General features: G+C 52.9%; 46 protein-coding genes, 1 other RNA gene and 1 pseudogene (2 of these 48 running past the window's edge). 31 read left to right on the top strand and 17 right to left on the bottom strand.

The genetic code is table 11. The features are described 5' to 3' along the window. The 3 genes from Q4491_RS06375 to ettA form a co-directional block, all read right to left on the bottom strand. On the bottom strand, positions 1-23 hold the 5' portion of the coding sequence (locus Q4491_RS06375; protein ID WP_192015641.1) for an Lrp/AsnC family transcriptional regulator. Its footprint begins 418 nt before the window's first position; the window shows 23 of its 441 coding nt (coding positions 1-23); the start codon lies at positions 21-23; the stop codon falls past the left edge of the window. 360 nt (positions 24-383) lie between these two features. Next, a complete protein-coding gene (locus Q4491_RS06370) occupies positions 384-749 on the bottom strand; it encodes a PilZ domain-containing protein (RefSeq protein ID WP_192015642.1) in 366 nt (121 codons plus the stop codon). 247 nt (positions 750-996) lie between these two features. Further along, positions 997-2,664, bottom strand: coding sequence for an energy-dependent translational throttle protein EttA (gene ettA, locus Q4491_RS06365; protein ID WP_192015643.1), 1,668 nt, complete (start codon positions 2,662-2,664; stop codon positions 997-999). A 242-nt stretch (positions 2,665-2,906) separates the two neighbouring features. On the opposite strand from ettA, the gene sltY reads away from it, so the two are divergent. Further along, a complete protein-coding gene (sltY, locus tag Q4491_RS06360; protein ID WP_303455770.1) occupies positions 2,907-4,844 on the top strand; it encodes a murein transglycosylase in 1,938 nt (645 codons plus the stop codon). A 116-nt stretch (positions 4,845-4,960) separates the two neighbouring features. After that, positions 4,961-5,278 carry a trp operon repressor gene (trpR, locus tag Q4491_RS06355; protein WP_192015644.1) on the top strand — a complete coding sequence of 106 codons (318 nt, stop codon included), beginning with the start codon at positions 4,961-4,963 and terminating at the stop codon, positions 5,276-5,278. 157 nt (positions 5,279-5,435) lie between these two features. On the opposite strand, the gene yjjX is transcribed toward trpR, so the two are convergent. Together yjjX and Q4491_RS06345 are read right to left on the bottom strand one after the other, a co-directional pair. Further along, entirely contained in the window at positions 5,436-6,008 is a 573-nt protein-coding gene (gene yjjX / locus Q4491_RS06350) for an inosine/xanthosine triphosphatase (RefSeq protein ID WP_303455767.1), read from the bottom strand. A gap of 121 nt (positions 6,009-6,129) precedes the next feature. Further along, positions 6,130-6,771 (bottom strand): helix-turn-helix domain-containing protein, encoded by a 642-nt coding sequence (locus tag Q4491_RS06345; protein ID WP_192015646.1) that lies wholly within the window; start codon positions 6,769-6,771, stop codon positions 6,130-6,132. 846 nt (positions 6,772-7,617) lie between these two features. On the opposite strand from Q4491_RS06345, the gene Q4491_RS06340 reads away from it, so the two are divergent. From Q4491_RS06340 to Q4491_RS06280, 13 genes are all read left to right on the top strand, one after another. Then, positions 7,618-8,838, top strand: a complete 1,221-nt coding sequence (locus Q4491_RS06340) for an ammonium transporter (RefSeq protein ID WP_303455764.1) — start codon at positions 7,618-7,620, stop codon at positions 8,836-8,838. Between the two features lie 288 nt (positions 8,839-9,126). After that, positions 9,127-10,584: an FAD/NAD(P)-binding protein gene (locus Q4491_RS06335; protein ID WP_303455762.1), complete on the top strand. Its 1,458-nt coding sequence runs from the start codon at positions 9,127-9,129 to the stop codon at positions 10,582-10,584. Next, positions 10,584-11,447, top strand: coding sequence for a permease (locus Q4491_RS06330; protein WP_303455760.1), 864 nt, complete (start codon positions 10,584-10,586; stop codon positions 11,445-11,447). Before Q4491_RS06335 ends, Q4491_RS06330 begins: the two co-directional genes overlap by 1 nt. Before the next feature lie 280 nt (positions 11,448-11,727). Then, positions 11,728-12,456, top strand: coding sequence for a 4'-phosphopantetheinyl transferase (locus Q4491_RS06325; protein WP_218382699.1), 729 nt, complete (start codon positions 11,728-11,730; stop codon positions 12,454-12,456). 54 nt (positions 12,457-12,510) lie between these two features. Then, complete coding sequence (locus tag Q4491_RS06320; protein ID WP_303455756.1) at positions 12,511-13,740, top strand: MFS transporter; 1,230 nt, start codon at positions 12,511-12,513, stop codon at positions 13,738-13,740. A 233-nt stretch (positions 13,741-13,973) separates the two neighbouring features. Then, the gene (locus Q4491_RS06315; protein ID WP_303455754.1) at positions 13,974-15,890 is read left to right on the top strand and encodes a TonB-dependent receptor; all 1,917 of its coding nucleotides are present in this window, start codon (positions 13,974-13,976) and stop codon (positions 15,888-15,890) included. Positions 15,891-16,073: 183 nt separating this feature from the next. Further along, entirely contained in the window at positions 16,074-17,300 is a 1,227-nt protein-coding gene (locus Q4491_RS06310) for an isochorismate synthase MenF (protein ID WP_303455752.1), read from the top strand. Continuing rightward, a complete protein-coding gene (locus Q4491_RS06305; RefSeq protein WP_303455750.1) occupies positions 17,297-18,985 on the top strand; it encodes a (2,3-dihydroxybenzoyl)adenylate synthase in 1,689 nt (562 codons plus the stop codon). The genes Q4491_RS06310 and Q4491_RS06305 overlap by 4 nt, the downstream gene beginning before the upstream one ends. Then, a complete protein-coding gene (locus tag Q4491_RS06300; RefSeq protein ID WP_192015654.1) occupies positions 18,982-19,899 on the top strand; it encodes an isochorismatase in 918 nt (305 codons plus the stop codon). The genes Q4491_RS06305 and Q4491_RS06300 overlap by 4 nt, the downstream gene beginning before the upstream one ends. Beyond that, positions 19,896-23,018 (top strand): amino acid adenylation domain-containing protein, encoded by a 3,123-nt coding sequence (locus Q4491_RS06295; RefSeq protein WP_303455748.1) that lies wholly within the window; start codon positions 19,896-19,898, stop codon positions 23,016-23,018. The genes Q4491_RS06300 and Q4491_RS06295 overlap by 4 nt, the downstream gene beginning before the upstream one ends. Beyond that, on the top strand, positions 23,018-23,815 hold the full coding sequence (dhbA, locus tag Q4491_RS06290; protein WP_272872723.1) for a 2,3-dihydro-2,3-dihydroxybenzoate dehydrogenase: 798 nt from the start codon (positions 23,018-23,020) through the stop codon (positions 23,813-23,815). The genes Q4491_RS06295 and dhbA overlap by 1 nt, the downstream gene beginning before the upstream one ends. A 32-nt stretch (positions 23,816-23,847) precedes the next feature. After that, positions 23,848-30,333 (top strand): non-ribosomal peptide synthetase, encoded by a 6,486-nt coding sequence (locus tag Q4491_RS06285; RefSeq protein WP_303455746.1) that lies wholly within the window; start codon positions 23,848-23,850, stop codon positions 30,331-30,333. Then, complete coding sequence (locus Q4491_RS06280; RefSeq protein ID WP_303455744.1) at positions 30,320-31,897, top strand: amino acid adenylation domain-containing protein; 1,578 nt, start codon at positions 30,320-30,322, stop codon at positions 31,895-31,897. Before Q4491_RS06285 ends, Q4491_RS06280 begins: the two co-directional genes overlap by 14 nt. Positions 31,898-32,025: 128 nt before the next feature. Here Q4491_RS06280 and Q4491_RS06275 read toward each other — a convergent pair whose 3' ends face one another. Then, positions 32,026-32,961: an ABC transporter substrate-binding protein gene (locus Q4491_RS06275; protein ID WP_303455742.1), complete on the bottom strand. Its 936-nt coding sequence runs from the start codon at positions 32,959-32,961 to the stop codon at positions 32,026-32,028. A 152-nt stretch (positions 32,962-33,113) separates the two neighbouring features. On the opposite strand from Q4491_RS06275, the gene Q4491_RS06270 reads away from it, so the two are divergent. Genes Q4491_RS06270 through Q4491_RS06260 form a run of 3 tightly spaced genes read left to right on the top strand, consistent with a single transcriptional unit; the run spans position 33,114 to position 36,048 of the window. Further along, the gene (locus Q4491_RS06270) at positions 33,114-34,124 is read left to right on the top strand and encodes an iron ABC transporter permease (protein ID WP_303455741.1); all 1,011 of its coding nucleotides are present in this window, start codon (positions 33,114-33,116) and stop codon (positions 34,122-34,124) included. 8 nt (positions 34,125-34,132) lie between these two features. Next, entirely contained in the window at positions 34,133-35,248 is a 1,116-nt protein-coding gene (locus tag Q4491_RS06265; RefSeq protein WP_303455739.1) for an iron chelate uptake ABC transporter family permease subunit, read from the top strand. Next, positions 35,248-36,048, top strand: a complete 801-nt coding sequence (locus Q4491_RS06260) for an ABC transporter ATP-binding protein (protein ID WP_303455737.1) — start codon at positions 35,248-35,250, stop codon at positions 36,046-36,048. Before Q4491_RS06265 ends, Q4491_RS06260 begins: the two co-directional genes overlap by 1 nt. A 153-nt stretch (positions 36,049-36,201) precedes the next feature. Here the strand turns inward: Q4491_RS06260 and Q4491_RS06255 are convergent, their stop codons facing one another. Together Q4491_RS06255 and Q4491_RS06250 are read right to left on the bottom strand one after the other, a co-directional pair. Further along, positions 36,202-37,281, bottom strand: coding sequence for a 3-deoxy-7-phosphoheptulonate synthase (locus Q4491_RS06255; RefSeq protein ID WP_303455735.1), 1,080 nt, complete (start codon positions 37,279-37,281; stop codon positions 36,202-36,204). Positions 37,282-37,372: 91 nt separating this feature from the next. Further along, positions 37,373-38,194, bottom strand: coding sequence for a siderophore-interacting protein (locus tag Q4491_RS06250; RefSeq protein ID WP_303455733.1), 822 nt, complete (start codon positions 38,192-38,194; stop codon positions 37,373-37,375). Positions 38,195-38,610: 416 nt separating this feature from the next. Between Q4491_RS06250 and Q4491_RS06245 the strand changes: the two genes are divergently transcribed. Beyond that, positions 38,611-39,366, top strand: a complete 756-nt coding sequence (locus Q4491_RS06245; RefSeq protein ID WP_303455731.1) for a TdeIII family type II restriction endonuclease — start codon at positions 38,611-38,613, stop codon at positions 39,364-39,366. Positions 39,367-39,438: 72 nt separating this feature from the next. Here Q4491_RS06245 and Q4491_RS06240 read toward each other — a convergent pair whose 3' ends face one another. Continuing rightward, the gene (locus tag Q4491_RS06240) at positions 39,439-40,674 is read right to left on the bottom strand and encodes a DNA cytosine methyltransferase (RefSeq protein ID WP_303455729.1); all 1,236 of its coding nucleotides are present in this window, start codon (positions 40,672-40,674) and stop codon (positions 39,439-39,441) included. A gap of 830 nt (positions 40,675-41,504) precedes the next feature. Between Q4491_RS06240 and Q4491_RS06235 the strand changes: the two genes are divergently transcribed. After that, positions 41,505-41,906, top strand: a complete 402-nt coding sequence (locus tag Q4491_RS06235; protein ID WP_303455727.1) for a GntR family transcriptional regulator — start codon at positions 41,505-41,507, stop codon at positions 41,904-41,906. Between the two features lie 885 nt (positions 41,907-42,791). Here the strand turns inward: Q4491_RS06235 and ssrA are convergent. Together ssrA and smpB are read right to left on the bottom strand one after the other, a co-directional pair. Continuing rightward, positions 42,792-43,159: a transfer-messenger RNA gene (ssrA, locus tag Q4491_RS06230) on the bottom strand. A gap of 44 nt (positions 43,160-43,203) precedes the next feature. After that, on the bottom strand, positions 43,204-43,686 hold the full coding sequence (gene smpB / locus Q4491_RS06225; protein WP_192016942.1) for an SsrA-binding protein SmpB: 483 nt from the start codon (positions 43,684-43,686) through the stop codon (positions 43,204-43,206). Positions 43,687-43,828: 142 nt separating this feature from the next. Between smpB and Q4491_RS06220 the strand changes: the two genes are divergently transcribed. After that, the gene (locus Q4491_RS06220) at positions 43,829-44,263 is read left to right on the top strand and encodes an SRPBCC family protein (protein ID WP_192016943.1); all 435 of its coding nucleotides are present in this window, start codon (positions 43,829-43,831) and stop codon (positions 44,261-44,263) included. Further along, a complete protein-coding gene (locus tag Q4491_RS06215; RefSeq protein WP_303455722.1) occupies positions 44,253-44,633 on the top strand; it encodes an RnfH family protein in 381 nt (126 codons plus the stop codon). The genes Q4491_RS06220 and Q4491_RS06215 overlap by 11 nt, the downstream gene beginning before the upstream one ends. A 153-nt stretch (positions 44,634-44,786) precedes the next feature. Here Q4491_RS06215 and bamE read toward each other — a convergent pair whose 3' ends face one another. The 3 genes from bamE to nadK all read right to left on the bottom strand — a co-directional run bounded on the left by bamE (position 44,787) and on the right by nadK (position 48,038). Continuing rightward, a complete protein-coding gene (gene bamE, locus Q4491_RS06210) occupies positions 44,787-45,143 on the bottom strand; it encodes an outer membrane protein assembly factor BamE (RefSeq protein WP_218382732.1) in 357 nt (118 codons plus the stop codon). A gap of 175 nt (positions 45,144-45,318) precedes the next feature. Next, on the bottom strand, positions 45,319-46,986 hold the full coding sequence (gene recN, locus Q4491_RS06205) for a DNA repair protein RecN (RefSeq protein WP_303455720.1): 1,668 nt from the start codon (positions 46,984-46,986) through the stop codon (positions 45,319-45,321). Positions 46,987-47,159: 173 nt separating this feature from the next. Then, positions 47,160-48,038 (bottom strand): NAD(+) kinase, encoded by an 879-nt coding sequence (gene nadK, locus Q4491_RS06200; protein WP_046218905.1) that lies wholly within the window; start codon positions 48,036-48,038, stop codon positions 47,160-47,162. 206 nt (positions 48,039-48,244) lie between these two features. Between nadK and grpE the strand changes: the two genes are divergently transcribed. The 3 genes from grpE (at position 48,245) to dnaJ (ending at position 52,230) form a co-directional block, all read left to right on the top strand. Then, positions 48,245-48,868, top strand: a complete 624-nt coding sequence (grpE, locus tag Q4491_RS06195; RefSeq protein WP_192016945.1) for a nucleotide exchange factor GrpE — start codon at positions 48,245-48,247, stop codon at positions 48,866-48,868. A gap of 216 nt (positions 48,869-49,084) precedes the next feature. Continuing rightward, positions 49,085-50,998 carry a molecular chaperone DnaK gene (gene dnaK, locus Q4491_RS06190; RefSeq protein ID WP_192016946.1) on the top strand — a complete coding sequence of 638 codons (1,914 nt, stop codon included), beginning with the start codon at positions 49,085-49,087 and terminating at the stop codon, positions 50,996-50,998. A gap of 86 nt (positions 50,999-51,084) precedes the next feature. Continuing rightward, positions 51,085-52,230: a molecular chaperone DnaJ gene (gene dnaJ / locus Q4491_RS06185; protein WP_192016947.1), complete on the top strand. Its 1,146-nt coding sequence runs from the start codon at positions 51,085-51,087 to the stop codon at positions 52,228-52,230. Positions 52,231-52,309: 79 nt separating this feature from the next. Here the strand turns inward: dnaJ and Q4491_RS06180 are convergent, their stop codons facing one another. Next, positions 52,310-52,690, bottom strand: coding sequence for a type IV pilin protein (locus tag Q4491_RS06180; RefSeq protein ID WP_192016948.1), 381 nt, complete (start codon positions 52,688-52,690; stop codon positions 52,310-52,312). 106 nt (positions 52,691-52,796) lie between these two features. Between Q4491_RS06180 and Q4491_RS06175 the strand changes: the two genes are divergently transcribed. The 5 genes and pseudogenes from Q4491_RS06175 to mepA all read left to right on the top strand — a co-directional run bounded on the left by Q4491_RS06175 (position 52,797) and on the right by mepA (position 56,318). Then, positions 52,797-53,402: a Tfp pilus assembly protein FimT/FimU gene (locus Q4491_RS06175; RefSeq protein WP_303455716.1), complete on the top strand. Its 606-nt coding sequence runs from the start codon at positions 52,797-52,799 to the stop codon at positions 53,400-53,402. Continuing rightward, a complete protein-coding gene (locus tag Q4491_RS06170) occupies positions 53,389-53,979 on the top strand; it encodes a prepilin-type N-terminal cleavage/methylation domain-containing protein (protein ID WP_303455715.1) in 591 nt (196 codons plus the stop codon). Before Q4491_RS06175 ends, Q4491_RS06170 begins: the two co-directional genes overlap by 14 nt. Beyond that, positions 53,979-54,524: a hypothetical protein gene (locus tag Q4491_RS06165; protein ID WP_303455713.1), complete on the top strand. Its 546-nt coding sequence runs from the start codon at positions 53,979-53,981 to the stop codon at positions 54,522-54,524. The genes Q4491_RS06170 and Q4491_RS06165 overlap by 1 nt, the downstream gene beginning before the upstream one ends. Then, positions 54,517-54,945 carry a prepilin-type N-terminal cleavage/methylation domain-containing protein gene (locus Q4491_RS06160; RefSeq protein ID WP_237793922.1) on the top strand — a complete coding sequence of 143 codons (429 nt, stop codon included), beginning with the start codon at positions 54,517-54,519 and terminating at the stop codon, positions 54,943-54,945. Before Q4491_RS06165 ends, Q4491_RS06160 begins: the two co-directional genes overlap by 8 nt. Before the next feature lie 383 nt (positions 54,946-55,328). After that, positions 55,329-56,318: pseudogene (gene mepA, locus Q4491_RS06155) on the top strand (penicillin-insensitive murein endopeptidase). A 5-nt stretch (positions 56,319-56,323) separates the two neighbouring features. Here mepA and Q4491_RS06150 read toward each other — a convergent pair. After that, on the bottom strand, positions 56,324-56,578 hold the full coding sequence (locus Q4491_RS06150; protein WP_192016953.1) for a YfhL family 4Fe-4S dicluster ferredoxin: 255 nt from the start codon (positions 56,576-56,578) through the stop codon (positions 56,324-56,326). Between the two features lie 361 nt (positions 56,579-56,939). Here Q4491_RS06150 and Q4491_RS06145 point away from each other — a divergent pair, with 361 nt between their 5' ends. Further along, positions 56,940-57,113, top strand: coding sequence for a hypothetical protein (locus tag Q4491_RS06145; RefSeq protein WP_155804892.1), 174 nt, complete (start codon positions 56,940-56,942; stop codon positions 57,111-57,113). A gap of 51 nt (positions 57,114-57,164) precedes the next feature. On the opposite strand, the gene yegQ is transcribed toward Q4491_RS06145, so the two are convergent. Next, on the bottom strand, positions 57,165-57,671 hold the end of the coding sequence (gene yegQ / locus Q4491_RS06140) for a tRNA 5-hydroxyuridine modification protein YegQ (RefSeq protein WP_303455709.1). It continues 867 nt past the right edge of the window; 507 of the gene's 1,374 nt are visible here — the last part of the coding sequence; its start codon lies off the right edge, out of view; the stop codon is at positions 57,165-57,167.

The following is a 57,671-nucleotide window of genomic DNA, read 5'->3' as shown; positions in this document are numbered from 1 at the left end:
TCCACTTTATCTAAATTCATCATGGTTACTAACTAGCCTGGCCTGGTGACTTTTTGATTCTAAAGTAACAGAAAGTGTTTTTAATTATATTCTGTTTTGATATTGGTATTTTTCTGCTTTGTTTGACAAGCAACCGCATACTTACCATACAACTCAGGTATTTTGTCAATATGAACATTAATGATTATGTGAATAACGTGATAAGAAATGAACTCAGCGGAGAAATAACTGAATCAGTAGGGTGCTGTCGTGAGAGCAGTTATACCGGTTTATGGCAGTATCATATGCTAAGTATTTCCCTATAAACAGCACAGTGATGTACCAGCATAGAGAAATCTTCTCTTGTGGGTCTGCCGGGCAGCACAGGTGAAACGCTGTGGGTTTCAGTCAGCAAGATCGGCAAGGAGTTCAAATTCGCGATAAAGCAGCTCGTCGTCACCGACGTTGAGTTCAATCAGGCGGCGCAGGTGAGAAATGCTGTCGATATCAATATTCACTATCTTCATCCGCAGACAGTCGCTGTCATGGGCGACCAGTTCAGTGACCATTCTCATGTGAATATCTGTGTCATGCAGGCTGACATCGACTTCAAACGGGGCGTTGTCATCCGGCTGCCAGTGTTCAGGCCGGCCGAGCAGAATACCATGCAGCGAGATATCGCGAACATCAGCAGGCCAGTGTGACTGAGCCTGACGCACCAGCGCCGGGGCCTGATAAACAATACGGATAAACTGGCGTCTTTCGTTCATAGTCTGTGATTACCTGTATGAGCCTATATTGTCGAGTTTAGGGTCTGCTGGCCTTTTTGGTTCTGTTTTTTCTATGTTGACGTGATCTCTGTTTGCAGTGCCGCGGCTCCGCTGAGGAGTCGAGTGGTGATTCATCCTGTGCTGAAACAGGCGACTTTAATGATTTGCTTATTAAGTAATCATGCAATAAAAAAGGCTGCCCAAATGGCAGCCTGCGTTCAGTGATTGCAAATCTGTCCGGAGACGGTTATTTGGCAATACGCTTGTATTTAATACGGTGCGGCTCTGCAGCCTGCGCACCCAGTGTTTTCTTCAGCCAGTCGGTATATTCGCTATAGTTACCTTCGAAGAAATTCACCTGGCCTTCATCGCGGTAGTCCAGAATGTGGGTCGCGATGCGGTCCAGGAACCAGCGGTCGTGCGAGATCACCATGGCACAGCCAGGAAATTCCAGCAGGGCTTCTTCCAGTGCACGCAGTGTTTCTACGTCCAGGTCGTTGGTGGGCTCATCGAGTAGCAGTACGTTGCCGCCGGCTTTCAGCAGTTTTGCCAGGTGGACACGGTTACGTTCACCACCAGACAGCTCGCCAATGCGTTTTTGCTGGTCGCTGCCCCTGAAGTTAAAGCGGGACACGTAAGCACGCGACTGAATCTCGAAGTTGTTGATGCGAATCACATCGTTGCCTTCAGAGATTTCCTGATACACAGTATTGTTATCATCCATGCTGTCGCGGAACTGCTCAACAGAGGCCAACTTAACTGTGTCGCCCAGCTCGATAGTCCCTGCGTCCTGCTGCTCAGAGCCGCTCAGCATCTTGAACAGGGTCGACTTACCGGCACCGTTCGCACCTATGATGCCCACGATGGCACCTTTAGGCATGCTGAAAGACAGGTTGTCGATCAGAACACGGTCACCAAAAGATTTGGTCAGGCCGTTGACTTCGATCACCTTGTCGCCCAAACGATCACCCGGCGGGATGAAGAGTTCGTTGGTTTCGTTACGCTTCTGATGATCTGAGGTATTCAGCTCTTCAAAACGGGCCATACGTGCTTTGGATTTGGCCTGACGACCTTTAGGGTTCTGGCGTACCCACTCCAGCTCTTTCTCAATGGTTTTCTGGCGCGCTTTCTCCTGAGAGGCTTCCTGCTTCAGACGGGCGTCTTTCTGCTCCAGCCAGGACGTATAGTTGCCCTGCCATGGAATACCTTCACCACGGTCCAGTTCCAGAATCCAGCCGGCGGCGTTATCCAGGAAGTAACGGTCGTGCGTGATCGCCACCACTGTGCCTGTGTAATCAACTAAGAAACGCTCCAGCCAGCCAACAGACTCGGCATCCAGGTGGTTCGTGGGTTCGTCGAGCAGCAGCATGTCCGGCTGTTCCAGCAGCAGGCGGCAGATAGCCACACGACGGCGTTCACCACCCGACAGCAGTTTGATCTGAGCATCCCACTCCGGCAAGCGCAGCGCATCGGCAGCACGCTCCAGCGTATTGTCCAGATTGTGGCCGTCTTTGGCCTGAATCAGCGCTTCCAGCTCACCCTGCTCTTTGGCAAGGGCATCGAAATCCGCATCCGGTTCGGCGTAAGCGGCATATACCGCATCCAGGCGGGTCAGGGCGTTTTTCACGTCGGAAACGGCCTCTTCGACCACTTCACGCACTGTCTTGCTTTCGTCCAGTACCGGCTCCTGCGGCAGATAGCCGACATTCAGGCCGGGTTGCGGGCGGGCTTCCCCTTCGATATCGGTATCGATACCTGCCATGATACGCAGCAGAGTGGATTTACCGGAACCGTTCAGGCCCAGTACACCGATTTTGGCGCCAGGGAAGAAACTTAATGAAATATCTTTCAGAATCTGTCGCTTAGGTGGCACAACTTTGCTCACTCGCGACATGGTATAGACGTATTCAGCCATTTCCGTAGGTCATCTCTAATGATTGGAGAGAGGGGTATTTTAACCATTCTGGCCCTAAGTTTAACAGCAATGTCTCACAATGACGGTTAAGATGAATACATGCCCCTGTAAGCAGGTTTTCGTTATTGACCTGAGCCTGACCCGGGGCTGACGTTGACGAGGGTATGGAACGCTAGGATAACAGTGTTAATTAAACGTGCTGAATTTTAATCTGAGTGAAGCTGGAGCTGGAAAGAGTATATATGCAGTCTGAAGCCGTTATGCACCGTTGTAGCCGTTGGATGCTGGGCCTGGGGGTATGGGTGCTGTTGGGAGGAAGCGTGGCACAGGCCGCCTCGCTTGAAGAGCAGAGAAAATGGTATGAAGCCGCGAAGGATGCGCTGGAACGCAAGGATCAGTCGGCTTATCAGAGTTATCGCACCAGGCTTGATGACTATCCGCTGACCCCTTATCTCGACTATCGCCAGTTTCAGGACAATCTGGATAAGCGCTCCCCTGCCGAAGTGAGTGCATTCATCAAAAAGTTTCAGGATCTGCCTTTCACCATCAAGCTGGGTTATGCCTATCAGGATGTGCTGGCGGAGGCCAACCGCTGGCAGGATCTGGTGACCTTTCAGACTGAGCCGCCATACAGAGAAAGTTATCAGTGTCAGTATTATCTGGCGCTCAGCAAAGTGGGCCGCAAGGACGAAGCTTGGCAGGGCGCGCAGTCACTCTGGCTGACCGGCCAGTCTCTTGACGATGATTGCGATCCCATGCTGGATGCCTGGGAAAAAGCCGGAAAACGTACCAATCAGCTGATTCTGGATCGCATGCTGCTGGTGTTTGAAACCGGCAATCAGGGGTTGCTCAAATATCTCGACAAACAACTGACGGGTAACGCCAGAAAAGACGGCGATACGCTGCTCGCACTGTTTGCCAAACCGCAGGGTGTGGCGGACTTCGCGAAAAAAAGCAAAGTGACCGACTATAACCGGCAATTGACAGTAGCAGCCTATAAGCGCCTGGCGCGCGTGGATACCCAAGAAGCCCTGAGCCAGTTAGAGCGGGTTGCGAACGGGCAAAAGCTCAATACAGGGCAGAAACAATCGCTGGCGGATTATACGGCGTCACGGCTGATGGATGCCGAAGAGGCCGATCTTGTCCGCTGGCGTGATGCCATGCTGCGCAAAAGCAGTGATGATGATTTGATTGGACGGCGCATCCGTCTTGCCCTTCGTGAAGGCAACTGGACCGAAGCGCAGGCGTGGATCCCGCAATTGTCGGCCGAAGAACAGAATACGCTGCGGTGGAAATTCTGGCAGGCGCATTTGCTGGCCAAAACCGATCCTGTGGTTGCCAAGCCGAAATATCAGGCATTGCTCGGCGAGCGGAACTTTTACAGTGCCGCAGCTGCTACGGTTCTGGGGGAAGGTATTGATTTCCCTGTGGAATCCCTGAGTCAGGCAGAGCAGGATGTGACCCCTTATCTGCCAGCGTTAAAGCGGATTGAAGAAATGATTGCGCAAGATAAGGTGTTTGATGCCAACCTGGAGTGGTGGTATCTGATGAAAGATCTCGATCCGAAAGCAATCTGGCCGCTGGCGGGCTACGCAGGTAAGCAAAACTGGCACCATCTGACGGTGCAGGCCACCATATATGGCCGGATGTGGGAACACCTGTCGTTACGTTTCCCGCTGGCTTTTGCCGAGACGTTTAAGTCATTCGGTCAGCAGCGTGATCTATCTGTGACCACTATGATGGCGCTGGCACGACAGGAAAGTGCGCTGAATCCGCAGGCAATGTCGCCGGTAGGCGCTCGCGGGCTGATGCAACTGATGCCTGCCACAGCCAGAGAAACTGCGGGTAAGCTGAACTACAAATATGCGGGCAGCAGTAGTCTCTTTGAGCCAGAGGTCAATATCCGGCTGGGCAGTGGTTACCTGAAAATGATGCTGGAGCGTTACGACAACAACCGTATCTTTGCTTTCTCGGCGTATAACGCCGGCCCGGGCAGAGTCACCAGCTGGCGAAAAATCAGTGATGGTAAACTGGATGCCTTTGCCTTTATGGAAACCATTCCTTTCGGTGAGACGCGCGGTTATGTCCAGAATGTGCTGATGTTTGAAGTCTACTACGACAAGCTGACCAATCATCAGGTCCAGTTGCTGACCACTGAGGAACTGAACACTAAGTATTGAGACAAACTGCTGCTATAGGTTTGGTGGAAGGCTGTGGTTCAGGGTAGAATCCAGACAGAATTAAAACGCCTGTGTGGGTTACTAATTGTCAATGCAGGCAATTTTTGAGGAAAACCATGTCAACCAAAGCCGATACGCCGGACTTTTCTGACTGGCAGCAAATAGTCTCTCTGTTTCGTCAGGCCTCTGCTGAAGGCAAAGATGAGTTACTCCTTCGTCTGCTGTTAACCCCGGATGAGCGTGAATCACTGATCGCCAGGGTGAATATCTTCCATGAACTGCTGAATGGTGAGCGTAGCCAGCGTAAAATCAGTGAGTTGTTGGGCGTTGGCGTCGCGACTATCACACGCGGCTCCAATGAACTGAAACACCACGATGCGGAGATCCGTGACTGGTTGTCAGAATTTCTGTTGAAACAGCAGCCCAAAGGCTGAAGTGCCTTGTCACCTCCCTCCTGATCTCCCCCTGAAAAGGGGGAGGGATCGTACTGAGCTTACTGAAGCACTGAATATTCCCTCCCCTTGGCAAGGGGAGGGGTAGGGTGGGGTTCGTGAAATGAGCACATATTTGGCGTTTGTGCCCAGTCCCCGGCTAGCCTCCCGCTTGAAAAGCAGAAGGATCGTACAGACCCGGGTTCATGAAAGGGATCAGGGCCAGTATCAGAGCCTGCTGATAAACACTGCTGCGGCTGAGCTTGTGCTCTGTGAGCATAGCAATGGCGCCACCTTGTTGCTTCACATTCTGCTGCTGAAACATATCATCCATTACATCCCCCAACTCTTCTCCGTCATGCAGACGGGCCAGCGCTTTTGGCGGCAGAGGCAGAGAGGCTGAACGGGATTCACCCCGCTGACTACCGTTATCTATCACCATCCAGGCAAACGTGGCACAGCCATCAAGCCCGGCTTCCAGACTGACGTAATAATCCGCGCCAGGCTGCAGTTCCCGGGCATGCACTACCCGGTTTCGGGCGCCGGTCAGGGTTTCTTCGGCACACATAGGTTGTGCTCTTACACCGCTGTCCACGGCAACACCGCTAATCTGCAGGACTTGCGCCGGAAAGGCTTGGTGGAAGGCGTTTTCTACCGCTCTAATTTTGGCCGGGTTTGTCGAGGCGACAATAATACGAATCTGGCGCTCTGGTGCTGGATTGGTGGTGTGCATGATGGGCTCCTTCATTTCACGTCGTTATTGTACGCATTGGAAGGGCGCTGTCACCCCTGACGGGCATCTGCAAGAGCATGAGCAAATCAGGGGGAGGGGGGCAGGATAACCAGCGGTGCAATCAGATGCGGTCGAATGACCAGTCGGATTGGATAATGTAGCCGTGAATCTTGAACTCGTCGTGGTTGACAAACAGGTTCGGAAAATCCGGCTGGGATGTGGAAAACACCACGCCATCTGCCAGTTGTGTCATGTGGTAGAAATCGGGCTCGCTGCCCCGCACCGACGCAAATACCGGCTGTTTAGGACGATAAGGTGCTTTGCGTGTGGCCAGTGCATAGCTGCCCAGCGGCGCACACTGGGCGATGTTTTCGTTATCTACCAGCAGGCCAAGGCAATCGTCGCGATCCAAATGATGCGGTATCGCCCGCTTGCTCAGTACGTCGACTTTGCCGCCATCGCGATAAGACAGATAGTCTTTGCGATGAATAATAGGAATGTAAGTCGATGTCGTGCTGTGCCCCGTTTCGTGACTGATGGCCGTTGTTGCCTGAGTACCTGAATCAATCTGTCCGGTCAGCAAATAGCTGATGGAGGTGTTCAGGGTTTCAGCAATTCTTTCCAGCTCACGTACTTCAATGCCGTATTTGCCTGACAGCTTACGGCTCATGGTGCCTTGTTGTAAGCCAAGAGTTTCACCCAGCTGTTTCTGGCTAATCCCCTGAATCTTGGCCAGGCGCTTAATCCGCTCTAAATATTCCATAAGAATGGCTTCCCGCTCGCAGTAAAAAAAGAATGCGAAAGGCATTCGCAAAAGTCATAAATTATTTTACTGATATCCTTGTCTAAAGGTTTTACTCAAGCTGAAAAGTGCGATGGATTTCGTTAAAGGAATATACATTTGCACTCGGTTGGGTAAAAAAAGGGACAATTTTTTTTCCAGTAAAATAAGCCAGTAAGAAAAAACCACGCCAACTGCTGACAAAAGTAACATATCAGTTCCGACCAAGAAATAAGGAAACAGCAGGGTAATGGCGGTTTTATGCATATTTTATGATATGCAACCCAAGGTTAAACAGGATTTCTTAAAAATCTGCCGAATGACAGAAAGGCGTACAGATTCAGTTTATAAGTGAAATCGATTTCATTCTCAGTGTGAATATGTGTCAATCATCAATAAATACACTGCATGTTATACTAATTTGGAATATTCAATGAGTCCCATCCGCCCAGCGACAAACAATCAGCAAGCTGTCTGTAAAGAGTAAGGACTGCCGGAAAGGTTTTTCCTTAACCGCTGAGCCGCATTGTTGTTAATCTTTATGTGCCGTTTCACCAGTATCGGGCAGGAAACGGTGCACAAATTGCACCATTATGGATCGAATGGCACTGTATTGGTGCGCAGAATCCTGGCACACAGGAAGTGCAGCAAAGCACACAATTTTTTGTTATTGATTTTCAGTTACTTAGTTTTATTGACGAATTTAGCAATTAACGAATTGAATTGGAACAGTTATTGCTTGCCCCTTATTCATGATTGATTCGCCCTAACTTGGGGCTTGTGGTTGATTTTTGCACATTTTTTGTGCGTGACTTAGGGAAGAGTTCAATGACTGAATCTATGACACAGGTGACGGGAGCCGTGCAGGCTCTCACACAAAGTGCGGACACTTTGTTCCTGCTGCTGGGCGCCATCATGGTGTTTCTGATGCATGCCGGTTTTGCATTTCTGGAAGTGGGCACAGTACGGCAGAAAAACCAGGTGAATGCGCTGGTGAAGATATTAGCTGATTTTGCTGTATCGACCATCGCTTATTTCTTTATCGGCTACTGGCTGGCCTATGGCGCCACCTTTTTTGCTGATGCTGAAACTTTGTCGGCCGGTAATGGCTTCGCCTTAGTCAAATTCTTCTTCCTGCTGACCTTTGCGGCGGCGATCCCGGCGATAGTCTCCGGCGGTATTGCGGAGCGGGCCCGTTTCAACCCTGTGCTGATTTCTACCTTTTTTATCGTGGGCCTGGTGTACCCCTTGTTTGAAGGTATGATCTGGAACGGTAACTTTGGCCTGCAGGTGTGGTTTGAAGGCCAGTTTGGCGCCGCTTTCCATGATTTTGCCGGCTCTGTTGTGGTTCATGCGGTCGGTGGCTGGATTGCGCTGGTGGCGGTGATGCTGCTGGGGATGCGTAAAGGGCGTATCCGGGCAGGCAAACATACTAACTTCGCGCCTTCCAACATTCCGTTTCTGGCGCTGGGGGCGTGGATCTTAAGTGTCGGCTGGTTCGGCTTTAACGTGATGTCGGCACAGTCGATTAACGGTGTCAGCGGGTTGGTTGCCGTTAACTCTCTGATGGCGATGGTGGGCGGAATTCTGGCCGCCGTCGTGCTGGGTAAAAATGACCCGGGTTTCATTCATAACGGCCCGTTGGCCGGTCTGGTGGCTGTGTGCGCCGGTTCGGATCTGATGCATCCTTTGGGGGCGCTGATTACCGGTATCGTCGCTGCTGCGATCTTTGTCTGGCTTTTTACTTACATGCAAAATCACACCAAAATTGATGATGTGCTCGGTGTCTGGCCACTGCATGGCGTGTGCGGAGCCTGGGGTGGCATTGCGGCCGGCATCTTTGGCCTGCAGTCGTTAGGCGGATTAGGTGGCGTCAGTTTCGTGGTGCAATTGCTGGGCACTGTGATAGGCATCGCGATAGCACTGGCTGGTTCGTTTATCGTTTACGGTCTGGTGGATAAGCTGTCGGGCCTGCGCCTGAGCGAAGAAGATGAGTTCAACGGCGCCGATCTGGCAATCCACAAGATCAGTGCCACCAATTTAGAATAGAACCCACCCAGCCTATAAATGCTTGAATGCCGCCTAGTGCGGCATTTTTATTGGTAATGAAAAGCTCTTGACGGCAAAGACTAGTTGCCAAGAGTACGTTTTTTGTTTTCTATGCTTTATTGAATGTTTTAACTACTAAGTATGTTAACTTTAGTTTAACTATATTTAAAGATCGCAATATGAAGAATTAAATATTGTTGATGTTTTTGTTAATATAAAATAAGTTGCATATTGGTTTTTATTTTGTGTAAACTTGTTTCCAAATTTTACGACTTGTTAAAGGGAAACATGAAAGTTTTTGATGTGGCTATCGTAGGGCTTGGTGCTACAGGGGTTGGATTACTTAATGAGATGCAAAAAGAAGTCTTTGCGTGCAGGTCTGCAAAACCATCCGTGGTTGTTCTAAACAATAAAATTAGTTTTGCAAGAGGTAAGGCATTTGGCGACGCAGCACCAATACATATCGTCAATACATCACCTACAATGATGTCAGCATCATCTTTGGAACCTGATAGTTTTAATAAGTGGCTCAGGAATGAGCATTTGGAAGAGGTTTTATGGCCAACAAGAATTAAATTTTCTAAGTATTTAGAAAATATTTACTTTGATATAATAAGATCTGAAATTTTACTTGTTCATGAATGTCAGGATGATGTTATGAACTTGAATTTTTTAGATAATGCTTTTGAACTGACATTAGATAGTGGTGATATCGTCATGGCTCGAGAAGTTGTGATGTGTTTGGGGGCAATAAAGTCTAATAACTTTAATGATATATCACAGCAAAAAGGCTTTATTCGTCATCATAGTGAGTTTGTTTCTTCATTAGAATCACATGTTATTATTGCAGGGGCAGGGTTAACGGCAGTTGATGCATTTTTACATGTTAATAAATTAAATGAATCAAAAGTTAGTATGTTTTCGCGTACTGGTTTAGCACCTACATGTTTAACAAAGAGTAGCCAATATATACCTAAGTATTTAAGCTGGAATGCAATACTTAGAGAGAATAAAAGACGCCCACTTCAATCTTTTATTAAATTATTGTTAGCCGAACATAGAGCGCTTCAAGATAAAAGTGAATTTAAACCAGCTCTAAGGTTAATGCAAGCGGGAAAGCAAGCTGAGTATTTTAATTACTTGGAATCTCGTGCATTGAATGGAGATCTTCCTTGGCAAGATGTTCTTATATCTACAAGGAGCTGGTTTCCAGATTTTTGGCGCTCTATGTCAATAGATGAACGTTCTTTTTTTATTAAAAAGTTTGGGGCTTTATGGGCTTCATGGCGTCATCCAATTCCCATGTCTTCATTTTCTCAATTAAGAGATTCAGTACAGAAAGAACAGTTGAGAATATATAAATCAATTTCTAATCCAGAATATCATGAAAATTCATTTCGGTTATTTACTGAGCAGGGTGTTTTGGACTCTGACATTTTTTGGGATGCTACAGGTGGTAGCGATATACTGGAAAATGTAGAAAATCCACTACTAAAAAACTTGTTCATGAATGAATATATACAGCCTCACTCTTGCGGTGGGATTATGATTGATCCTCAAACCTTCAGTGTAATAGCAAAAAGAAAGGATATTGAAGGTTTATATAATATCGGCCCGTTAAATAAAGGTGAACTTTTTTCAACGAATGCTTATTGGTTTAACGCGAATTGCTCTGAACGGTGGGCGCAACAATGGGTCAAACGATTTACCTCAAAATTTGAACAGTTATCAAAGGTAAGTGCATAATGTTAGCTCTTTCTCCATTGATTTATTTGACCTTAGGGTTCTTGACGGGGAAAATATTCCCACGACTAAAGCTATCACTCTCTATAGTGTTAGCTAAGTGCATTATACCTTTTATCATTATTTGGAATGTGTCTAACCATTTCAATGAAATGGCATGGGTTATTATAATAACTATGACCGTTATTCTTCTTTTGTTTTCTTTTGGGCAGTTTTTTCATAGGAGTGCGATAAAAAGTCTATGCTTTTGCTATTTAAATATAGGTTGGCTTGGCTTACCTATAGCAAGTTCTATATTAGGGGAGCAATCTGCTAGATTTATGCTTGCTGCTTACATTGGTAGTTCGATTGTTGGTAATTCAATTGGAGCGAATTTTTTATCTGGTAAGAAACCATCTTTCAAAAAAATATTATTTTCTCCACCTGTTATTGGTTTAATCCTTGGTGGTGCATTCATTCCAATGAGTAGCGTAATTGTAGCATATGGGCAAGAGGTTTATTCTATCAGCAAGTTTTTCATGAGCCTGTTTGGAATGATGATACTTGGTATGTGGCTCGCTGAAACTAAGTTAGAAGTAAAGCAAAGTATAAAAAGTGTTAAATCATATTTCTTTCGTGTTGGAGTATTATTGCTGATAGTTTTATCATTTTTTACTATCACAGCACTTACGAATTGGCATGGCTTGGAGGATTATATCCCTGTTTTGTTACTGGTATGCCTATTACCTCCTGCTGCAAATATTATAGTTTTAGAGACATACTATTTGGGTTCAGGTGAGAGTGCGCAAAAAATTTCTTATGAAACACTTTGTAGCCTAGTCGCAATTGCTATTTATGGGGTATTGATTCACAGGGTTGTCTTTTAATTATCCTAAGTGAATGATTTAGTGGCTTCTCTAATCATTATGCTGTGCTAACTCTATATAATAAGGCACCGATCCCATTCCCACAACGTGATGTGAGTATTAAAGGGCTGGAAAAGTTACTGAAAGCGTGGGAGGAGAGAAAAGCGGAATCGGGTGACTGAGTGATGAGTCTCGCGCGTTGCACCGAAGATCTGAATGCATAAACCCAACAAAGGATTGTATGACGATACTGCAATCATAATAATGACAGCCATTGTTCTCTGCTATGGCTTTGCTTTTTATGATGACTCCGTCCGCTTTCTTTCAGCCGCTGCGCTCAGTCACTTTGCCCGGATGTGGCACTGAAGTGTTACTGGCCGGGTTTGATCTGCACCATTACTCGCCGTCCCTGTTCAACCAGTTTGGCGTCAAGATGCCTGACGCAATAAGCCGGGCAGTGCCCAAGCGACAGGCGGAATTTCTGGCCGGCCGTTATCTGGCGCAGCAACTGCTGAAAGAGCGGGGAATGGCACCGGTCGAGATAGCGGTTGGCGACAACCGTGCACCTGTCTGGCCACAGGGGCTGACTGGCAGCATCAGCCACCATGACCAGCTGGCAGCCTGTGTGATTTGTCCTCAACATCATGAGCAGGCCGGTGTCGGTTTAGATATTGAGTTACCCGTTAACGCGGATATTGTGCCTGGCATGCAGGGGATGGTCGTCAATGAGCAGGAGCTGGCCAGGCTGGAAACAGATGAACAAAATGCAATCTGGTTGATGACCCTGATGTTTTCCGCTAAAGAGAGCATTTTTAAAGCCTTATATCCGCAAGTTCAGCGCTATTTCGACTTTCTGGATGTCTCGTTTCTGGGCATGGATGATCAGTGGCTGTACTTTGAGTTGAACACAGAGCTGGCTGCGTCTTTGCCCTCCGGCCGACAGGGAAAGGTGCATTACTCCAGGATGTCAGAGTCTGTGTTCACGTTTACCCGTTCCGAGTATTTTACTGATAATAATTATCATTATTGAGTTTGTTCCGGCCGGCAGTTACAATCGCTTTTTTTGTGAATGGGTCGTGCCGTCATGGACAGCAACACGCTGAATGCTAAGTCAGTGTTAAGGCTTGCTCTGCTTATCAATATGCTCTCGGTCGGAACCCTGATGATGGTGATGCCGCTGGGGCCAGATTTAGTCCGGGATATTGGTTTACAAGGTGAGCATATTGGATACATCAGCGGTGGTGCGACATTCGGCTCCGCGATAGTTGGATTTTTTCTTGCCCCTGTTTTGGATCGCTTCGATCGGCGGGCTGCACTGACGTTGTTTCTTTTGCTTCGCTCTGTCCTGATTGCGTTGTGCGGTCTGGCAGCTACGCCGGAACAACTGCTGCTGATGTTTATTGCCGCTGGCTGTTTCTCGGGCCCGCTCAGTGGGTTGATCATGGCATCCGTTCTTGATGTAACCAAAGTGGCTGAACGGGGCAGGGCGATGGCCTTTGTTGCCAGCGGGTTTTCGCTGGCGGCGATCATTATTGTCCCGGCTTCTTTGTTGCTGGCGCAGTGGCTGAACTGGCAGATGACTTTCTTCTTCTTTGGTGGCATGGGACTGATACTGGCGGTAGCGGTACGGATCTGTATGCCGTCGCTGGTGCCACAGCAACAAATGGCCGGAAGTCCGGCAGCACTATCGGCAGGGCTGGCCGGGATGGTTGGGTCAACACCGTTTCTGCTGGCGATGGCGATGATGGGGATCAGCCTGTTCGGGCATTTCCTGTTAGTACCGAATCTGTCGGCTTATTTCCAGTTCAACCTCGGTTTCCCGCGTAACGAAATCAGTTACCTGTACCTGCTGGGCGGGGTCATGAGCATACTTGCAATGCGATACAGTGGCAGGATGATGGATAAGGGATCAGGTCAAACGGCCTTGTTTGGTCTCAGTGCTATTGTGGCGGCTGTGGTGTACTACGGCTTTATCAGTGACAGCGCAGACAAATGGGTCTATCTGATATTTATGCTGCTGATGGCATCCAGTTCGGCGCGCAGCGCAGTGCTGGCAGCATTCACTTCAAGGGTTCCCCCTCCGCAGTATCGGGCGGCCTTCATGACCTATCAGTCGACGATGTCTAACCTGGCTGCCGGTGCCGCCAGCATCATGGGTTCGGTATACCTGACATCCGGCCCGGCGCATCAACTGCTGGGGCTGGATACGCTGGCAACGGCCACTATAGTCAGCGCGATTGCCGTGCCATTGCTGGTCTGCTGGTTTATCCCTTCGCTCAAACAGGCTCAGGTTTCACAACGCGCTCCGGGTTAATCCCGGGGCTTTCCGCTAGTTCTTCTTTTTTCTGCATTTTTTTGTACTCTCCCTGTTTCTTACCGTGCTCTTTATAAGCAACTGTTTTTCTATTTCTCCTATTGCATTCAAATGCGAATGAAAAAAATTATCAATTCTATTGAACTCTTGTTGACGATGATAATAACAATAATTATCATTTGCGCCATTGTTATTGATGGAGTGTTGAAATGTTTCAGCAACAAGGAGATAGTGTGATCAAGTTAACTCGTTTGAACCGGGCTTTGTGTGTAGTAGGTATGGTCTCTTCATTTACGGCGATGGCAGAAGTGGCCAACAAAGAAGTGATGGTGGTGACAGCGAGTCAGACGGAGCACCCGGAACTGACAGCTCCTGCTTCAGTGTCTTATATCACGCGTGAAGAACTGGATAACCTGGTGGTCAATGATGTCGCCGAAGCGATCAAAAAGCTGCCGGGTATCAACATCAATCCAGGCACCTCATACGGCCGGAATGAAATCAAAATCCGCGGCCTGTCTTCAGACTACACCTTGCTGCTGATCAATGGTCGTCGCATTAACTCACGTGATGGCCTGCTCAGCGCCTACGGCAACGACTTTGACCTGTCCAGTATCCCAATGTCCGCGGTTGAGCGTATCGAAGTGATCCGTGGCCCGATGTCATCCCTTTACGGGGCCGATGCGCTGGGCGGCGTGGTTAACGTCATCTTGCGCAAACCAACGGAAGACACGCAGGGCTCTGTCGGTTACCAGTTTGACGGTATCACCGAAGGCTCCGGCGGCGACACCAATAAGATTAATGCGTATGTCAGTGGTGCGCTGATCCCTGAAACCCTGCTGGGTAATCTGATCGTTGAAAAAAGCGATCGTGATGCCTGGCGCACGGATAAGTCTGTTAACCCGGATACCGATGTACTGGAAGAGCGCGACGAGCTGAACCTGTACTCGAACCTGAAGTGGCTGGTGAATGAGCAGCAGGATATCGATCTGGATTTGATCTACAGCAAAGATGATCGTGATGCGGACTGGAACAATTGGGGAACTGCGGTCAACAACGTGCAGGAGATGGAGCGCTATAACATCGCGCTGACTCACTATGGTTACTGGGCCAACTTTGATTCCCGCCTGCGCTACAACCTGGATATGTCTGAGCTGAGAGACGATTCCGAGCTCAACGGCGCGGTCGGTAATATTGATCAAACCAATAATACCGTGGATGCGCAGCTGTCCGGCTATCTGGGTGAGCACCTGCTGACCGGTGGCGCGGAATACCGTGATACCAAGTTGAAGAATAACCTGACCCTGAACACTGATTCGGTGAACTACAGCCAGGCGGCAGTTTACCTGCAGGACGAGTTCTCGCTGGGTAATCTGGCCCTGACCCTGAGCGGCCGTTATGACGATCACGAAGTGTACGGCGGTGAGTTCAGCCCGCGTGCGTATGCGGTTTATAAAATCAGCGACAGCTGGGTCGTGAAAGGGGGCGTCGGAAAAGCCTTCAAAGCACCGAGCCTGAACCAGTACAGTGATTCTTACTCAGTACTGGCCTGCCGTGGTGCTTGTAGCGTAGTCGGTAACCCGGATCTGAAAGCCGAAACCTCGCTGAGCTATGAGCTGGGTACCAGCTATGAAGCCGCTCGCTGGGGCGCCGGTCTGACATTGTTCCAGAACGACATTGACGACATGATTCAGGCAGAAAACTGGGACCGCGTCAGCACCGAGCTGAGCTACTTCAATGTGGCAGAAGCTGAAGTGAAAGGCGTGGAAACCATGGCCTGGGTGGACATTACAGACACTGTGAGCCTGTCGGCGAACTACATGTATACCAGTGCTGAAGACAAAGACACCAAGAAAGATCTGATTCTGTCGCCAAACCATACTGCCAATGTCCAGCTTGACTGGCAGGCACTGGAAAACCTGTACGCGTACACTTCGTATCAGTACACAGGTTCTCAGTATGTGCGTTCAGGTCAGAAACTGTCGGCATACGGCACCATGGATCTGGGTGCCCGTTACGAAGCCATTGAGAATCTGAACCTGAAACTGGGTGTCACCAATCTGACCAACGAAGAGCGTGACGAAGCCGCGACTCAGCTTGATTACATCCTGAAAGCCCGCAGCGTCTATGCCGGCGTGTCATACGACTTCTGATAACAACATCAGTCAGGACCACCTGACACCCAAAGAGCCAATGAACATTGGCTCTTTTTTCCCTGCAAAAGCAATGTGATGCCACTTTCTAACAATTAAAGCCCTAACGAATTAACACTCAATCAGCCAGTTTACGATGCGTCATAAGCTGCACACATTCTTGCGTAAAAAGGGAGTTGTGACATGCAACATACTCAAAGTGAGAATCCAATACTGAATCCGGTATTCTCACCGAATAGTGATCTTTTCTTCTCGTCTGTTTACCGAACAGTCAGAGGTAAAGGGATTAGCCAAATTATCACCACACCAGCCATTCACGGTGAGCACAGCCAGAGTGAATTCCAGCAGGTTATTCAACAGAAATTCGCCGAAGAAAAAGCCAAAGGTATTGAAAACCCCATTTTAATCGGTTCGATTCCGTTTGATGTTTCTGAGCCATCCTGCCTGTATATCCCCGAATCTGTCGAAGTGACCGAGCATCAGCCGGACACCTTTGGCGAACACAGCGGAATGTCAGCCAGCAAACCCTTACAGGTGCTGGCAAAGTGCAGTGAACCGGAAGAATCTGTGTTCAAGCAGGCTGTCGCGCAGGCGGTGGAAAAATTTCAGCGCACCCAGCTGGAAAAAGCCGTGTTGTCACGGGTGCTTAATATTGAGCTGAGCGATGACGTATCAGCCGATGATATTCTGGCCCGCCTGATCAAACAAAACCCGACCGGCTTCCATTTCGCCATTCCGCAACTAGATCAGTCGGTCTTGCTGGGTGCCAGTCCTGAGCTGCTGATCCGTCAGGAAGGGCAACACATTCTTTCGAATCCACTGGCAGGTTCGGCGAAGCGCCAGGCCAGTGCGGACGCCGATCAGCAAGTCAGTGAAGCATTGCTGCAGTCGGTCAAAGACAGGTATGAACACCGTCTGGTGATCGATGAAATTGCCCAGCAACTCAAGCCTTACTGCCGTGAGCTGGATGTGCCTGCCGGTCCGTCATTGATCAACACCCCGACCATGTGGCATCTGTCGACCCGGATTGAAGGCCAGCTTAACACGCCGGATAACGCAACTGCGCATTCAGATGACTTGCCTTATAACGTGTTGCAATTGGCGTGTTTGCTTCATCCAACCCCTGCGGTCTGCGGCTTTCCGTTCAACCTGTCGCGCGATGCGATCAAAGAGCTGGAAGGCTACGAGCGCGGCATGTTTACCGGCATGGTCGGCTGGTGCGATTCTCAAGGCAATGGCGAATGGGCGGTCACTATCCGCTGCGGTAAAGTGCGCGAGAAATCCGTTCGCTTGTTTGCCGGGGCCGGTATCGTCGACGCATCCTGCCCGCAGGCCGAATGGGCGGAAACCGAAGCCAAACTGGGCACTATGCTCAACGCCTTCGGGCTGGGCGAGCAGGGGGTAGCATGAGCATTGCCTTTACGCCCTGGCCGCCAGCGCTTGCCGAGCAGTACCGCCGGAAAGGCTATTGGACCGATGTGCCCATGACCGACATCCTGACGCGCCACCTGGATGAGCGTGCCGAACACCGGGCGCTGATGTGCGGTGAACGCAGCTGGACTTACCGCCAGCTTGAACAGGATGCCGAGCGGCTGGCGGCATCACTGCTGCGGCTGGGGGTGAAACCCGGTGAGACCGCACTGGTGCATCTGCCCAATGTGGCAGAGTTCTACATTGTTTTCTTTGCCCTGATGAAACTGGGCGTGGTGCCGGTGAATGCCTTGTTCAGCCATAACCGGCATGAGCTGACAGCCTATGCGGAACAGATCCGGCCGACGCTGGCGATCGTCTCGTCCCGCCACAGTTTATTTGCGGATGGTGAGTTTGCCCAGGCGCTGAGCCAGCAGGTGCCTACCCTGAAGCACTGGCTGGTCGATGGCGATGCCGGTTTCGGCGACTCGTTAGCCGCGGCTATAGCAGCAGGCACACAGTCGCAGAGCCGCGCTCTTAATGCTCAGGCCGATGAGGCCCTGAGATGGCCGGATCTGTCGGCCTCTGAGGTGGCCTTTTTCCAGCTGTCCGGCGGCAGTACAGGTACCCCGAAACTGATCCCCCGTACCCATAACGACTATTACTACAGTGTGCGTGCCAGTGCAGACATCTGTCAGCTGGATACTGACACGGTTTTCCTGTGCGCCTTACCGGCGCCGCACAACTTTACCCTGAGCTCACCGGGCGCGCTGGGCGTGTTTTACGCCGGTGGTGCTGTGGTGCTGGCAGCAGAGCCCAGCCCGATGACCTGTTTCCCGCTGATCAAGCGCCATCAGGTCACCATGACCTCTCTGGTGCCACCGGCTGTCACACTGTGGTTGCAGGCGGCCGCGGATGATCGCTCGGCGCTGGACAGTCTGCAATGGCTGCAGGTCGGCGGCGCCCGGCTTGGTGAAAGTCTTGCCCGTCGTATTGAGCCTGAACTGGGCTGCCGTTTGCAGCAGGTGTTCGGCATGGCCGAAGGTCTGGTCAACTACACCCGCTTTGACGACAGCGAGTGGCATGTGCTGAACACTCAGGGACGCCCGATCAGCGACGATGACGAAGTGCGGATCGTGGATGAAGACGGCCAGGATGTGCCGCGCGGCATCCCCGGCGCCCTGCTGACCCGCGGCCCTTATACCTTCCGTGGCTATTACAACAGCCCGGAGCACAATCGCGTCGCGTTTGATCAGGACGGTTTTTACCGCTCCGGCGATGTGGTGGTGATGACAGAAGACGGCTACCTGATGGTGGTCGGCCGTGACAAAGATCAGATCAACCGCGGCGGCGAAAAAGTGGCGGCGGAAGAGATCGAAAACCAGCTGCTGGCTCTGCCGGAAATCACTCAGGCGGCGCTGGTTGCCATGCCCGATGAGGTGATGGGCGAGAAAAGCTGCGCCTTCATTGTCACCACGAATCCCAAGCTGAAAACCCTCAGTATCCGAAAGCACCTGCGGACGTGCGGCATCGCTGACTACAAGCTGCCGGACCGGATCGAGAAACTCGACGCCTTACCCATGACGCACGTCGGCAAAATTGACAAAAAAGCCCTGCGTCAGTTGATTGCCAACCAGGTACAAGCCCAGTCACAGCCTCAGCCAGAAAAGGACGTTTTATCATGACTATTCCAGCATTACCGACTTATACCATGCCTGCTGCCGAGGCCTTTCCTGCTAACAAAGTGTCGTGGGCCTTTGAACCGCAAAAAGCGGCATTTCTGATCCACGACATGCAGGAATATTTTGTCAGCTTCTATGAGCGTGACAGCGCCCTGATGCAAACCCTGCTCAGCAATCTGGTGGCCCTGAAAGCCTTCTGTAAAGCCAACGGTATTCCGGTGATCTACACCGCCCAGCCTAAAGAGCAGAACATGGCAGACCGTGCCTTGCTGAACGACATGTGGGGGCCGGGTCTGAACAAATCCCCTGAGCTGCAACAAGTGGTTGCGGCGCTGGCGCCGGAAGCGGGCGATACCGTGCTCGACAAATGGCGTTATTCGGCGTTTCAGCGCTCGCCGCTGGAGCACATGCTCAAAGAGCTGGGCCGTGATCAGCTGCTGATCGGCGGTATTTACGGCCACATTGGCTGCCTGATGACGGCGGTGGACGCTTTTATGCGCGACATCAAGCCTTTCATGATTGGTGATGCAATTGCCGATTTCTCGCTCGAAGAGCATGACATGGCGCTCAAGTATGTTGCCGGTCGTGCTGGCATGGTGGTATCGACCGCTGCGCTGATTGGCACAGCTCAACAGGCCAACCCGCCGCACAGTGAATGGCCGGAAGTGCTGACCCGCAGCGGCCTGCTGGCACGCATTGCCAGACTGGTGGAAGAAGAGGAAGACGAGTTTGATCCGGAAGAGAACCTGATCGACTACGGCCTGGATTCGGTGCAGATCATGTCATTGATCACTGAATGGCGTAAGCACGGGGTGGTAATGAATTTTGTCCAGCTGGCAGAAACCCCGACCTTTAATCACTGGTGGGGCTTACTGGAACAAGCACTGGACAATGTGAACAAGGAGGTGCAGGGATGACAGCACTCAATACCGCTCAGCACGGGCTGTGGCTGGGGCACACCCTCAACGAAGACAAGGCGTTGTTTAATACCGCTGAATGTATTGTGTTTGACGGCAAAGTGGATGCCGGAAAACTGGAGATGGCTGTACGCCAGGCGGTGGCGGAAAGCGAGTGCCTGTCCTGTTACTACCGCAGCGAGAACGAGCAGCCTTACCGGGTTGCGGCCGCTGAACCTGTGGCATTTGCGGTGGTGGATCTCGAACCGTGCGGCGGACAGGACGCCGAGCTCGCAGCAGTGCGCCGCTGGGCCGAGCAGGATATGACGCTGGCGTTCGATCTTGAGCAGCAGTTGCCCGGCCGCTTTGCCCTGCTGCGCGGCGGGCAGCAGGATTATCTCTATAACTGCGTCCACCATATCGCGCTGGATGGTTTTGGCACCACCCTGGTCTTCCAGCGGATCGCTGAGATTTATTCCCTGCTGGTACAGGGTGTACAGGTTACGCCATCGCCGTTCGGATCGTTTCAGGCGGTGCTGGATGAAGATCAGCAACGGCGTGACTCCGGCGCCTATGGTAAAGCCCGCCAGTTCTGGCTCGATACCCTGGCCGGTAATACCGCGCCTTCATCGTACAGCCGCGATGTGGCGCCGATTGCGGCCCGCTTTCGCCGTCAGAGCAGCACCTTCAGCGACAGCCTCTGGCAGCAGTGCCAGAGCCTGGCTGATCAGCACCAGCTGACCTGGGTTGATGTTTTCCTCGCCGCGCTTTGTGCGCATCTGCGTCACTACAGCGACACCGAGCAGGTGGTGCTGGGGATGATGGTGATGAACCGTCTGGGCTCTAAATCGCTGACCGTACCCAGCATGCAGATGAACATAGTGCCGCTGGTGGTCGAGGTCTGCGGTGGCGACGATCTGCTGAGTGTGGCGCGCAAAGTGGCGGCGCACAAAAAGAAAATGCGCCGTTTCCAGCACTACCGCTATGAAGATCTGCGCCGTGATCTGAACCGGGTCGGCGGCAGTCAGCGTCTGTATGGCGCGCTGATCAATATCATGCCGTTCGATCATCCGTTGCAGTACGGTAACCTGGCAGCCGATACCCTGAATCTCAGTGCCGGACCGGTGGAAGATCTGACTATCGAGCTGCACAGTAAATCGGAAGGGCTGCCGGTGGTGGACTTTGATGCCAACCCGGCGGTGTACGAGCAAGATGAGCTGGCAAACCTGCAACAGGGGCTGCTGAGCCTGCTGGCGAACTGGTTAGCGGCTCCGGGCCAGAGCACAGACACTCTGCTGGGTGGCTTGCATGCCAAGGCGCGACTGGACGCCATGATTCAAGGTGAAAAACACGGGCAGACTGAGGTGACTTCAGTGCTGGCCGCGATCCGTCGCCATGCCGCTCAGCACCCGGACACTATCGCGCTTGAGCAGGACGGTATGTCGCTGACCTATCAGAGTCTGATGGAGAGAGCCGATGCCGCCGCCAGCGCCTTACTGACACAGGGTGTTCAGCCGGGCGAAAAAGTCGGGGTGGCGTTGAGCCGCTCTCTGCCGTGTATCACCACCGTACTGGGGGTGATGCTGAGCGGCGCGGTCTACGTGCCGCTGGATCCTGAACAGCCGATTGAGCGTCAGAGCAGCATCGTCAGCCAGGCCGGGATTCGCACCCTGATCACTGAAGCCCAGCACCAGCACCGTCTGTCGGTGCTGCCGGTCTCGATTCAGCTGGCCGGTCATCTGCATGCCGCGCCTGTGGCTTTGCCTGAAACGGCAGACACAGATCTGGCCTACATCATGTTTACCTCCGGCTCGACCGGACAGCCAAAAGGCGTGGCCATCAGCCATTATGCGATGAATCACTTCGTGGCCGCCGCTGCCACCCGATATGACATCAACGCGAGCGATCGGGTGTTGCAGTTTGCGCCGTTCAACTTCGATGCCAGCATTGAAGAAATCTTCGTGACTCTGAGTCAGGGCGCCACGCTGGTACTGCGAACCGACGCCATGCTCGAATCCATGGCCACCTTCTCTGATTCAATCACCGCCGCCGGGATCAGCCTGCTGGATCTGCCGACGGCGTTCTGGAACGAATGGGTGGTCAGCCTGCAGGCGGGCACAGCTACCCTGCCGAACACGCTCAAAGGCGTGATTATCGGCGGTGAAGCCGTGTACCCCGAGCCGCTGGCCCAGTGGCAGAAAGTGGTTGAGCAGGCCGGTATCGCGAACGGCGTGCGTTTGTTTAACACCTATGGCCCGACGGAAACCACAGTGGTGGCTACCTGCAGTGAGCTGCAGAATTTTCACGGCCAGCACAGCCAGTTACCTATTGGCCTGCCGCTGCCCGGGGTTGAAGTTCTGGTGCTGGATGCGCAGTCCCGTCCGGCGACCACAGGTGAGCTGGTTATTCTGGGCGACACCCTGGCGGACGGCTATCTGGGACAGACCCATCCGGCCTTTACCAGCCTGCAGGTGGGTGATGAACAGCGCCGGGCTTATCGCACCGGCGATCGGGTCACTATAACAGATGGTCAGCTGATTTATCTGGGGCGTATTGATAACGAGTTCAAAATCAGTGGTTACCGCATTCAGCCGGGCGAAGTGGAATCCCATCTGCTGGCTCTGGACGGGATCGACGAAGCCTGCGTACAGGGCATGGTGTTCGACAACGGTATCCGCCGTCTGGTGGCTTTTGTGGCCGGTGAACAGCACGACAGCCTTGAAGCCCTGAGCATCAAAAAAGCCCTGCAGGAAAACCTGCCTCCAGCGATGATCCCGACCGATTTCCGCTTTTTTGCCAGCCTGCCGAAAACCGGCAGCAACAAGGTCGATCGCAAAGCTCTGGTGGCTGGCTATCAGAATGACAGCGCCGAGCAGGTGCTGGCGAGCGAAACCGAAAGCCGGGTCGGCACTGTCTGGCAGCAGATCCTCGGGGTCAGCGCGATTCAGTCGCAGGATAATTTCTTTGAGCTGGGCGGACAGTCCTTGCAGACCATTCAGATTGTGAACCGTCTGGGCGCGGAGTTTGACGTCAGCATCAAGGTGTCCGATGTGTTTGACCGCCCGGTACTGAGTGATTTCTGCCGCTATCTCGATGAGATGCAGCAACAAAGCGAAGACGAAGTGGAGATGGTGTGGTGATGGCAGCGCAGCAGCAAACAGCAATGACCTTCAGCGGTCAGTTCGAGAACAAAGTGGTCTGGGTGACCGGTGCCGCTCGTGGCATCGGGCACGCGGTCGCCATGAGCTTCCACCAGCTGGGTGCTCAGGTCATCGGCCTGGATATAGATTTCAGCGCTGCACGTGAAGCGGGCACTGAACACCCGTTTGCCACCTATGAGGTGGATATCAGCAACCCGGATGCAGTCAGAGAAGTGGCGCAGAGGATTCTGGCGGCCTTCCCTGTGATTGATGTGCTGGCGAATGTCGCCGGGATTTTGCGGATGGGACAGACCGAGGAGCTGTCAGTGGATGACTGGCACACCTGCCTTAACGTCAACGCTTCCGGTGTGTTTTACCTGCTGCAGCAGGTGATCCCTGTGTTTAAGCAGCAGCGTCACGGCGCTGTGGTGACTGTCAGCTCTAATGCGGCGCACGTTCCGCGTCAGCACATGACCGCTTATTGTGCCTCCAAGGCGGCGCTGAGCAGCCTGGCCAATTGCGCTGCTCTGGAGCTGGCACCTTATGGCGTGCGCTGCAACCTGGTGTCACCGGGCTCGACCGATACCCCGATGCAGCGCTCACTGTGGCACAGCGAGGATGCCGAGCAACGCACCATTGCCGGTTTCCCCGAGCAGTTCAAGCTGGGGATCCCGCTCGGCAAAATTGCTCAGCCACAGGAAATCGCTCAGGTTGTGGTGTTCCTGGCCTCCGATCTGGCCAGCCATGTCACCATGCAGGACATAGTGGTGGACGGCGGGGCCATTCTTAACGCCTGAGCAGGCGCCTAACAGTGAAATAGGAAAACACAATGACAGACATGATTTCATTTTTGGCGGATCTTGAGCGCAAAGGCGTCCGGCTGGCACTGAACGAGAAAGGGCAGCTGATCTCTCAATGCAGCAAGCAGGCACTGACGCCGCAAATCGGACAGCAGATCCGCGACAACAAAGACGCCATCATCCGTTGCCTGAGCGCCCGCCAGGCCTATGAGCAACCCATTCCGGTACAACAGGCGGCCTCCGGGCCGCTTTCTTTCTCGCAAAGCGGCCTGTGGTTTATTGAGCAATATGAAGACAACTCGCATTTGTACAACATGCCGGTGCATTTTCGTCTGACCGGTAAGCTGGATGTCGGCGCGCTGGAATACGCCTTCTCGGCACTGGCGCAAAAACATGCCAGCCTGCGAACCCGCTTTCTGCGCAACAGCCAGGGCAAAGGTGAGCAGCATATTGCGGCGCAGACCGAGCTGACGGTGATGCACCATGACTTGTCCCATCTGGACAAAGCGGCGCGCGAGCAGGCACTGCTGAAGATGGTCGAGGAAGACATCTACCGGCCGTTTGATCTGGAACAGGGCGGCCTGACCCGGGTCGAACTGGTCAGGCTGGGAGAGGAAGAGCATCTGCTGATGCTGACCCAGCACCACATTATTTCAGACGGCTGGTCGGTAAAAAACATGTTTGCCGATTTCAAGCAGGCGTTTCTGGCCTATCAGAATAACCAGCAGCAGCCGGTGAAACCGACAGCGGTCAACTATATCGATTACGCCCACTGGCTCAACTCCCCGGCGTTTCGCGACTATCACGAAGAATTTCGCCCGTTCTGGGTCGAGCGCCTGAAAGGCATCCCGGAAGTGCATGCGCTGCCGCTGGATAAACCGCGTCCGGCCAGTCACAACAATGACGGTGCGCTGGTGTTCTCTGCCATCTCCTTGCCGAAGTGGCAGCAGTTCCAGCGACTGTGCCAGCAGAACAGCAGCTCTTATTTTATCGGCCTGCATGCGGTGTTCTCGCTGCTGATGGCCCGTCTGGGCGGCGATAAGGATGTGGTGATTGGTACGCCGCTGGCCTACCGTGAGCGCGCCGATATCGAAGATGTGGTGGGCTTTTTCGTCAATACCATAGTGCTGCGCACCCAGCTTGATGAGCACCTTAGCTTTGCCGATTACCTGCGTTACTGCCGGGAGCAGGATCTGGCGGCGTTTGATCATCAGCTGTTCCGCTTTGAATCGCTCAGTGAAGCGATCGGGGCCGACCGGACCACAGCCCTGAACCCTATCTTCCAGATCATGCTGGTCTATCAGGCCAAGGTAGATTTTAACGATCTGATCCCCGGCTGTGGTGCGGTGGAAGAACCCTCGCCGGTACTGCCGGCAAAAACCGATTTGTCACTGAAAGTCACCGAGCTGGTGGACGGTGTCCGGCTGGAATGGCTCTACAGCAAAGGGGTGTTTGAACATCAGACAGTGGCCCGCTTTGCAGACATGTTCCTGACGTTGCTGGACGGCATTCTGGCCGCGCCTCTCGCCAATGTGATGCAGTTGCCTGTGGTGGATGAAGCGCATCAGGCCAGCATCGCTCAGGCACTGGCAGGTTTGCCGGCCCGCGTCGATGCCCCGCTGCTGATCCATCAGCAGGTGAGCCGTCATGCGGCAGAGTGTCCGGCTCAGCCGGCCGTGACCGGATTCGACCGGACCCTGAGCTATCAGGAGCTGGAGCAGGCGGCGAACCGGCTGGCGCATTATTTACTGGCTCAGCAGTCGCACAGCGAAGCTCAGCCCGCTGAGCACAAAATTGGCGTGGTCGCCAGCCGGAGCACTCAGTATGCGGTGGCGGCACTGGCGGCCTGGAAAGCCGGTACGAGCTATGTCCCGCTCGATCCTGCCTATCCGAGCGCCCGGCTGCAGCATCTGGTCGATGACGCGCAACTGACTCTGATCATTGCCCATGACGCCCAGTTTGCTGAGTCCCATGGCGCGCTGACAGGGTGCAAAGTGATCAATATCACAGCGTCATCCATGGCTGAGCCGCTGTCACTGCTGCCCGAGACACCGCCTGCCGTGACTGTCATCGCGGACGATCTGGCCTATGTCATTTATACCTCTGGCTCGACCGGTCTGCCGAAAGGGGTGGAAGTCGAGCACGGCGCGTTTACCAATGTGCTGACCGATCATACTGCCCGCCTGACGCTGAGCGCAGACAGCGTGATGTTTAATCCTATGTCACTGGCTTTTGATGCCGGGAACATGACAGCCATTCTGCCACTGTTTGCCGGATCGCAGCTGGTGCTCGGCGAGCCGGATGACAGCTTGCTGGATCAGGCCGAGGCACACGGCGCCACGCATATGATCAGCTCGACTGCGTTGTTTGCCGCCATGGCACCCCGACCGCTCAGCTCGCTCAACACGGTCGCGTTCGGCGGCGAAGCCTGTCCGGCCACCCTGGCGGCCAGCTGGCAGGGCAAATTGCGCCTGCTCAATATGTATGGCCCGACTGAGTTCACAGTGACAGCGCTGGTGAAAGAGCTGCAGCCGGGTGAGCCGGTGACTATCGGTCATCCGGTCAAAAATACTCAGGCGCTGATCCTCGATGCGCAGAGCCAGCTGTGCCCTGTGGGTGTTGCGGGTGAACTGTGTCTGGCCGGTCTGGGTCTGGCGCGAGGCTACCTGAACCAGCCGGAGCTGACGGCCAAAGTCTTTGTGACCGTTGAGATTGCCGGACAGAGCGTGCGCTGCTATCGCACCGGTGATAAGGCGCGCTGGCTCAATAACGGCGAAGTGGAATACCTGGGACGGATGGATCAGCAGGTCAAATTGCGCGGTTACCGGATTGAGCTGGCCGAAATTGAAAGCCAGATCGCCAAAGTGGCGCCGCAGCTGCATCAGGTGCGGGTGATCGTCGCCGGTGAAGGCGCGCAGCGCCAGCTGGTGGCCTATGCCACTGCAGAAACCTCATCTGTGGTGGCTCAGCAGCAGCCGGACCCGGACCCGGGCCAGATCCTGTCCGCCGCGGCCCGCATTCTGCCGGAATACATGGTGCCGGTCGAGCTGCTGGTGCTCGATGAATTGCCACTGACGGTTAACGGTAAGCTGGATATCAGCCGCCTGCCGGCCCGCCAGCGGGTGACGGGTGAAGGTGCTCAGCCGGAAACGGAGACGGAAGCCCAGGTGCTGGCTATCTGGCGCGAGGTGCTCAATACCGAGCTGGGCGTGGAAGATGATTTCTTCCGCCTCGGTGGTGACTCCATTCTGAGTATCCAGCTTAACACCCGTCTGCGTGATGCCGGTTTTGCCTGTACCGTCAAAGATGTGTTTGAAGCCAAAACGGTACGTAAGCTGTGCCGGACCCTGGCTGCGCATGCTGAGACGGAACGGGCGATTGACGCTGAGCAGGGTCAGTTGTCCGGCACCTTTGATTTGCATCCGATCCAGCGCTGGTTCGATGCCCAGCCTTTCGCCCGTCCGGCGCACTGGAATCAGGCGGTGGTACTGGCGATTCCGGATCTGGATACGGCCCGCCTGACAGCCATGATGTCACAGCTGCTGGCGCATCATGACGCCTTGCGCCTGCGGGTGACGGAAGAGGATGGCGTGCGCCGTCAGCGTTATCAGGCCGCTGTTACTGTGCCTGAGCTGACAGAGCTGGATGCGGCCGCCATGACGCAAGATGAGCTTTATGATGCTCTGACCGCGCTGCAGTCGCAGTTTGATCTTGAGAACGGGCCTGTCATGGCCTGGGCGCGGATCCGTCATCTGCCGGGTGAGGAGGGCGCGACGTCTCAGGCCGGTCTGTTTGTGGCATTGCACCACTGGGTGGTGGATGCAGTGTCCTGGCGGATCCTGGCTGACGATCTGCAGCGGCTGTCGCAAGGGCTGCCGCTGGCGGATAAAACCTCCAGTTACCGTCAGTGGGGCGAGGCGCTGAAGGACTATGCCGATAATCATCCGGCGCAGTTTGACTACTGGCACAGCCAGCTTGAGAGCGCCCGTAATAGTGCAGGCAGTGCGCTGCCTGCCACCCGCAATACAGACAATGACGGTAACGTCATTCCGAGTCAGGCCATGCTGCAGCTGGATCAGGCAGAGACCGACCGTCTGGTGGGACCGGCCAATACTGCGTTTAGCACTGAGGTGCGCGACCTGCTGCTGTCGGCCCTGAGCGTGACGCTCAATGCGCTGGGCTGGGGTGAGCAGTCAACCGTGATGCTCGAAGGCCATGGCCGGGAAGAGATTGGCGCGCAGCTGGATGTCAGCCGCACCGTGGGCTGGTTTACCAGTACCTATCCATGCACTGTCGCTGTGCAGCCTTCGCTGGCGGAGACCATCAAACAGGCCAAAGAAGCCCTGCGTCAGATCCCGGATAACGGGGTTGGTTTCAATGCCCTGCGCTGCTATCACCCTCAGGGTGAGCAGCTGACTTTCTCGCCGCTTGTCTTTAACTATCTCGGCCGTCAGACCCAGAAGCAGGGCCAGCAGGCTGAGCTGTGGCGTCCTTTGCCTGTGATTCAGGGGCAGACCGCTTCGCCGCTGAACCCGGGCGCGGAGCTGCTCAGTCTGCATGGCGGGATCTACGACGGCCAGCTGACGCTGCGCCAGGTCGGGGTGCTGGATCAGGCATTGAGCGAGCAGTTCATGACGGCGTTCAAAGCCAACCTGCTGGCGCTGATCCACTACTGTGAGCAGCATGCCGAGTCCCACGGTCGGCAGTCGACGCCATCGGATTATCCGCTGGTGAGCCTGACGCAGCCGGAGCTGGACAGGCTGAGCAAACGGTTTGAGATCGAAGCGTTGCTGCCGGCTTCGTCGCTGCAGCAAAGCATGTTTACCCATCAGCAACGCTGCCCGGACGATGAAGCTTATCTGCTGCAAACCCCAATCCGTTACCGCCAGCCGCTGGATCTGGCGCGTTACCAGCAGGCTTGGCAAGCGGTTGTGGCCGCTTACCCGGCTTTACGCACTGTGCTGAGCGGCCCTTATAGTACCGGTGATCAACTGCTTCAGGTGGTGCAGCGCCAGATCGTACTGCCGTTTGAGGTGGTGGATCTGACCGGCGAGGACGATGCCGAGGCATTGATCACTGAATACTGCCAGTATGATCGTCAGCGCGATATGGCGCTCGATGGCGATGCCTTACTGCGCGTGCGCTGCTTCCGTCTGGCCGACGACGATATCCGGGTGATCTTCAGCTGTCACCATGCTGTGATTGACGGCTGGAGCGGTCCGCGTTTGTTTGCGGCGCTGCATCAGGCCTATGAGGCGCTGGCGGATCACAATAGCGACGATCTGGCCGCCTTGCTGCCGGTCGATCAGGCCTATCTGGCCCATGCCGAGTATGCCGCCAGCAGCCAGCCTGAAACTGCTGCCTTCTGGGCAGGCAAAGCGCTGACAAACGCTCAGGCCGATGATTTAACTGTGCTGTTCGGCCCGGATTTCGCTTCATCACCGCTGCAGCAGCAGCCTGAAATCGTGAAAACGGTACTGAGCGCGCAAGCTCAGGAGACGCTGCAGCACTTTGCGCGTCAGGTCGGTGTAACCCACAGTACGGTGGCACAGTTTGCCTGGCACCGTCTGGTTGCCCGCCTGAGCAGCCTGCCCGCCGCTAAGGCAACCACGATTGTCGGTAACGTGGTACCGGGGCGTGATGCACCTGTGGCCGGGATTGCCGCCAGTGTCGGACTGTATATCAACACCTTGCCGCTGATCATCCACTGGCAGGATGGCGACTCGCTGGCCAGCCAGCTGACGCAGTTGCAGGGCGAGGCCATGGCGCTGAACCAGCATGCGACCCAGTCGCTGATGGCTCTGCAGTCCGGACGTAGCCGCTTGTTTGACAGCGTGTTTGTCTATGAGAACTACCCGCGCGCCGAGGGGAATGCCAATCGTCAGAGCGAGACAGCTGACGGGCGACTGCGTCCCGAGTTTGGCCCGGCGTTTGAAAAAGTGGAGATCCCGCTCAGTCTGGTGGTCAATGAAGTGGGCGGTCAGCTGTCGCTACGCTTTGAGTTTGATGGCGCGCAGGTCGATCCGTCCCGTGCCAGTGAGGTGCTGATGCTGTGGCAGGAGGAACTGCTGCAGGTGATCGCCGCCGATCCGCAGCAGGCATGGCCGCTGACGCCGTTCGAGGGAGCGACTCAGCCCCTGCCATATCAGGAGGCGAAAGTCCGGCCTGAGCAAGATCACCCTGAGCGGGGCGTGATTACAACTGAAATGGCCGAGCTGGTCAGTGAGGCCTGGCAGCAGAGCACCCCGCTGCCAGTGACGCCGGATCATAACAACTGGCATCAGCCTTGGTGCGCGCTGGGGATAGATTCTCTGGCGGCTATTACGCTGGTACAGCGCCTGAATCATGCGCTGAATATGCATGATGTGTCGGCGGTGGGCGTCACGCAGCCTGTGACCTTAGCCTTCCTGTATCAGCATGCCACAGCGGATGCGATGTGCCGGGCACTGAGTGCTGCCAGTTCAGAGCCGCTGGACCAGCAGTCTGAACAGGAGGTGGCGGATGTCAGCAACTAATCATCGGGCTAAGCTTCCGGCTGAGCTTCGGGCTAAGCTTCGGGCTGAGCTCCGGGCAGATACTGCGCCGGACTTAGCGCCTATGCTGGAGGCCGCCCTGAACGGGGCGGCCGAATCCGGCCGAGAGGCGATTGACTTTGGCGAGCAGTCGATAAGCTACCGTCAATTGCTGGCAGCAGTCAGCCGGGTTCAGCAGCAACTGAATCAGGCAGATTTGCAGCCGGGCAATCGGGTGGGGATTCATGTCGAGCGCTCGCCGGCATTGATCGCAACCTTGCTGGCCTGCCTGTTTTCCGGTGTGGCGTTTGTGCCGCTCGACCCGTTGTTTCCGGCCGGACGGCTGAGAGACATTGCTGATGAAGCGCAATTGGATGCGGTGCTGGAGACGGGCGGGGATGCTTCCGCGCCAATCGGCTTTTGTTGCCCGGTGCTGTCTGTGGAACCTGAAGGCGAATGGCCGTTGCAGGCGGGCAATGCGGCGCCAATGTGTTCGCCCTTGCTGCGTCCGCACACTACGGCCTACATGATGTTCACGTCCGGCTCGACCGGCAAGCCGAAAGGGGTGGTGATCAGCCATCAGGCGCTGTCGACTTTTCTTTGTGCGGCGCTAGCTAGGCTGAATCTGGACGCCGGTTGTCACTGGCTGCTGATCACCACAATCGCTTTTGATATCTCGATGCTGGAGATTTTTGCGCCCTTACTGGTGGGCGGGCGTTTGCGGCTCACCAGCAGCGAAGAGCATAAAGATCCCCATGCCGTTGCCGCCATCTTAGCGCGCTATCCCTCGGTCAATACCCTTCAGGCCACGCCGACCTTCTGGCGGATGCTGGTCAATACCGGTTGGCAGGGCCAGACCGGACTGACCGCACTGACCGGCGGTGAAGCCTTAGATGGCGGGCTGGCGCAGCAGTTGCTGTCGCGCTGTGCGGAGCTGTGGAACTGCTATGGCCCGACGGAAGCGACGGTCTGGTCACTGATGTCACAGGTGCAGCCGGATCAGCCGATCACTATCGGCCGCAGTCTGGCAGGTTATGGGCATCTGGTGCTGGATGACAATGATCAGCCGGTGGCTGTGGGCCAGGAAGGGGAACTGTGTATTTATGGTGATGCGCTCAGTGACGGTTACTGGCAAAGGGCGGATCTGACCGCGCGCCAGTTCATCACCCGCAGTGACGGCCTGCGCTATTACCGTACCGGTGATCACGTCCGGCGGCTGGCGGATGACAGCTATCAGTATTTTGGCCGCCTGGACGGTCAGGTCAAACTGCGAGGCTACCGGATCGAGCTGGGTGAGATTGAAGCGCGCCTGCGCGGGTTAGCCGCCGTCAGGGATGCCGCGGTCACACTGGAAGGAGAAGGTGAGCAGGCAACTCTGGTCGCGTATCTGGAACAGGGGGAGCGCAGTGGGAACAGCGGTTCGCCGGAGATGACCCGCCTGCAACTGCGCAAGGCTCTGTCTGCCCATCTGCCCGGTTATATGATCCCTGGACGTTTTGTCTGGCTGGCCCGCCTGCCGACAACTGCCAGCGGAAAAGTGGATCGCAAGCAGCTTGCTGTCGGTTAATCCGGCCTGTGGTCACAACGAAAAAAACCGCCAGATTGACGTCTGGCGGTTTTTTCATGGCTGCGCTTTTTTATAGAAGCGCTTTTTATTGGCTGCGCTGTTTATGACAGCGCTGGCTCTGTGAGAGTTTACTGCGTCAGCGGCCGGGCATCCGGGGTATTGACCAGTCTGGCGATGTCATCCATCACTTTCAGCGCGGCCAGCGGGCCGCCGACTGAGGTCCACAGCGAGCCGTCAACCGGAGCAAAGCGGCCGGATTCAATAGCGCTCAGCTGGTGGAATGCCGGGGTGTTCTCGGCCTGTTTCATCGCTTCAACCGCTTCGCCTGAGGTGCTCAGAGTGCCGATAACCATCCAGTCGCCGTCCAGCACAGCCAGGGCTTCCAGACTCAGCGACATAGAGTGGGTATGCCCCGGATCCTGCTGGTTGGCCGGGCGTTTCATGCCGACATCGGTGATTACCTGGCTGGCAAAAGAGTCACGGAACATGTAAGCCGGGCCTTTCGGGTTCCAGCGCACCACGCTGATGGTCTGGCCCAGCTTGTCACCAATCGCTTGTTTGGTTTTTTCCGCATGGGCCTGGTAACGCGCCATAAAGGCATCGGCATCGGCCTGACGGTTCAGGATATTGGCGGTGCGTTTAAACACACTTTTCCAGTTTTCGCCGTAGTTGAAAGTGACCACAGTCGGGGCGATTTCGCCCAGCAGTTCAATCACTTCCTGGCGGTTTGGCGCCGTCAGGATCAGATCCGGCTCCAGCTCAAGAATAGTTTCCAGATTCGGACGGGACAGATCACCGACGACCTGAATATCGCCGTTAATGGCCGGGGTCAGATAACGGGGCAGGGTTTGCTGGCCGCGGCCATTGACCGTGCCAATCGGGGTCATGCCCAGCGCCAGCGCGGTATCCAGATCGATCTCGCTGAGGGTAATGACGCGTTTCGGGTGCGCCGGGACTGTGACTTTCTCACCCAGCGCATCTTCTATGGTGCGGGTATCGGCAGCACTGGCTTGGCTCACCATGCAGAACAGGGCCAGGGCCGTAAAGAGGCTTAGTCGCAACATAATGCTCCTTATTATGTGTATCAATAAGTTGAATGAAGAGCTCGAAATTGTACTTGATAAAGATATTGAGAACTATTTTTATTTAATGCTGTTCTCTGAAAAGACGGATTGATATCATGCTCAGCTTCGTTGTTATACATGGAGTTGCAAGCGTGTCGAAACTTCACCTCGTCTGGTTGGCAGCAGGCGTGTTCAGTGTCTGTTTTTTTTCTGTGATGTCTATGTCGGTCGGTGCCGGGGAGTACGGCGCAGCAGAAGCGCTGGCCTACTATTTCTCTGCCATTGTTCCGTCAGAACACATGACCATGGTGATGGATACCCTGCGCTTGCCGCGCACTCTGTGCGCCCTGATGGTCGGTGTCAGCTTGTCACTGGCCGCTTCCTTGTTACAAAGTGCCACCCGTAACCCGCTGGCGGAGCCGGGCTTGCTGGGCGTCAATGCCGGCGCTGTGCTGGGGCTGGTCACCGGCCTGACCTATTTTGGCGTTGAATCCGCTCAGGGCTATCTGGTCTGGTCCGGACTGGGGGCGTTGGCCGGTAATATAGTAGTGCTGCTGGTCGGCCATGTGATGGGCAAGTCCAGCCCGCTCAAACTGATTCTGGTCGGGGTAGCGATGAACGCGACCTTCGGCGGTTTATCCAATTATATTTTGCTGTCGAACCAGGTGGTGCTGGATCAGTTCCGCTTCTGGAACCTGGGTTCGCTGGCCGCGGCCGATATGACGGCGATGGCGCTGATATCGCCCTTTATGCTGGCTGCCATAGTGCTGACCTTCCTGCTGGCCCGCCAGCTCACCATGATGCAGCTCGGGGAGCAGCAGGCCCGCTCGCTTGGCATTAATACCCACTGGGTGCGCATCGGCGTGTTGCTGGCCTCGACCCTGTTCACCGCCTGTGCCATTTCTGTCGCCGGGCCGATCAGTTTTGTCGGTTTCCTGGCGGCCTATTGCGCCCGTATGGTCGAGCCGGTACGTCTGTCTCTGCAGGTCATTTTCTCGGCGCTGTTCGGCGTCTGTTTTATTCTGATCGCCGATATTCTGGCCCGCTGGATGATCCAGCCTTATGAAATGCCCAACGGGGTATTGCTGGCTATGATAGGGGCGCCTGTGCTGATTGGCGTGGTCCGGCGTGGCGGTTTCCGCTCGCTGCTGGCGGTGAAGTAGGAGCCTGAATGATGGACAAAAGTATGTCGCAGCACATGGCTGCCAGTGAGCGACCAGCGGCCTCGTTAACCCCAGCTCAACCGGCACGGCATATCCCGTACGGCAAATGGTTGTGGCAGTTCGGCAACAAGACCCTGCTGGTGGAGCGCCGGGCTGTGCTGTTAGGCGCGCTGCTGATGCTGGCGCTGGTGGCGATGAGCCTGTTGGCGGTCAGTATCGGCTCGGCCAAACTCACGCCCTGGCTGGCACTCAAAGCTTTGTTTGGTGAATCGACCCGGATGGTCGAGATCATGGTGTTTAAAATTCGGCTGCCCCGTGTGGTAGCCGTGTTAGTCGCAGGTGCGGCCATGGGGCTGTCGGGGTGTATGATCCAAACGCTGGTGCGCAACCGGCTGGCGACCCCGGATATGGTGGGGGTGAATGAAGGGGCCACGCTGGCAATCACCTTCTTTACCTTATACCTCACGCTGGGTTCCTGGCCCTGGTGGGCGGCACCGCTGGGCGCTGTGGTGGCTGCGGTGATGCTGTATATGCTGTGCCGCAACCCCGGCGAGCAGGGTTATCTGTTTGTGGTGATAGGTATCGGGGTGTCGGAGCTGATGCGCGCGGTGGGCGAGTTTCTGATGTCGACCGAATCCATTGTGCATGTCAGCAGCGTGTATTTCTGGACCATGGGTAACTTTGTCGGTCAGGGCTACAGCGTCAGTCTGCCGGTGGCCGGATTGCTGCTGTTACTCAGTCCGGCGGTGATTTACTTCTCCCGCCAGCTGGATGTGCTGCGGCTGGGGCTGCCGACCGCCCAGAGTCTGGGCGTCAACGTCAGCCGGGTGCAGGTGGCGATTCTGATGCTGGCGATTCTGATCGCCGCGCTGGGCACCGCCATCGGCGGCCCTGTGGTGTTTATCGCCATGGCCGCACCCATTATTGCGACTTTCCTGCTGCGGGGGCGTATCGTGCCACTGTGGACCGCCGCCATGCTGGGGGCACTGTTACTCCTGCTGAGCGATACTCTGGTGCGGGTACTGGCCGATCCCCACGAAGTGGCCACCGGGATCATGACCCGCATTCTGGGCGGCATCATGCTATTTATATTTCTACTGCGAGATAAAGGACAGGCAGACTAATGACAGCGTTATCGATGACAGGCGTAGGGTTTTCCTACGAGAGCAAGACCGTCCTCAGGGATGTCTCATTTCGTCTCGGCAAAGGTAAGCTGGTTGGCATAGTCGGCCCGAACGGCGGCGGTAAATCGACGCTGCTCAAGATGATGGCCAAGCAGCTGGCCCCGCAGCAGGGCGAGATCACCCTCAACGGCACATCGCTGGCGGACTACTCCATGAAAGCGCTGGCCAGAGCGCTGGCTTTTCTGCCGCAGCAGCCGATCAGCCCGGCCGGGATCACGGTGGAACAACTGGTGCAGTATGGTCGTCATCCCCATCAGGGCTGGTTCAGTCAGTGGAGTGACGACGATGCCGCACAGGTCGCCAAAGCCATTCAGTGGATGAAACTGGACGATTTGCTGCAGCAACCTGTGGCCAGTTTGTCCGGCGGTCAGCGACAGCGCGCCTGGCTGGCGATGATCCTGGCGCAGGATACTGATGTGATTTTGCTGGATGAGCCGACCAGCGCGCTGGATATCGGCCATCAGATCGAAGTGATGGAAAGCATCAGCCAGATGGTGGCAATGGGTAAAACCGTGGTGCTGGTGATACACGATCTGGCGGCTGCCGCGCGTTACTGTGATGAGCTGGTGGCGATTGGTGAGCAGGGCGTGGTGGCGGCGGGACCGGTTGCCGAGGTGATCACCAAGCCGATGATCGACAAGCTGTACAATACCCATGTCGATATTCTTAAAGCGCCGTTTGACGATGCGCCTGTGATTGTGCCGCGCCGTCAGGCAGACTGGCAGCAGATCGCGGGCTAGCATTAGCCTGTTGTACAGTCAAAAAAGTTACGCAGTCCAAATAGTTGCGTTGTTCAAAAAGTTGTGCAGCCTCAAAAAGAAGCCAGCCTGAAACGGCTGGCTTTTTGTTGTCACCATCAAAACACCGCCTGTAGCGGATGTGACTATTCAGATTTACCCTTCATTGGCCGCTAACCGGGTCTGATGTCCCTGACGGCGCTCTTTGACAGCGCTGGCCAGCATAGACAACAGGGCCTCGGTATCGTCCCAGCCGAGACAGGCATCGGTGATGGACTGACCATAGGTCATGGTATCCGAGATATCCTGCCGCCCTTCCACCAGAAAGCTTTCCGCCATGATAGCGTTAATGGCATGGTTGCCGTTGCCAATCTGACGGCACAGCTCTTCGGCCACCAGCAGCTGGCGCCGGAACTGCTTCAGGCTGTTGCCATGGCTGCAGTCGACCATCACCCCTGTGGTGATCCCCTTGGCCTCTAGTTGCTGCAGGGCATGGTGAATATCTTCTTCGCTGTAGTTCGGCGCTTTACCGCCACGCAGGATCAGGTGGCAGTCCGGATTGCCTGTACTGTTAACGGCATAAAGCTGTCCGTCCTGACCTGTGGTGGTGTACAGGTGCGGGTGGCGGCTGGCAATGATGGCATCCATCGCCACACTGACATTACCGTCGGTGCCGTTTTTAAACCCGACCGGGCACGGCAGACCGGAAGTCTGCTGACGGTGCGGCTGAGACTCAGTGGTTCTGGCGCCTATGGCGCCCCAGCTCATCAGATCGGCCAGATAGGTAAAACTGGTGGTATCAAGAAATTCTGTGGCGGCCGGCAGGCCCAGTGCGTTAATGCGGATCAGCAGCTCTCTGGCCTGCTGCAGGCCTTTGCCGATTTGATCGCTGCCGTCCAGATCCGGGTCAAACAGCATGCCTTTCCAGCCCACTGTGGTGCGCGGCTTTTCAAAATAGGTGCGCATTACCACCACCAGTTGATCCTGATAGTGCTCGGCGTATCGGGCCAGTTGCTCGGCATATTCTATGGCCGCGTCCTGATCATGAATCGAACACGGGCCGATGACGACCAGCAGTCTGTCGTCCTGGCCGTGTAAAATCTCTCTGATGGTGCTGCGCGAGTGTGCGATATGCGCGGTCAGTGCGGCCGGGCAGGGGATCGCGGTTGCCAGTGCCGCCGGTGTGGGTAGTGCCTGCCATGAATGGGCGCGGATCACTGAAGGGTCAATAGCCATTGTTGTTTCCTTTGTTGTCATCGGGAGATGACATCACTCTTGTGCTTCAAAGTGCCCATACAGGCAAATGCCGGTTCGATCTGGATTATTATTAGTTATCAACAGCCTGGTGACGACTGGTGTGATAGCTGTCTTCATCTATACCAAAGCGCCAGTACGGGATGGCATAGACCTGAGTACGCTCGACATCCAGTTCGCGGCGAATAAAGCGGCGCAGGCCAACGACAATCTGCTCTTCACCGCCGAGCCAGAAATAGCTGTCGGCAGTCGTTTCTGCACTGAACGGCTGCTGGCAGAACTGGTCGATCAGCGGCTGCACCTGATCCGGCTGGCCGATAAACCACTGAACCTCAACCCCTGCCGGAGAGCGGAGATCCAGAATATCGGTTTCATCACTGACCTGGATCGCCACATAGCCGCGGCTGTCTGCCGGCATCTCTTCCAGCATCGCACTAATCGCTGGCAGGGCAGTCAGATCCCCGGCCAGATAATACTGCGAAGCCGGTTTGAGCATAGGATACGGGCCACCCGGCGGTGAGATCCCCAGTTGATCGCCGGGACGGGCATTGAGCGCAAACCGCGACGCCGGACCCAGATCGCCGTGCAGGGCAAAGTCGATATCCATTTCACCGGTTTCCCGGCGCAGTTCACGGACCGAGAAGGTGCGCAGCAGCGGCTTGTCTTCGGGAGATGCCCATTTTGGCCCGGTTGTCGTCATGGTCGGTAGCACAGGCTCGGACTGTCCGTCCTGGCTCAGCATGATCTTAATGTGCGCACCATTACTGCACGGTGGGTAGTGCGCCAGCGCCGGCGATGTGAAAGTGATACGCCGATAACGCGGGCCCAAATCCCGGACAGATTTCACCGTAAGTAACACCGGCTGACGTTTTTCCCTGCTGTCGGGCACGGACATAATGTTTCCTTAATCAGTAATGATATTTATTCTCGTTTGATTATACATAAACTCATCAGCGATAAAAGCAAAAGCTCACCTAAGCAACTGAAAGGGTATGGGGAATGGGGGGGAGTGGGTTGTGATAATTGCGACAGTTTTGTAATGATTGTGGCAGTTTTAGTGATTTTGAAGGAAAAATAGTGTGTTTAAATAGATAGAAACTTCTAGTGATGTGTGTAGCTAATTAAGGAAGGTTTACACTTTTTTAACCACATTTTAGTAGTGAGTTAGTTAACTAAAAGGATCTCCAATGCATCAAACTATAATGAATTATTTACAGTTCTATAGTGATAAGTTAGGCGATAAGACTTGTTTTTCTACTGTTCAAGCATTAAGGTCTGTTTTTCTTAATTCTTGATAAGTAGTACATTAAAATGGATTTAGTTCAAAAGAAAGCTATTGCTCTTGAATTTGAGGGCTGTGTTGAAAGAACAGTTGAGCGGATCCGTGGGGAAAGCGGTTATCGGCCATTTCATTCAGCATTACTATCTGACGATGCTCTTTTCTGGAGTAAATTTGAACGCTCATTTAGTACATCTTTTGGGCAGAGAGTAATTGAAAAAATTTCTGAAATCACAGCCTTAGCTGGCGGTGCAAATGAAGCGCAAACACAATTTCATACTAGATTTAGTATCTGCAAAAATAAGCTAAATGCTATTGATCACCACATATCTCAGTTAAGAGATAGTAGCGGTATACGAGGTAATTGGGATAATGATGTTCAGCAAATTGCTGTTACACCTACAGGGAATGGTTCAGTGCCGATCCGTGTTATCTCTGATTTGTGGTGGAAAAAGCATGGTGTGAACCATTATATGAGCATTAAGACAGTCAAGCCTAATATTGATCAAACTGCAGAAGCTAAAAAAGATTTATTAAAGTTGAAAATGTTTGATCCAAACTGTCGAGTGTATTTTGGCTTGTATTACAATCCTTACGGTGAAATTAGAGAGTCTTACATGTGGTCTCCTCCTAAGCGAGTATTTGATTTTGCTCAAGACAGCTGCGTATTAATTGGCCAGGAATATTGGGATACACTTGGTGGGCCGGGCACTTATCAAGAGATTTTAGAGATAGCTAGTGAGGTAGGGACTAGGACAAGGAAACGTTTGAAAAACTTGAGTCTTTAGAGTTAGGGCGGCTTCCCGCCCTTTCCTCGTATCACATTTTGCCTGAATAAACTTAATGCCAAGATATATTATCTAGCTGATAAGGGAAAGTTGTTCCATCCGATTGGAAATGAACTCAATATCACTATCTTGCTTGAAAAGATTTTGGTGATTATTTCTCCAACTGATGTCATCTGTACCACGGTATCGAGAGTACTTGAATCCAGCTGGTGCTTGAATATCAATCCCTTTACTGTGAGCATTTAGCAATTCTCCAATAGCTTTACCGAGACCACATGGAACTGCATTTCCTATCTGTCGGTATTTCTCTAGTGTTGTGCCACCAAACACCCAATTATCAGGGAACTGCTGAATTCGTGCATACTCAGCAACACTTAAAGGTCGAAGTGCTTCCGGGTGTGCAAGGCTAGTTGCAGGCATTATAGGACTAGTCACAAGTGTTGGTGACGGCTTGTCCCATGCAACACGTCGATAGAAACCAGTTTTACCTCCACCTGAGTGGTAAGAATTCCCCATTGCTTCTTTTTGAATATCTGCTGGCAAGTGTTTCCAGTATTCACCTGGACCGAGCAGTTCAAAGTATTTATGCCTTTTTTCAGGGAACTCAAGCCTTTCTGCATTATCTTCATCTGTGAGGTTTTCGATAACACTTCGGGTTGTTGTCCATTTAGGTAAGTCAAACTTCCCGTTCTCTGAGTGTGTAGGCATGAGATAAGGTAACCGATTACCATCTCGAGAAGCGATTAGAATCACTCGCTCTCTTACTTGTGGGGTTCCAAAATTGGCCGAGTTGTAAAGGTTGAAGCTCACACCGTAGCCTGCCGTCTCTAGGAATTTGACAATATAAGCTAGTGCGCCGCCGGGCTTTTCGTCATTATTAAGTTCTGAGTAACCTTTACCACGTTGGCTGTGTGGTCGGTGCTTTAGTGGTGCGGATAGTAAACCTCGAACGTTCTCGATGACAATAAATTTTGGTTTAATTTCTATGGCAATTTCTAGATATTTGAGAAAGACATTTCCACGCTCATCCTCAAAGGATTTTCTTGCTCCAGCAGTTGAAAATGCTTGGCATGGCGGTCCACCAACGATTAGATCGACATCTTCTTTATGTGTGATACCCGAAATATCTAGGATTTTGGAGGCTGTATAGTCACGAATATCACCAATAACAGGTAACTCTGGTTTATTGGTTTTAATTGTTGCTATGCAATTTCTGTTTACCTCGCAGGCTAGCAATGGCCTGAATCCGGCAGATTCCAGTCCGAGGTCTAATCCTAATGCACCACTAAAAAAACTAAGATATTTCAATGTTAATTGCTCGCTTGGTCGTTAGGTTCGGTCACATAATATACATGTGATAGCTACTGAGGTCCAGTAGAATTCTACCATATCATGATGTGTTTTCTGTATGTTTACACAGTATCATAAAGCTATTTTTACCCAATGATTTTATTGTCTATATTTCAAAGGTTTATGTTATAGTTTTTATAGTTGTTACTGATCCTAGCGTTGGCGATGTTAATGTTAGAGCGTGTAGCTGTAAGGAATGCTGTACTTTGTATGCGTAAGGAAGTGGACAATCCAAATGCAGTTTCTAATGAAGAAGCCTCGTTGATTATGGAGGTGTGCATAGATTAACGAAGAAGGTTCCGAGGGCGCAAAGTTGAGTATCTGTATTCTATGTATACTGAATGTTGTATTGGGAACTTGCTGATATGGTACTTAGAATCTAAACTTCACCACGTCAGAAGTGGTAATGTTTTTGTGGTTAAATATATTCATTGACTTATATTGGTGGTTATGGTATTGGGTTTGTCTTTCTAGTAAAGAACTGGATAATTCTAAGAAATTGACATGCAGCACGATTCGTAATGGATCTCGAATTAAACTGTTATGTAATCCGTTTTCCAATTATGCGGAAAGAGCTCGCTTCATTTAATGTTGAGAGTAATAGCCTTCGATAATTAATGATTTGACTTCAGAGAAATATAAATTAAAAATGTCATTAAATTATATGGGGTGTATGGGGAGTGACAAAAATATAAAGTGATGAATAATATGAGATTTCAGGTCTTATTTTTTTTTTGTATTACGATTTTATCGGAATTATATTTTCTCTGTGATTTAAGGTCAACACAATGCTACCAGTAGAATTAACGGAGCTGTATATTAAAGAGTGTATTATTTCTGGAAAGTACCAAGCTGGAAGCTCATTACCATCTGAAAGGAAGCTGGCAGATATTATTGGAGTGAATCGTTCTACTTTACGAATAGCACTAAAAGCTTTGCATTCTGAGGGTTGGATATTAATGCAGCATGGTAAATCAACTATTGTTAGATCTTTTTGTGATGATGGAACTCTGGTAACGGCTATATCTAGAGTGGCTGTTAAAAATGACGATTTCTCAAAGAAAATTTATTCTGACACACTACAGGTAATTAATGATCTCAAAGGAGTTAATAACACCAGTGGTGGGTTAGTTATTATTTTATTGTTTAATGAACTTTATAGGATTGCAAATACCTTTGAGGGTAAGTGATTGAAATTGTTGATTGAGTATTTTTTGGTGTTATAAGCAATAAAATCAGAAGTGATTTTTAAACATTACTCAATGTATGTCACTACTTTTTTTAATGTCAATTAATATCGGGTGAATTTTTATTAAATGATAAATATCACAGGGGTAACCAAGTTATATGTATTTCTAATTCCCTTAGCTAGTGCAGGATATTGTGTGTATACACTCAATTTAAACGCTATTATCTGACATTTATTCTTTACTAAAAATAACTTTTCCGTTAATCGAGGTGTGATATTTAATAATTGGTGTTTTAGATAAGGTGAGGGGTTTAATACATTTTTTGACTTTGTTTTATGAAGAGTATAATGAAGTTAGATTTTAGAATATCCGCTTACAGCGTGGCTTTTTGATGAAATTAGAGTTAATGGTGGTTGAAGGTAACTTCCAGAACGGTTTTAAATATATAACCACGAGTTTTTTAATCTTAGATTGATTATACAAAAAATAAAAACTGTTAGATAGCATAATATCCGATAGAGAAAATAAAAACACCTTACGCTTAAAGTAAACTTATCATTTTTGTTTAAATGAAAATTATTAAAGATATTTCTTGCTTATGGAAATAATGCGTAATTTGCATCTCTAGGTTAAGTTTTAATATCCATCTCCAGCAAAATTAGTAACAGTCAATTTATTTTGGCTAAAGGGGAAGTGGAGATTGGGAATACTTAGCAAGGCACGAAAGCAGGAAAAACTCTAATTTAGGCTGCCATTAAAGTAGGGACGGTTACACAGGAATAAAGCAAAATCGGAGGTAAAGCTTTGATTATAAAAAACAAAAAGCCCGCCAGGTCAGGACCTTAGCGGGCTTTGTGACATCCGAAGATGTCTTCGTATACGATTTGGTGGAGCTGGCGGGAGTTGAACCCGCGTCCAAAATCAGTCTAACCAATGGCGCTACATGCTTAGTTTGTCTTTAATCTCGCCAAAGCACTGCGAACAAACACGCTATGCTGAGACACACCTGAATTAAATTTAACGCTTCCGCTCCCAGGTCAAAGCTTCCACGCGATCTCGTTTGGGTTTGACTGCCCTGATTCCCCGTCCTACGAGCTAAGGCTAGGGAGGGCAGGCTCTGAGCAGGTTATTAAGCTGCTAGTGCGTAGTTTTCGTCGTTTGCGACTATTTTTTTGCGGCTTTTTAAAGAGGCAAACCGCACCTCTGCATGCTCCACGGGCCTTCTTGATCCTGTCGAATCCTGAATCAGCCCCAGTGAGGTGTTCAATACTAGCAGAAAATTCTGCCAGGTCAATGACTACCGCGAACTGTGCTTCATGATTCGCGCTTTATCGCGCTGCCAGTCGCGGTCTTTAGCGTCTGAACGTTTATCGTGAAGCTTTTTACCTCTCGCGGTACCTAACTTAAGTTTAACCCATGAACCCTTCCAGTACATGGAAAGTGCCACAATGGTTTCGCCGTCGCGGTTCACCGCCCCGGTTAAGCGGTCCAGTTCGCGGCGGTTCAGCAGCAGTTTACGCACACGGGTCGGCTCAGCCACCACGTGGGTAGAGGCCGCATTCAACGGCGTGAAGGTGGCGCCGGAAAGAAACGCCTCGCCGTTACGGATAAACACGTAGCTTTCGGAAATGTTGGCTTTACCCGCACGCAGGGACTTCACTTCCCAACCCTGGAGCGAAATGCCGGCTTCATATTCATCATGAATCGAAAATTCATGGCGGGCAGACTTATTCAGCGCAATGGTGTTGCTGCCCGGCTTGTTTGGTTTTTTCTTTGCCATAGCTTCTTATTATACGGATTCAAGTTGTTAGGGGAACGTTTTTCCCAGAGGCAATAGGCCATGGAGACACACTATCACTGAATCTTTGGCAGATCGCCGACTAATGGTATCATTACCAGCGATATTGGGTTAAGGAGAAACTATGCCTCAAATCAGTCGCTCTGCACTGGTCCCGTTCAGTGCCAAGCAAATGTTTGACCTGGTGAACGATGTTGAGTCTTATCCGGCGTTTTTGCCGGGATGCTCTGGCACCAAAATTCTGGAAAGCTCTACTGAACATATGATGGCGGCAGTAGACGTTTCCAAGGCTGGGATCAAAAAAACCTTTGTGACTCGTAATCAGTTAGAAGGCATTCATAAGATCAGCATGCAGCTGGTGGAAGGGCCGTTCCGTAAACTGGTGGGTGGCTGGCACTTTACCGAGCTGGATACCGATGCCTGTAAAGTGGAGCTGAAGCTGGATTTTGAATTCACCAATGCGCTGGTGGAAGCGGTGTTTGGCAAGGTGTTTCATGAGCTGACCAGCAACATGGTGAATGCCTTTACCCAGAGGGCCAGGGAAGTTTATGAGCTCTGAGCAGAATAATCTGATCCATGTTGAGGTGGTGTACGCGCTGCCTAATACTCAGCGGGTGATCAAGCTGGCGATTACCCCGGATACGCCCGTACAGGAGATCATTGAACGCTCCGGGGTGCTGGAAATGTATCCGGAGATCGACCTGAAAAAGAACAAGGTCGGGGTGTTTAGCCGTACGGTGAAGCTGGATGCCAGAGTGCATGAAGGGGATCGGATAGAGATTTATCGCCCCTTGCTGGCCGATCCGAAAGAGATCCGCCGCAAGCGCGCCGAGCAGGCCAAGCAGGAAGCCCTGGCGGCCAAGAAAGCCAAAGGCGACGCTGTGCCGGAATCCGATGCGCCAGATACGTCACACGCGACAGACGAGTAGGACAGCAGTGCTGAGCCCTGATGCGGCCTCTTAAAGCGCTTTCTGCGCCGCCACAGTTCAATTTATTGTCGGATTTACTGTCGGATAACAAAAAGAAAAGCTCGCCTTGGCGAGCTTTTTGTGTTCTGGCGCTGAATCTGTAGGTTTCACCGCTTAATTTAACGGGTCGTTGAAATTCGGCCCCGGCTGATAATCCCCTGTCATGCGGGTCAGCAAGCGGTTTTGATCAAAGGTTAAAACCAGATCTTTTTGTTCCGGCTCATCGTGGCCCGGTTTGTGATAGAACACATAATACCAGGTGTTCGGGTATTCAGGCTCTACCAGCATCGGCGAGCCAAGCACATAACGCACCTGTTCCTGATTCATGCCGTATCTGAGGTTATCGATATCTTTTTCATCAAGATAGTTGCCCTGATTGATATCAATACGGTAGACCAAGCGTTCAACCAAAGAGCAGCCGCCCAGCAGGCTGACGCTCAACGCTAACGCGGCAAAAGTTTTCCAGTTCATAGCATCCCGGCAAAATAATCAGTTCTGCTTGTGATGATAAGCAAGTTAGTGGCAGAAGTAAAAGCACTAGGTGGGTAACTCCCGCATAATGCAAAGATTAAGCGGGAGTTCAGACGCTGGAATGGTCAGAAAGTTGCATCAGTGGTGCGATTAACCGCCCACTTTCTGCGCCGGATCATGCTGCTACCAGCAATTCCTTGGCATTGGCCAGCGTGCGCTCTGTGATCTCACTGCCGCCCAGCAGGCGGGCCAGCTCGCTGATCCGTGAGCTTTCATCCAGCGCTTTCATCTGGGTTTCGGTCTGGCCTTTGGCGGTCTTTTTAGCAACGAACATCTGCTGATGCCCGCAACCGGCAACCTGTGGCAAGTGGGTCACGCAGATCACCTGCGTCGAGGTGCCCAGTGTGCGCAGCATACGGCCGACAATTGCGGCCGTCGGGCCACTGATACCGACATCCACTTCATCGAAAATCAGGCTGGGTGTTTCCACTTTCTGAGCGGTGATCACCTGGATGGCCAGAGAGATACGTGACAGCTCACCGCCCGAGGCGACTTTGCCCAGTGGCTGCAGCGGCTGGCCCGGGTTGGTGGAGACCATGAAGGTAATGGTGTCGAAACCCAGCGGGGTCAGCATACGTTCCGGATCGCTGTGGATATCAATCTGGAAAATCGCTTTTTCCATGCTCAGCTCATGCATGCTGTGCGAGATTTTCTTGTTCAGCTCTTTGGCGTAACGCTGGCGGCTTTTGCTCAGTTTTTCCGCGCTGTCGAGAAAGCTCAGGCGTTTGGCTTCTACCGCATCGGCCAGGGCATCGAGTTTTTCGTCGCTGCCGTCCAGGTTGTCAAGCTCCAGCAGCAACTCCTGATGTTTCTGCCACAGTTCCGCAGGCATCACATAGTGTTTACGGGCCAGCGACATGATTTTCGCCAGACGCTCTTCCAGATAGACCAGACGCTGCGGGTCCATATCCAGATCGTCCATATAGCCGCGCAGCTCCTGGCTGGCTTCCTGTACCTGAATAATGGCTTCTTCCAGCATCGGGGCCAGGGTGCTGAGCTTGCTGTCCATTTCGCCCAGCTCAAGCACTTGCTGACTGGCTTGCTGCAGTAACTGCAGTGCATTGACCTCATCTCCTTCGTACAGCAAGGCGAGGGCATGCTGGCTGGTGAGCGCGAGATCGCCGGAATTGGACAGGCGCTTGTGCTCTTCTTCGATCTCAGCAAATTCGTCTTCACCCAGCGCCAGATCATTAAGCTCTTTGACCTGATACTGGATCAGCTGCTTTTGCGCTTCGTTATCGGCGCGGCTCTGGCTCAGGCGGTTCAGCTCGTTTTTGGCATGCCGCCAGGCTTGATAATCACTGCTGACTTTTTCCATCAGGGCATGATGGCCGGCATAGTTGTCCAGCATTTCCTGCTGGTGCTCCGGGCGCATCAGCAACTGGTGTGCATGCTGACCATGGATGTTGATCAGCAGCTGGCCCAGCGCTTTTTGCTGAGAGGCGGGCACTGGGCTGCCATTGATGAAGCCACGGGAGCGGCCTTCTTTGGTCACTACACGGCGAAGGATACACTCGTCGCCTTCAATCAGCTCGTTGTCTTCCAGCCAGCGGCGGGCAGCCTGATTGTTGCGCAGCGAGAAGGTTGCGTGAATTTCTGCTTTGTCTTCACCGGGACGGACCATGCTGGCTTCAGCACGGTCGCCCAGGCATAAGCCAAGGGCATCAATCGCTATAGATTTACCTGCACCGGTTTCACCTGTGATGGTTGTCATCCCAGATTTCATTTCAAACTCGAGATTTTTGACAATTGCAAAATTAGAGATCGTCATGTGTGCCAGCATCTGTGTTCACCTGTCTAAATCAACACCTGTTTATTTGCACAGTATATACTGTATCTACATACAGTAAAGTGGCGGTGAACGGATTTATGGTGAAAATTGTGATTAAGGTTAAGTTTCTGCTGACATTAAAAAAGCCAGCACAAGGCTGGCTTAACAAAGACGTAGGTTTGATTTCAGAACAGCTTGCTCGACCAGCCTAACTTGCCGCGCAGTATGTTGTAGTAGCTGTAGCTTTTCGGGTGGATCAGCTGCAGGTGATCCGGACTCTGATAGATGTGAATTTCATCGCCCGGGCTTACGGGCAGCGACACCTGTCCGTCGCAGCTCACTTCCAGTGTCCGTCCGTCGTCAGGGACAATCAGCTTGATCCTGCGGTTGCCGTCCACCACCAGCGGGCGGCATGACAGGGTATGGGGAAACATAGGCACCAGGGTGATGGCATTCAGGCTCGGCGAGAGGATCGGGCCGCCGCCGGACAGCGAATAGGCCGTGGAGCCGGTTGGGGTGGCGATGATCAGGCCGTCGGAGCGCTGCGAAAACGCAAAGCTTTCATCGATATAGACCTCGAACTCAATCATATGGGCGATCTTGTCCGGGTGCAGTACGGCTTCATTGAGCGCTGTATTGCGGCTTTTTATCTGGCCATGACGGTGAACTTCGGCTTCCAGCAGGAAACGCTGTTCGGTGACGAACTCGCCGTCCAGCACCTTTTCCAGCTCTTGCTCGAAGTTGTCCGGATCTAAATCAGTCAGGAAGCCCAGATTACCGCGGTTAACGCCGATCACCGAGATATCAAAGCGCGAGAGTACCCGTGCGGCGCCTAACATGTTACCGTCCCCCCCGACGACAATGGCCAGGCTGGCGCGGTCACCTATGGTGAGCAAATCGCACAGCGCTTCAGCGGGCACATCCAGATCATGGGCTAGACGATGATCAACCAGTACCTGGTAGCCTTTGGCGGTCAGCCAGTTGTACAGGCTGGTGTGGGTGTGAAGCGCGTCAGGATTTCTCGGCTTGCCAACCAGGGCGATGATTTCAAAAGGGCGCGTCATGTCCTTGATCCAACGGGTAAGAATGGGGCCAGTATAGCCTTAGCAATAAGGAAATGTCGCCCTTTGTCGTCGATATCGGGTTGAATCGTTGAACTTCATCCCCATAATATGCCCATCACGTTTTAATAGTGGCCGGCAAGTTGCGCCTTACGTAACCTATCGGCCATGCATATCACCCTTTTTGAGCTTAGCGGAGTAGCGAAAGCATGAGCAAGAAAGACGAAGTGTTGAACGAAGAAGAACTGCAGCAGGCGCAGGCGGAAGCAGCAGGCGCTGAAGCGGCCGCAGACAACGCGGAAGAGCTAACGCTGGACGAGTTGGCACTGTCCCGTATTGAAGAACTGGAAGCCGCGCTGGCTGTCAGTGAAGCCAAAGTGAAAGAGCAGCAGGATTCAGTACTGCGTGCCCGCGCTGATATTGAGAATATGCGCCGTCGTACCGAGCAGGAAATCGACAAAGCCCGTAAGTTTGCGCTGGAAAAATTTGCCGGCGAGCTGCTGCCTGTGATCGACAACATGGAGCGTGCGCTGGAACTGGCTGATAAAACCGACGAGACATTAAAGCCAATGCTGGAAGGCGTTGAGCTGACCCTGAAAACCATGACGGACACGGTAGAGAAATTCGGTCTGAAAGCGATCAACCCTATGGGTGAAGCGTTCAACCCGGAATTCCACCAGGCGATGTCGATGCAGGAAAGCGCAGAGCATGCGCCTAACACCGTAATGATGGTGCTGCAGAAAGGGTATGAGCTGAACGGCCGTGTGGTTCGTCCGGCTATGGTGATGGTCGCTAAGGCTGCACCTGGCAGCAATGTCGACACTCAGGCCTGATGTGCCTGACGGGCAGGCCGAGTGATGAAAGCCCACTCTGGTGGGTTTTTATTTTTTACATTTTTTTTCGATCTGCCCCTTGAAAAGGTCTCTGATGGCCTTATTTAGTAGTCATACGATAGCGTAATTGAATTAATTGAGGGCCTTGGCCCCCATGCTCGATTCTGCATTACGCAGAACGAAGCCAGTAAACCAACGAATTTCGGAGAAAGCCAGATGGGTAAAATCATTGGTATTGACTTGGGTACAACCAACTCATGTGTAGCTGTACTGGATGGTGATAAGCCACGCGTTATTGAGAACGCAGAGGGTGATCGCACTACGCCTTCTATCATCGCTTATACACAGGATGGCGAAACACTGGTCGGTCAGCCTGCGAAACGTCAGGCGGTGACAAACCCAGAAAATACCCTGTATGCAATCAAGCGTCTGATTGGTCGCCGCTTCGAAGACGAAGAAGTACAGCGCGACATCGAAATCATGCCTTTCAAAATTGTGAAAGCAGACAACGGTGACGCTTGGGTGGAAGCGAAAGGTCAGAAAATGGCCGCGCCTCAGGTTTCAGCAGAAGTGCTGAAGAAAATGAAGAAAACCGCTGAAGACTACCTGGGCGAGAAAGTGACAGGCGCAGTAATCACTGTTCCTGCCTACTTCAACGATGCTCAGCGTCAGGCTACCAAAGATGCCGGCCGCATCGCGGGTCTGGAAGTGAAGCGTATCATCAACGAACCGACTGCTGCTGCTCTGGCTTATGGCCTGGACAAGCAAGGCGGTGACCGCACTATCGCGGTATACGACCTGGGTGGTGGTACCTTCGATATCTCTATCATCGAGATTGATGAAGTTGAAGGCGAGAAGACGTTTGAAGTACTGGCAACCAACGGTGACACACACCTGGGTGGTGAAGACTTTGATAACCGTCTGATCAACTATCTGGTTGACGAATTCAAGAAAGATCAGGCCATCGATCTGCGTAAAGATCCACTGGCGATGCAGCGTCTGAAAGAAGCGGCAGAAAAAGCTAAAATTGAGCTGTCTTCTGCTCAGCAGACTGACGTGAACCTGCCGTACATCACTGCAGATGCGACAGGTCCTAAGCACATGAACATCAAAGTGACCCGTGCCAAGCTGGAGTCACTGGTTGAAGATCTGGTACAGCGTTCTCTGGAGCCAATGAAAGTGGCACTGGCTGACGCCGACCTGTCTGTAGGCGAAATCACTGACGTTATCCTGGTGGGTGGTCAGACCCGTATGCCTATGGTTCAGGCCAAAGTGGCTGAGTTCTTCGGCAAAGAAGCACGTAAAGATGTTAACCCGGACGAAGCCGTTGCCGTAGGTGCTGCGGTTCAGGGTGGTGTACTGGCCGGTGAAGTTAAAGACGTTCTGCTGCTGGACGTGACCCCGCTGTCTCTGGGTATCGAAACCATGGGCGGTGTGATGACCAAGCTGATCGAGAAGAACACCACGATTCCGACCAAAGCGGAGCAAGTGTTCTCGACAGCAGAAGACAACCAGAACGCGGTAACCATCCATGTGCTGCAGGGTGAGCGTAAGCAGGCGAACTTTAACAAGTCCCTGGGTCAGTTCAACCTGGAAGGTATTCAGGCAGCACCTCGCGGTATGCCTCAGATTGAAGTTATCTTTGACCTGGATGCTGACGGTATCCTGCACGTGTCTGCAAAAGACAAGAGCACAGGTAAAGAGCAGAAGATCACTATCCAGGCATCTGGCGGTCTGAGCGACGACGAAATCGAGAAAATGGTACAGGAAGCAGAAGCTAACAAAGAAGCGGACAAGAAGTTCGAAGAGTTAGTCTCTGCCCGTAACCAGGCTGACCAGCTGGTACACGGTACCCGTAAGCAAATCGAAGAAGCGGGCGACGCACTGCCTGCGGATGAGAAAGAGAAGATCGAAGCCGCGGTTTCTGAACTGGAAGAAGCACGTAAAGGCGAAGATAAAGAAGCGATTGATGCCAAAGTACAGGCGCTGATCGCGGCTTCTCAGAAGCTGATGGAAATTGCCCAGCAGCAAGCTCAGGCCCAGCAAGCGGACAGCGGTGAGCAGACTCAGTCGAAAGACGACGATGTTGTAGACGCCGAGTTCGAAGAAGTAAAAGACGATAAAAAATAAGAGTGTGATCTCATAATCTTATTTGGGCACGGGCGTTTGGGGTTACTCTTACGCCCGCAGCTGTATAAGCAGGTGACAGTTTAATTATGTCAAAACGTGATTTTTACGAAGTGTTAGGCGTAGGCCGTGACGCCAATGAGCGTGACATCAAAAAGGCTTATAAACGTCTGGCGATGAAGTACCACCCGGACCGTAATCCGGGCGATGAAACAGCGGCGGACAAGTTCAAAGAAGTGAAAACCGCCTATGAAATTCTGACCGATCCTCAGAAGAAAGCGGCCTACGACCAGTATGGCCATGCAGCCTTTGAACAAGGCGGTATGGGCGGTGGCGGCGGCTTCGGCGGCGGTGCAGATTTCAGCGACATCTTTGGTGATGTGTTCGGCGATATCTTTGGTGGCGGTGGCCGTCGTGGTGGTGGTCAGCATCGTGCTCAGCGCGGCGCCGATTTACGCTACAACATGGAGCTGACGCTGGAGGAAGCGGTACGCGGCTGCAGCAAGGAAATTCGCGTTCCAACCCTGGTAAACTGTGATACCTGCGAAGGTTCAGGGGCGAAGAAAGGTTCCTCGCCAACGACCTGCGGAACGTGTCACGGTGCTGGCCAGGTGCAGATGCGTCAGGGCTTCTTCGCGGTACAGCAAACCTGTCCTCACTGTCATGGCCGCGGCAAGATCATTTCTGATCCTTGCGGTAAGTGTCATGGTCAGGGCCGGGTTCAGGAAACCAAAACCTTGTCGGTGAAGATTCCTGCCGGTGTGGATACGGGCGATCGTATTCGCCTGACCGGTGAAGGTGAAGCCGGAGAATTCGGCGCACCAGCCGGGGATCTCTACGTACAGGTGCATGTGCAGCAGCACGCGATTTTCGAGCGCGATGGCAACAACCTGTACTGCGAAGTGCCGGTCAGCTTTACCATGGCGGCACTGGGCGGCGAAGTGGAAGTACCGACACTCGACGGTCGTGTCAGCCTGAAAGTACCGACGGAAACGCAGACCGGACGCATGTTCCGTATGCGCGGTAAAGGCGTGAAGTCTGTCCGTGGCGGTGCAGTTGGCGATCTGATCTGTAAGCTGGTGGTTGAAACACCGGTGAACCTGAGCACTCGCCAGAAAGAACTGTTGCAGGAGTTTGAGAACACGCTGGCGGGCTCTGATGCCAAAAAGCACAAGCCACGTTCGGAAGGTTTCTTCGACGGCGTGAAAAAGTTCTTTGATGATCTGACCGGTTAACCTCTGAGTCATATACCTTAAAGGCCAGCATTATGCTGGCCTTTGTCGTTTCTGCCGCTGCCAGCTTGTGCCAGCCGCTTTACCAGCACTCAGACGGGACAGTGGTGCCATTGTGTAACAGCGCAATAGAGCCGCATTCCTGCGCCCCATCTTTGCTTTCGGCCCACAGCCGGTATGTGCCACTCTCCAGTGCAATCCGGTAGGAATAGAAGGGGTTGTCATAACGGCAGGCAGGACAGAGTGCGGCGGACAACTGCGCCGGATATGCCTGACCCTGAGAGCGCTGCTGTTCAATGGCGAGCTGCAACATAATGAGATCGGCCTGGGCCTGACGCAGATAGGCTTTTTGCTGGTGTGCCTGATAGGCCGGCAGGGCTGACATCGCCAGTATGCCTGCCAGGGTAACGACAATCAGCAGTTCGATCAGCGTCACTCCTTGCTGGTTTCTTGATTTCCTCATCTTTTTTTCCTTTCGATTCATGTCACTAAGTCGGTGCTTTGCAGCTGCGTCTTGCCGTTGTTTTGCCATCCTATTGCGCGGTGAAAAAGGTTCGGGAGCAGGTCAGGTGAGAAGTTGGGAGTCAGCGACAGAAAACATGCCATTCAGGCAAATGCGGTTACATTGTATTGCGAGCGTCAGAGGGATGACGCTGATTGAAGCCATAGTGGTGTTATCTGTCATCATGTTGATAGCTACCGTGGCCACGCCTTCATTTTCCGACGTCTTTGCCACTCAGCGCCTGCACCGTTTGGTCAGTGAGCTGGAATGGTTGCTGGTCCTGGCCAAATCGGAAGCTGTGATGCGCGGCGAAGATGTATCGATTGGTTTAGAGACCGTCCCGCACCATACTGCTCTGCACCATACCGTTCTGCACCATACTATGACGACGTCGCAGCCCGGGTCTGACGACTGGATAATCCTTGCCAGGCTGGCAGATGGCGAGCCTGTGCTAAAACCGCTGTCCGCCGCTGATTTTCCGCACCTGACACTGTCGCGGAGCTTTGCCAGTGATGTTCTGACAGTGGACAGCCTGACAGGACGTCCTCACGCCGCAGGCAGCTTTTTTGTCGGCCGGGACGGCAAGTCGCAGGTCAGGATCACTTTCAGCAATGTCACCGGCAGAATCTATGTCTGCAGCCTGAGCGCGGAGGCCGGTTATGCCCAGTGCTGAAAAACTCAGCAGGCAGGGCGGGTTCAGCCTGATAGAGCTGACGGTTGCGACAGCATTGAGCCTGATGGTGCTGTCATTACTGGTGCACTTGCTGATGGCCGGAAAACAGGCGGCACTGAGCCGTTCGTTGCAGCTGATCCTGGCTCAGGATGTGCAGGATGCGTGGCGCATGCTCTCGGGGGATGTGCGTCGGGCCGGTTTTCAGACCGCAGAGTCCGGGACACCGCTTTTACTGCCGGGGGCGGTTCTCACGGTACATGTTACGGCCGGACACTGCCTGGTGATGAGTTACGAGCTGGAAGGTCGTACTGTGGTGAAGGCCTACTACCGGCAAGACGGTGAATTAAGAGTGCGTTCGTCGCACGACACTTTTTCTACCCCGGAGCAGGCATGTCAGGGCGGACAGGCACTGCTGGATTCGCGCTGGATGACAGTGACCGGCTGGCAGGTTCAGTCTGACACTTCTCCGGCGGCAGGTATTCAGGGTCAGCTACTGTCTGTCCGTCTTTCTGTCTCATCGCTGGATAGCTCCGCGCAGCTTGATGAAACGATGGCGCTGAGGGTCAGAAATCCGTGATGAAATTTCAGCGAGACCCTGTCAGGACTCAGCAAGGCATGAGCACTTTACTGATCAGCAGCCTGATGCTGTCCGTGGCGATGGTCTTTGTGATGACCAGCTACAGCACCAGCTTTTATCAGGTCAAACGCGCTCAGAATACCGTATTTTCGCGTCAGGCATTCTGGCTGGCAGAAGGCGCTCTGGCTTGCGGACTTGGCCTGATAGCTGAGCATTTTCAGCGCCAGCCGGTCAGTGCCGATCCACAGGCGTTTTCTGACAGCGGGTCTGCGGTTTGCCCGTCAATACAAGGCGACGGACATATAGCGGTGCGGATCGCACCTTTGGCAAACGGAAGCTATCAGGTGAGCGCCGAAGCCAGAGTGGATGGCAGGGCTAGGGTGAGGCTTCAGCAGATTGCTGTGGTGAGGGTGTGCAACTCAGGTGCTGAGCCGTTATCGGCCAGCGAAGAGCCAGAGTGCGTGGCTCTGGGATCTTTGCCGCAAGCGCAAGAGCGGCTGGTTTATCAGATTCGCTGGCTGCACGGGTCCTGGCGTGATGTCTGATGCCATAAAGCCGGTAGCGGACAAACAGCGAGGGTTCAGTCTGGTGGAAGTACTGGTGTCGCTGCTGCTGGTCAGTGTCGGTCTGGCCGGGCTGATGAAGCTGCACGCTTATCTCAACCTACAGGTAGATAATGCTCTGGTCATGCTTACTGCGGTGAATCTGGCGGAATCGCACTTAGAACATCTGCACCTTGAGAGCCTGCACTTAGCAAGTCTGCGCGCTGATCCGCAGCCGGGACAGCATACGCACACAGAGCAGCATGCTTTGCATAGTGTCACTATCCTTTTGGAGGCTGTGGTTGGTCATGACACTCAGCCGGGTGGCATCTCAACGGTGACAGTACAGGCAAGCTGGCAAGATCGCTGGCACCGGGAACATCAGGTGACTCTGGAGACCAGAATGCTGCTTGCCCTGCATTAAGTTTCAGCGGTAATTTTCTGCTGTGACTGAGTCTTGTCTGTCAGTGCGGACGGGCAGAATTTGCCGGTACGCGGTTAAGGTTATAGAAGGGTAGAATACGCAGGAATGAGCTTTGGGGTTATAATGCTCTAAAAGCTGTACAAGCTGAACATTCATTAAATATCAAGGCGTTATATTTATTTGGCTTGCCATGATCCTTTCGTGTGAAATGCTGTACAAGACAGAGCTGACAGCTAACTGAAAAGCTGTACATGGTAGTTTGTTACATCTGACACTGAAGCGGCCACAGCACGCCAGTCTCAATATTGAACAGCAAATAAAGTCAGTCTCATGGTGTATGCTTATGTGACTATGATCGCAAATTTATTACAAGGTGGCGTCCGGTGCTGAGCGTAAATAGTCAACTTGCCCTCTGGCAGTGTTTTGGTGGTGTACGGCATGCTTGTCTGGCGGCTGACAGGCGAGCGGCTTTGCTTGCCTGCCTGCTGTGCTTTGGTGGCGGACTGGGCCTGAGCACAGAGGCGGCTGCGACGCCCTGGGAGCAGTTTCGTGCCCCGACTGCAGGCAGTCCGCAGTCGATTGGCAGTTACAGCAATGGCTGTCTGGCCGGTGCGAAAGTCCTGCCCGAACAGGGAGAAGGCTATCAGAGGGTCAGATCGGAGCGCGGGCGCTTTTACGGTCATGAGAGCATGATTACTTTTTTGGAGCAATTGTCGGCGAAGGCGAAAAAATTGTAGTTGGGTAATTTGCTGGTCAGTGATATCGCCATGCCGCGCGGCGGTCGGTTTCGCTCAGGGCATGCCAGTCATCAGACCGGACTTGATGCCGATATCTGGCTGACGACATTAGAGCAACCGGCCTCTCAGCAGGCACTGCCTGAGCTGCAACCTTTACCTATGGTTGATCTCAAGGCATACCGCATTATCAAAGACAATTGGTCGGCCAGCCAGGCGAACCTGATCCAGCTGGCAGCGTCAGATGCTAACGTGGCGCGCATATTCGTCCACCCTGTTATAAAAGAACAGCTGTGTGACGCGCAATGGACAGATCGCAGCTGGCTGCGCAAGGTAAGACCCTGGTGGGGACATTACTACCATTTTCATGTCCGTCTGCATTGCCCGCAGGGAAGTCAGCAATGCAAGGAACAGTTACCGCCGCCTCCGGGCGATGGCTGCGGGGCAGAGTTGCTTTCCTGGCAACCCAAACCTGCAGCGGAAAAGAAAACGGCCAGCGCCAAGCCGGTTAAGAAACGGCCTGTGCTGAAACCGCTTCCGCCTGCGGGTTGCATGGCGATGCTGAATGCCCCTGCTCAGGATGCGGACAGAGACAAATACGCCAAAGAGCAGCGCGCACTCAGGGAGCAGTCTCAGTAGCGCAGTTACGCCATTCCCTGCAACACCACAAACTTCTCAAGCAATTGCTCCTCGGTCTCGACATGTGCGGGATCGAGGATAATGCAGTTATTGATCGGGCAGACTGACTGGCAGGTCGGTTTGTCGTAATGGCCTTGGCATTCAGTGCAGCGGTCAGGATCAATCTCATAGATCTCTGCCCCCATGCTGATGGCATCGTTCGGACATTCGGGATCGCACATGTCGCAGTTGATGCATTTGTCTGTAATCAATAAAGCCATAATTTTTACGTCCGAGGAGGTTCTTGTCACAGGGTAAAGCGGGTGTGCGATCCTTTGCCGGTTAACTGCGCTTTGTGATGTTTCCCCAAAAAATGAAAGGAGTTAAAGCGGCAAAAAGTGTAGCACAGAAGTCAGGAACGCCCAATAAATTGGGGGAAACGGGTTTGTTATCGCCAAGAACGGGCTAATTTAGTGATTTAACGTTGTTTCTTCCTCAGCCGCAAATCAATAGTGTTCTGGCAATGTTGGTTTTTTATGCCATGGCTGACAAAGCGGCATCCGACATTATTGTTGAAATTGAGTGCATTATATCAATGGCCATTGTGAACAGTGGCTCTTGGATTGTGCGGGGGAGTGGTAAATGAAGGTGCGATTAGACCCCATAGCGTTGATTGTTGTTTCTATCTTACTGGGCTGGGGATGGACGGAAGTAACGACAGAGCCTGTATGCCAGCAGGAAATGGTGCAGCAGGGTGTGCGGTACACTATTCCTATCAAATGCTCAGATATTCCCAATGTGACGGTGAGTAGTTAGTCTGCCACCGTATTGCAGAGGAACAGCAATACGGTGGCGAACAGAAGCCTGTCAGACCGCGTTAGGGTTACGGGTGGTAGCGCCAGCGTTGAGATTGCGCATCAGTAACGCGAACGGTAGCGCCAGATCTTCCGGAACCGGAATAAACACAAAATGTCCGCTGCCTTTGGCATCTTCAATGGTTTCGGATTTACGGTTTTCCATGTGTTCCAGCGTAAAGGTGATATTACCGTTCGGTGTCATCAGCTCCAGGCTGTCACCCACCAGAAATTTATTTCTGACTTCGACTTCCGCCAGTGCACCGCGGCGCTTGCCGGTAAATTCACCCACGAACTGCTGGTTATCCGAAATAGAGTAACCATAGTCGTAATTCTGGTAAGCATCATGGGTGTGACGACGCAAGAAGCCTTCGGTGTAGCCACGGTGAGCCAGACTTTCCAGTGTCGACATCAGGCTTTCGTCAAACGGCTTGCCGGCCGCGGCATCATCAATCGCTTTACGGTACACCTGTGCCGTGCGGGCGCAGTAGTAGAAAGACTTGGTACGGCCTTCAATTTT

Origin of the sequence: Photobacterium sp. 2_MG-2023 (assembly GCF_030547675.1) — a bacterium.
Lineage (GTDB): Bacteria > Pseudomonadota > Gammaproteobacteria > Enterobacterales > Vibrionaceae > Photobacterium > Photobacterium arenosum.
The sequence above is the reverse complement of the archived record's forward strand: the minus strand, read 5'-3'. Positions and strand labels throughout refer to the sequence as shown.

Excerpts from the sequence above, each read along its gene's own strand:
- Q4491_RS06180 (WP_192016948.1), bottom strand. The coding sequence starts at position 52,690 with ATGAGGAAATCAAGAAACCAGCAAGGAGTGACGCTGATCGAACTGCTG.
- smpB (WP_192016942.1), bottom strand. The coding sequence starts at position 43,686 with ATGGCAAAGAAAAAACCAAACAAGCCGGGCAGCAACACCATTGCGCTG.
- Q4491_RS06255 (WP_303455735.1), bottom strand. The coding sequence starts at position 37,281 with ATGGCTATTGACCCTTCAGTGATCCGCGCCCATTCATGGCAGGCACTA.
- Q4491_RS06235 (WP_303455727.1), top strand. The coding sequence starts at position 41,505 with ATGCTACCAGTAGAATTAACGGAGCTGTATATTAAAGAGTGTATTATT.
- bamE (WP_218382732.1), bottom strand. The coding sequence starts at position 45,143 with ATGAACTGGAAAACTTTTGCCGCGTTAGCGTTGAGCGTCAGCCTGCTG.
- Q4491_RS06165 (WP_303455713.1), top strand. The coding sequence starts at position 53,979 with ATGAAATTTCAGCGAGACCCTGTCAGGACTCAGCAAGGCATGAGCACT.
- Q4491_RS06250 (WP_303455733.1), bottom strand. The coding sequence starts at position 38,194 with ATGTCCGTGCCCGACAGCAGGGAAAAACGTCAGCCGGTGTTACTTACG.
- Q4491_RS06170 (WP_303455715.1), top strand. The coding sequence starts at position 53,389 with ATGCCCAGTGCTGAAAAACTCAGCAGGCAGGGCGGGTTCAGCCTGATA.
- Q4491_RS06370 (WP_192015642.1), bottom strand. The coding sequence starts at position 749 with ATGAACGAAAGACGCCAGTTTATCCGTATTGTTTATCAGGCCCCGGCG.
- Q4491_RS06245 (WP_303455731.1), top strand. The coding sequence starts at position 38,611 with ATGGATTTAGTTCAAAAGAAAGCTATTGCTCTTGAATTTGAGGGCTGT.
- dhbA (WP_272872723.1), top strand. The coding sequence starts at position 23,018 with ATGGCAGCGCAGCAGCAAACAGCAATGACCTTCAGCGGTCAGTTCGAG.
- Q4491_RS06330 (WP_303455760.1), top strand. The coding sequence starts at position 10,584 with ATGTTAGCTCTTTCTCCATTGATTTATTTGACCTTAGGGTTCTTGACG.
- Q4491_RS06340 (WP_303455764.1), top strand. The coding sequence starts at position 7,618 with ATGACTGAATCTATGACACAGGTGACGGGAGCCGTGCAGGCTCTCACA.
- dnaK (WP_192016946.1), top strand. The coding sequence starts at position 49,085 with ATGGGTAAAATCATTGGTATTGACTTGGGTACAACCAACTCATGTGTA.
- Q4491_RS06265 (WP_303455739.1), top strand. The coding sequence starts at position 34,133 with ATGATGGACAAAAGTATGTCGCAGCACATGGCTGCCAGTGAGCGACCA.
- Q4491_RS06220 (WP_192016943.1), top strand. The coding sequence starts at position 43,829 with ATGCCTCAAATCAGTCGCTCTGCACTGGTCCCGTTCAGTGCCAAGCAA.
- Q4491_RS06150 (WP_192016953.1), bottom strand. The coding sequence starts at position 56,578 with ATGGCTTTATTGATTACAGACAAATGCATCAACTGCGACATGTGCGAT.
- Q4491_RS06145 (WP_155804892.1), top strand. The coding sequence starts at position 56,940 with ATGAAGGTGCGATTAGACCCCATAGCGTTGATTGTTGTTTCTATCTTA.
- Q4491_RS06325 (WP_218382699.1), top strand. The coding sequence starts at position 11,728 with ATGATGACTCCGTCCGCTTTCTTTCAGCCGCTGCGCTCAGTCACTTTG.
- Q4491_RS06345 (WP_192015646.1), bottom strand. The coding sequence starts at position 6,771 with ATGGAATATTTAGAGCGGATTAAGCGCCTGGCCAAGATTCAGGGGATT.
- Q4491_RS06300 (WP_192015654.1), top strand. The coding sequence starts at position 18,982 with ATGACTATTCCAGCATTACCGACTTATACCATGCCTGCTGCCGAGGCC.
- nadK (WP_046218905.1), bottom strand. The coding sequence starts at position 48,038 with ATGACGCGCCCTTTTGAAATCATCGCCCTGGTTGGCAAGCCGAGAAAT.
- recN (WP_303455720.1), bottom strand. The coding sequence starts at position 46,986 with ATGCTGGCACACATGACGATCTCTAATTTTGCAATTGTCAAAAATCTC.
- Q4491_RS06260 (WP_303455737.1), top strand. The coding sequence starts at position 35,248 with ATGACAGCGTTATCGATGACAGGCGTAGGGTTTTCCTACGAGAGCAAG.
- yjjX (WP_303455767.1), bottom strand. The coding sequence starts at position 6,008 with ATGCACACCACCAATCCAGCACCAGAGCGCCAGATTCGTATTATTGTC.
- dnaJ (WP_192016947.1), top strand. The coding sequence starts at position 51,085 with ATGTCAAAACGTGATTTTTACGAAGTGTTAGGCGTAGGCCGTGACGCC.
- Q4491_RS06275 (WP_303455742.1), bottom strand. The coding sequence starts at position 32,961 with ATGTTGCGACTAAGCCTCTTTACGGCCCTGGCCCTGTTCTGCATGGTG.
- grpE (WP_192016945.1), top strand. The coding sequence starts at position 48,245 with ATGAGCAAGAAAGACGAAGTGTTGAACGAAGAAGAACTGCAGCAGGCG.
- Q4491_RS06160 (WP_237793922.1), top strand. The coding sequence starts at position 54,517 with ATGTCTGATGCCATAAAGCCGGTAGCGGACAAACAGCGAGGGTTCAGT.
- ettA (WP_192015643.1), bottom strand. The coding sequence starts at position 2,664 with ATGGCTGAATACGTCTATACCATGTCGCGAGTGAGCAAAGTTGTGCCA.
- Q4491_RS06285 (WP_303455746.1), top strand. The coding sequence starts at position 23,848 with ATGACAGACATGATTTCATTTTTGGCGGATCTTGAGCGCAAAGGCGTC.
- Q4491_RS06310 (WP_303455752.1), top strand. The coding sequence starts at position 16,074 with ATGCAACATACTCAAAGTGAGAATCCAATACTGAATCCGGTATTCTCA.
- Q4491_RS06320 (WP_303455756.1), top strand. The coding sequence starts at position 12,511 with ATGGACAGCAACACGCTGAATGCTAAGTCAGTGTTAAGGCTTGCTCTG.
- Q4491_RS06295 (WP_303455748.1), top strand. The coding sequence starts at position 19,896 with ATGACAGCACTCAATACCGCTCAGCACGGGCTGTGGCTGGGGCACACC.
- Q4491_RS06335 (WP_303455762.1), top strand. The coding sequence starts at position 9,127 with ATGAAAGTTTTTGATGTGGCTATCGTAGGGCTTGGTGCTACAGGGGTT.
- Q4491_RS06305 (WP_303455750.1), top strand. The coding sequence starts at position 17,297 with ATGAGCATTGCCTTTACGCCCTGGCCGCCAGCGCTTGCCGAGCAGTAC.
- trpR (WP_192015644.1), top strand. The coding sequence starts at position 4,961 with ATGTCAACCAAAGCCGATACGCCGGACTTTTCTGACTGGCAGCAAATA.
- Q4491_RS06280 (WP_303455744.1), top strand. The coding sequence starts at position 30,320 with ATGTCAGCAACTAATCATCGGGCTAAGCTTCCGGCTGAGCTTCGGGCT.
- sltY (WP_303455770.1), top strand. The coding sequence starts at position 2,907 with ATGCAGTCTGAAGCCGTTATGCACCGTTGTAGCCGTTGGATGCTGGGC.
- Q4491_RS06215 (WP_303455722.1), top strand. The coding sequence starts at position 44,253 with ATGAGCTCTGAGCAGAATAATCTGATCCATGTTGAGGTGGTGTACGCG.